The sequence below is a fragment of the Angustibacter sp. McL0619 genome, from assembly GCF_049994355.1.
Taxonomy (GTDB): domain Bacteria; phylum Actinomycetota; class Actinomycetes; order Actinomycetales; family Angustibacteraceae; genus Angustibacter.
On record NZ_CP188257.1, the window covers coordinates 4,140,043 to 4,195,643 of the forward strand.

Consider the following 55,601-nt stretch of genomic DNA (forward strand, 5'->3'; position numbering starts at 1 on the left):
CGGTGACGGCCGACCCGTCGTCGAGCTCGAGGGTGACCGGGGTGGTGGCGTCGTGGACGGCGAGGCGCCGCACGCGGGCGTGCCGTCGGCTCACCCGCACGCCCGGTGGCGCCTCGCCCAGCTCGGCCTGCAGCGTCTGCCTCAGGTAGTCGCCGTAGGCCGAGCGGGGCAGGAAGTCACCCGGCCCGACGTCGGCGGCGACGTGCGCCCTGGCCCAGGCCAGGAAGTGGCCGGGCTCGTCCGGGTGCGCGTCGAGGCCGGCGACCCGGACGTTGAGCAGGTGGCGCTCATCCGCCGTGCTGAACGCGACCCCGCCCCCGTCGGCGGCTGCGGGGTCGACGAGCACGATGCTGCCGCGCCGCCGATCACGGCGCATGGCCCGCAGCAGCTGGACGACGACCAGTGACCCGGCCGGGCCGGCGCCGACCACCGCGATGTCGGCGACCTGCCCGGGTGCGACAGCCTGCTGTGTCATCCCTGATTCCCTCGATGGCTTTGTCTATCGACTCGATAGACAAAGCCATATCCTGGACACGGGTGTCCGACATTCACCAGAACCTGCGGCCGAACGGGGATGAAGAGCCGATCTCGCAACGCCAGGCTCTTGCTATCTCAATAATGGATACTACTATCCAATATTGTGAGAACTGCACCGCCGATCATCGCCCCGCTGTTCCGGTCAGACGGGCAGGCTCGCCTGCTCGCTGAGCTGTTCCTGTCCGGCGACGATGAGCTGAACCTGAACGAACTGGCCGAGCGAGCCGGACTCGCCTACGGCTCCGTGCACCGCGAGGTGGCCAGACTGCTCGAGGTCGGGCTGCTGGTCGAGCGCAAGGTCGGACAGGCCCGCCTCATCAGCCCCAACCCGACTTCGCCGCTCACCCAGCCGGTACGTGACCTGCTGCTGGTCTCAGCTGGTCCGGTGCCGCTTCTGGCTGCCGAGCTGCGCGAGATCGCGGGCGTGGAGGCGGCGTTCCTGTTCGGCTCGTTCGCCGCCCGGCTGCGCGGCGAGCCAGGAGAGGCACCGAACGACATCGACGTCATGATCGTCGGCACCCTCGACGCAAGCCAGGTGTACGCCGCCTGCCAACGCGTCAGCGACCAGGTCGGCCGGGAGGTCAATGCCACGATCATGACGCCGGAAGAGCTCGCCGAGCACTCCGGGTTCCTCACCCAGGTCCGCGCCCATCCCACAGTCCCCATCATCGGAGAGCTCCCTTGGCAGTGACGCCCCTGACCCCCGCCCAGCAAGCCAGGGTCGACGCCCTGGTCGCCGCTCGTCGGCTCGAGCAGGTGCCAGCCGACGAGCAGCGCTGCGAGCTGTTCCTCAAGCAGGCCACCACCGCGCTGGCTGACGTGCCCAACGTCACCCACGCCCAGAACAAGTACAACCTCGCCTACGACGCCGCCCACGACATCGGCGAAGCCACGCTCGCCGGCTACGGCTACCGGACCAAGCACGGGCCCGGTCAGCACGACGCCCTCGGCCGCTTCCTCGCCGCCATCTTCGACACTCCGCCGGAGAACGCCGCCTCACAGCAGTACGACCGCATGCGCCGCGAGCGCAACCGCCAACGCTACGACGCCCAACCCATCACCACCGCCGCTGCGAACGCGGCCGGCGCCGCCGCCCAAACCCTCTACGTAGCCGCCCGAGGTCGCGTCCAGACCGGCACCTGAGCGCCCCGGTCCACGCGAAAGCCCCCCTCTTCTCGGAAGAGGGGGGCTTTCGTACAGGACTCACCGCGCCGATGCCAGGGCCGGCCAGGTCGTGCCGGGAAGTGCCCTTCGAAAGGCGAGAGGTCGGGTCAGGCGGACTCGGCCTCGTCGGCGAGGGTCACGTTGCGCGTGCGGTTCGGGTCGACCGGGATGCCGGGGCCCATCGTGGTGGCGACCGTGGCCTTCCTCAGGTAGCGGCCCTTGGCGGACGACGGCTTGAGCCGCAGCACCTCCTCCAGAGCGGCGGCGTAGTTCTCCACGAGGTTCTGCTCGCTGAACGACGTCTTGCCGATGATGAAGTGCAGGTTGGCGTGCTTGTCCGAGCGGAACTCGATCTTGCCGCCCTTGATCTCGGTGACGGCCTTGGCGACGTCCATGGTGACGGTGCCGGTCTTCGGGTTCGGCATCAGGCCGCGGGGGCCGAGCACCTTGCCCAGACGACCGACCTTGCCCATCAGGTCGGGGGTGGCGACGACGGAGTCGAAGTCGAGCCAGCCGCCCTGGACCTTCTCGAGCAGGTCGTCGCTGCCGACGTAGTCGGCGCCTGCGGCGGTCGCCTGCTCGGCGCGGTCACCAGTGGCGAAGACCAGGACCCGGGCGGTCTTGCCGGTGCCGTGCGGCAGGTTGACGGTGCCGCGCACCATCTGATCGGCCTTGCGGGGGTCGATGCCCAGCCGGAAGGCGACCTCGACGGTCGCGTCGTACTTGGTGGACGACGTCTCCTTGGCCAGGCGGACGGCGTCCAGCGGTGCGTAGAGCTTGTCGGCGTCGATCTTCTCGGCGGCCGAGCGGTAGGCCTTGCTGCGCTTCATGTGGTGCTCCCTGGTTCTGGGTGGGGGTGTGGTTGGGACGGGCCAGCGCTGGCCCTGCCACGTACTTCCTGGTGTGGTGCAGGTGCTGCGAGGGGGCTGGATCAGCCCTCGACGGTGATACCCATCGAACGAGCGGTACCGGCGATGATCTTCGCAGCGGCGTCCAGGTCGTTCGCGTTGAGGTCCTCCATCTTGGACTGCGCGATCTCGCGGACCTGCTGGTTGGTGAGCTTGGCGACCTTTGTCTTGTGCGGCTCACCGGAGCCCTTGGGCACGCCAGCGGCCTTCTTGATCAGCTCGGCGGCCGGCGGGGTCTTGGTGATGAACGTGAACGAGCGGTCCTCGTACACGGTGATCTCGACCGGGATGACGTTGCCGCGCTGGGCCTCCGTCGCGGCGTTGTACGCCTTGACGAACTCCATGATGTTCACGCCGTGCTGACCCAGGGCCGGACCGACCGGCGGGGCCGGCGTCGCGGCGCCGGCCTGGATCTGCAGCTTGATGAGGCCTGCGACCTTCTTCTTGGGGGGCATTTCTCGGGTCCTTACGTGGTGCGGGTTCTCGGCGCAGTCGGACGACGACGCCGGGGTGTGTGGGAGCTGGCGGGCGTCAGATCTTGGCGACCTGGCTGAACGACAGCTCGACGGGGGTCTCGCGACCGAAGATCGACACGAGCACCTTGAGCTTCTGGGCGTCGGCGCTGATCTCGGAGATCGTCGCCGGCAGGGTCTCGAAGGGCCCCTCCATGACGGTGACGGACTCGCCGACCTCGAAGTCGATGACCCGGATCGGGGCGGCGGCCTTCTGGCCGGGCTTCTCCTTGACGTCCAGCGTCGGCGCCAGCATGGAGAACACCTCGTCGGTGCTCAGCGGCACCGGCTGGTGGGTGTTGCCGACGAAGCCCGTGACGCCCGGAGTGTGCCGGACGGCGCCCCAGGACTCGTCGGTGAGGTCCATCCGGACCAGCACGTAGCCGGGCATCCGCACGCGGCGGACGAGCTTGCGCTGACCGTTCTTGACCTCGTTGACCTCCTCCATGGGCACCTCGACCTGGAAGATGAAGTCCTCCATGGTCAGGCTCTGGATGCGGGTCTCGAGGTTGGTCTTCACGCGGTTCTCGTAGCCCGCGTAGGAGTGGATGACGAACCAGTCGCCGGGGGCGCGGCGCAGGCCGGCCTTGAACTCCTCGACCGGGTCGACGTCGTCGTCCTCGTCCGACAGGTCCGACAGGTCCGACAGGTCGACCTCGGCCGACGCGGCGTTCTCGTCCGACGCGTCGTCCGCCACGGGGGCGGCCGGGTCGGCTGCCTCGTCGCTGATGGACAGCTCGACCTCGGCGGCGCCGTCAGGGGCGTCCTCACCGAGGGTCTGCGTCGTCGGATCGGTCTGGTCGGACACGTCGTGCCTGCTTCCTTGTCGTCAGTCGTGCGTGCTGTTCGTGCTGGTCTCGCCGCGCTGCCGCTCGTGCTGGGCCCTGCTGGATGATGCCGCCGATCCGCCGCTCAGCCGGACTTGCCGCCGAACACCCGGACCACGATCGCCCCGAGCCCGACGTCCAGCAACGCGACGAACGTCATGACCGCCACCACGAACACCATGCACACCGTGGTGTACGTGATCAGCTCGTTGCGGGTCGGTCGGACGACCTTGCGCAGCTCGGACATCACCTGGCGGAAGAACAGCGCCATCCGCGCGAACGGCCCTCGCCGACCGCGCGTGGGGGACTTCCCACCGCTGCGACCCATGTCGCCGGTGCTGGTCTGGCTCACTGTCCCTCATCACCTGGTGCTCGCAGGAAGACACCCGCAAGGCGCATCAGGCGCCCCGGGGCCGGAGTCGCACCTGTCGATGCGGCCCCGCCGCCTCGCGGCGGGTCGGTGCCCACCCCCCGTTAGGGGGATGCAACGCAGGGCAGGAGGGACTTGAACCCCCAACCGCCGGTTTTGGAGACCGGTGCTCTGCCAATTGAGCTACTGCCCTTCAGGTCGCTGCGACGTCACGCCGCCACCACCCTGAGCGAACCGTGGGCAGGCGACAGCATGGCGGTCGTCAACCACCGCACGGAAGTGTACGCGAGGGAACGTCACCGGGTCGAACCGAGCGCGGGGCCGGGCACGGGGCCGGGCGCAGCGTGCGCGTCCGGGGGCGTCCGTACCTCGGAACCGGGTCGACGCCGACCGGGGCACCGGTGGGAGGATGGCAGGGTGAGCGAGCCGACGACGTCCACCACCCACCCCAAGAGCTCCGCAGCCACCGTCCAACGACGGGTGTCCCTGCGGATCGGCGCGATCGCGGAGTCCGCGACGCTCGCCGTCGATGCGAAGGCGAAGGCGCTGAAGGCCGAGGGACGCCCGGTCATCGGTTTCGGTGCCGGCGAGCCCGACTTCCCGACGCCGGACTACATCGTCGAGGCGGCCATCGAGGCCTCCAGGGTGCCGAGCAACCACCGCTACACGCCGGCCGGCGGCCTGCCGGACCTCAAGGCGGCGATCGCGGCCAAGACCGCACGCGACAGCGGCTACCAGGTCAAGCCCGACCAGGTGCTGGTGACCAACGGTGGCAAGCAGGCCGTCTACCAGGCCTTCGCCACGCTGCTCGACCCCGGCGACGAGGTGCTGCTGCCGACGCCGTACTGGACGACCTACCCCGAGGCGATCAGGCTGGCCGGCGGCGTGCCGGTCGACGTCTTCGCCGGTACCGACGCCGGCTACCTGGTCTCGCTCGACCAGCTCGAGGCCGCCCGCACCGAGCGCACCAAGGTGCTGCTGTTCTGCTCGCCGTCCAACCCGACCGGCGCGGTGTACTCGCCCGAGCAGGTCCGCGCGATCGGCGAGTGGGCGCTCGAGCACGGCATCTGGGTGGTCACCGACGAGATCTACGAGCACCTGGTCTACGACGGGGTGCGCGCCGCGTCGATGCCCGTCGAGGTGCCCGAGCTGGCCGAGACCTGCGTGGTGCTCAACGGCGTCGCGAAGACCTACGCGATGACCGGCTGGCGGGTCGGTTGGATGCTCGGCCCGCGCGACGTCGTCAAGGCCGCCACCAACCTGCAGTCGCACGCGACCTCGAACGTGGCCAACGTCTCGCAGCATGCTGCGATCGCGGCACTGACCGGTGACCTTGCCGCGGTGGCGACGATGCGTGAGGCGTTCGACCGGCGTCGACGCACCATGGTCTCGATGCTCAACGACATCGACGGCGTGCACTGCCCGGTGCCGCAGGGTGCGTTCTACGCCTACCCGTCGGTCGAGGGCGTGCTCGGGCGCACGATCCGCGGGCGCACCCCCGGCACGTCGGTCGAGCTGGCCGAGCTGATCCTCGAGGAGGTCGAGGTCGCGGTGGTGCCCGGCGAGGCGTTCGGCCCGAGCGGGTACCTACGGCTGTCCTACGCGCTCGGCGACGCCGACCTCGCCGAGGGAGTGGGCCGGATCCAGAAGCTGCTCGCCGAGGGGCGCTGAGCCCGGCGGTGGGTCAGCCGGCCGGGCGGGACCTGCACGCCCTGCCCAAGGCGCACCTGCACCTGCACTTCACCGGGTCGATGCGCCCGGCAACGGTCATCGACCTGGCGCACCAGCACGGCATCCACCTGCCGGACGCACTGACCAGCGGGCAGCCGCCGGAGCTTCACGCCACCGACGAGAAGGGCTGGTTCCGCTTCCAGCGCCTGTACGACATCGCCCGCTCGTGCGTGCGGACCGAGTCCGACGTCCGTCGGTTGGTGCTGGAGGCCGCCCAGGACGACGCGCGGGACGGCTCGCGGTGGCTGGAGATCCAGGTCGACCCGACCTCGTACGCGGTGCACCTGGGCGGGTTGACCCCGACGCTGGAGCTGGTGCTGGACGCGGTCCGGGACGCGAGTGCGCAGACCGGGGTGGGCATCTCCGTCGTCGTCGCGGCGAGCCGGATCCGGCACCCGCTGGACGCCCGCACCCTGGCCCGCCTCGCCGCCCGGTACGCCGGCGAGGGCGTCGGCGAGGTGGTGGGCTTCGGCCTGAGCAACGACGAGCGACGTGGGCGCACCGAGGACTTCGCGGCTGCCTTCCGGATCGCCCGGCGGGCCGGACTGGCCTGCGTCCCGCACAGCGGCGAGCTGCTGGGACCCGACCACGTGCAGGTCACCCTGGACGCGCTGCGGCCGGACCGGATCGGCCACGGCGTACGCAGCGCAGAGGACCCGCGCGTGCTCGATCAGGTCGTCGAGCGCGGGATCACGCTCGAGGTCTGCCCGGGGTCGAACGTGGCGCTGGGCGTGTACCCGGAGGCCGAGGCGGTGCCGTTGCGCGCCCTGCTGGACGCCGGCGCGCACCTGGCGCTCGGCGCCGACGACCCGCTGCTGTTCGGCACCCGGCTCACCGACCAGTACCGGATCGCGCGCGAGGTGCACGGGCTGGACGACGCGGAACTGGCCGAGCTGGCGCGGTTCTCGGTCCGAGGGTCGCGGGCTCCGCAGGGCATCAAGCGGCAGCTGCTGGCTGATGTCGACGCGTGGCTGGCGAGCGACGTGCCATGAGCGACCCCGTCGTGAGCAGACCGGTGGTGAGTCGGCCGGTCCCGGAGGTGGTCAGCCGGCTGGGCGCGGTGTTCCGGGTCTTCGACCAGCAGGACTCCGGCTGCGTGTCGTACGGCGTGCGCGGAGCCGACGGCGTCGGCTGCTTCGTCAAGGTCGCCCGGACGGCGACCGGAGCCGAGTCACTGCGTCGCGCCGTCCAGGTGCACACCGCCGTGCGGCACCCGGCGCTGGTCGCGCCGACGCAGGTGCTCGCGGACAGCGAAGGCCCTGTGCTGGTCTACCCGTGGGTGGACGGGGACGTGCTGTACCACGCGACGGTCGGCCCGGACGGCGTCCCGACGTCGCAACCGCGGTCCGACCCGGGCAGCCCGATGGCCCGATTTCGCCGTCTGCCACTGGACGCGGTCCGGCGCGCCGTCGACACGGTGCTCGACGTGCACCAGGTCGTGGACGAGGCCGGCCTAGTCGCGGTGGACCTGTACGACGGATGCTTCCTGTACGACTGGGATGCCGGCGCGCTGCACGTCATCGACGCGGACGAGTACCGACCGGGCCCGTTCGTGACACACGAACAGCTGCCGGGGTCGAGGCGCTTCTTCGCGCCCGAGGAGCTCGGAACCGGCCAGGTCGTCGACCGTCGCACGACCGTGTACCGGCTGGGCCGGGTGGCCAGGCTGCTGATGGACGCCGGCGACACCGAGTCGGCCTGGCGGGGAACCCAGGCCGAGCTCGGCGTCATCGCGCGGGCGACCCAGCCTGAGCCGGCTGCCCGGTACCAGTGCGTCCGCGACCTGGTCGCGGCCTGGCGCGCTGCGAGCTGAGCGGCTCAGACCTCAAGGCCGCGCAGGAAGGCGAGCGCCCGGGACCAGGCCAACTCGGCGGACTCGGCGTCGTACTCCTTCGGCAGCGAAGGGTCGGTGAACAGGTGGCCCTCCCCCGGGTAGTCGTAGACGTCGACCCGGCCGCCGGACGCCTGCACGTCCTTGACGAACTGCTCGACGACCGGCTGCTCTCGCCAGGGGTCGCCGAGGGTGAAGTGCACCTGGGCGGGCACGCCCTGCGGCCAGCGCACGTCGTCGCCGAACCACTCGACCAAGGTGGCTTCGGCGAACAGGAGCACGCCGGACACCGGTCGCCGGGTCGCCACGAAGACGGCACGCCCGCCGCCGGCCGAGAAGCCGGCGGTGACGAAGCCGTCGGGCAGATCGGCCACAGCCTGCAGCGCCCGCCCCCAGAGCTCGTCGCCGAGCTCGTCCTGGAAGGCCATCGCGGGGTCGTAGTCGTCGAAGACCTTGCCGTCGTACAGGTCGGGCACCAGGACGTCGTGCCCATCGGCGCGAAGGCGCTCGGCGGCATCCAGAACGCCGGGGCGCACGCCGAGAACTGAGTGGAAGAGAACGATCTGTGTCATGGCGACAGCAGAGCACCCACCACCGACAGTCGGGGTCAGGCGGCCGAGCTCACCCGCAGGTCAGCAGCGCGGGTCAGCAGCGCAGGTCAGCAGCGCAGGTGCGCAGGTCAGCGGCGAAGGCCCGGCGCGAGCCGGGACAACGCCTCGGCGGCGGCCTCGTTGTGCCCTGCGATCGGGACGAGGACGCGTACGGCGTCCGACGTCTGACCGGTCTGGCGGACCGCTGCGGCGAAGGCCGTCGCACCGATCAGGCCGGCAGTGAGCTCTGTGACGTAGGTGGTGAGGTCCATGTCGTTTCCGCTCCGTGTGGGTTTCGCTGTCTTCTGGATCGACCAGAACGCCTGGCGCTTGAGGCTTCGGTGGGCGCCGACCGTCAGAATGGGCGGATGCGCACACCCGTCCTGGTCGCCTGCTCGCACGGCACCCGCGACCTGGACGGGCGGCGGGCGGTGCGCTCTCTGGTATCGGCGGTGGCTGCCGCGCGACCTGGCCAAGAGGTTCGCGAGGCGTTCGTCGACGTCCAGCAGCCGGAGGTGGCGGACGTCGTCCGGGAGATCACCGACCTCGGCCGGGCCGCGGTCGTCGTGCCACTGCTGCTGTCCATCGGGTACCACGTCGAGGTCGACGTAGCGCGTGCCGTCGCTGGACGCGACGCGGTCGCGGCCGCTGCGCTCGGCCCGGACGAACGGCTGACCGCACTGCTGCTCGAACGACTGCACAGCCGCGGCCTCGCACCCCAGGACGCACTCGTGCTGGCGGCGGCCGGCTCGAGCGACCCGCAGGCGGGACGAGCTGTCGAGAGGGTGGCAGAAGCGCTGCGCCACAAGCACTCCGGGCCCGTCAGCGTCGGTTACGCGGCGGCGGCTCGACCATCGGTGGCCGAGGCGGTGGCGGCCAGCCGAGCCGACGACGGAGGTCGCCGGGTCACCGTCGCGTCGTACCTGCTCGCGCCCGGGCACTTCCACAGCCTGCTGGGCGAGGCCGGCGCGGACGTCGTCACCGACCCGCTGCTGCCGAACGACGGGCCACCCGACGCTCGGCTGGTCGAGCTGGTGCTGGCCCGGTACGACGCCGCGAGCGCGACCTTGCGCCGCTGAGCCATCATCTTGCTTGTTCCTGCTTCTCGCGCCAGCGTGGACTCGCGACCGAGCTTGACCGCGCACACCCAAGGAACGACATGACCCCTCGCTTCTCCCTTCCCGAGTCTCGCCCGCAGGCCCGAGCCGCCTCGATGCTGCAGGGAGATCATTGGCGCATCACGGTGCTTCTCAGCGGCCTCGTGCGTCTTGAATGGAGCGACGACGGCGGTTTCGAGGACCGCGCCTCGACGTTCGCCGTTGACCGCGACCTGGAGACCCCGCCGTTCGAGGTCCATGAGACCGCTGGGCAGCTGGAGATCGTGACCGACAGGCTGCACCTCACCTGGGACCGGCAGCGTTTCAGCACCTCAGGGCTTGGCGTCCAGGTCCGGGGCAAGGTCAGCGACCATGCGGCCACTTGGCGCTGGGGCACCACCCCCAGCACCCTGGGCGGCACCGGACGAACCCTGGACGACGCCGACGGCGCCATCCCGCTCGAGCCCGGCGTTGCGTCCCGCGACGGTGTCGCGGTGATCGACGACAGTGAGAGCTTCGTCTTCACCAGCGACGGCTGGATCGCGCCACGGGTCGAGGGACGGGTGGACGTGTACGTGTTCGCCTACGGCCGCGACTACCCGGCCGCCGTCCGGGCCCTCTACGCGGTCTCTGGGCCACCGCCCGTCATCCCGCGGTGGGCCTTGGGCAACTGGTGGAGCCGCTACCACGCCTACAGCGCCGAGGACTACGTCGAGCTTCTCGACCGTTTCGACGCCGAAGGGGTCCCCCTCTCCGTCGCGGTGCTCGATATGGACTGGCACCGGGTCGGATCCGTGCCGGAAAGGTACGGGACCGGATGGACCGGGTACAGCTGGGAGCCAACGCTCTTCCCGGACCCGGAGGCGTTCTTGACCGAACTTCATCGCCGGGGACTGCGCGTCTCGCTCAACGTGCACCCGCACGAAGGGGTCCAGCCCTTCGAGGACGGCTACCGCGCCATGTGCGATGCGATGGACGTCGATGCATCCAGCGACCTTCGGGTGCCTTTCGACATCACAGACCCACGCTTTGCCGAGGCGTACCTCGACGTTCTGCACCACCCGCTCGAGGAGCAAGGAGTCGATCTTTGGTGGATCGACTGGCAGCAGGGCCACGTGTCCAAGGTCAAGAACGTCGACCCGCTGTGGGTGCTGAACTACCTGCACTTCGTCGACTCGGGTCGCGGCGGTCGCCGCGGGCTGACCTTCTCTCGCTACGCGGGACCGGGAAGTCATCGCTACCCGGTCGGTTTCTCCGGCGACGCCCTGATCACCTGGGACTCGTTGCGCTTCCAGCCAGAGTTCACCGCGACGGCCTCGAACATCGGATACGGCTGGTGGAGCCACGACATCGGGGGCCATCAGCACGGTGTACGCGACGACCAGCTGGCAGTCCGCTGGGCCCAGCTCGGCGTGTTCTCACCGATCAACCGCCTCCATTCCTCCTCAAACCCGTTCCTGCAGAAGGAACCGTGGGCGTACCCGCCCGAAAGCCGTTCGGCAATCGGTAGCGCCCTGCGGTTCCGGCACCGGCTCGTGCCCTACCTGCACACCATGAACCACCGGGCCGCGCACGGGGATCCACTCGTGCAGCCCATGTACTACGGGCATCCCGAGGTCGATGCCGCGTACGAGGTCCCACGCCAGTTCATGTTCGGCGACTCGCTGCTGGTCGCGGCCATCACCGCTCCCAACGACGAGGTGACGCTCAAGGGGTCGACGACGGCGTGGTTGCCGGCCGGACTGTGGGCGGACATCTTCACCGGCACGGTCTACCGGATACCGCCCGGCGGGCAGCACATCGTCCTGCACCGCGACCAGAGATCGATTCCCGTGCTGCTGGCCGCCGGAGCGGTACTTCCGCTCGCCGGTGACGCGGGCACCCGCGCGGACGCGAACCCGGACTCGATCGAGCTCCTGCTCCTGCCGGGCGCAAGTGGCACCCGCGAACTCGTCGAGGACGACGGGACCGGGACCTCCGCAGAGACGATCCCCACGTCGAGGACGCGTCTGGACTGGGACGATGCGCAGGGGGTGCTGACCATCGGCGCGGCCACCGACACTGCCGTCGTGCCGTCGACCCGGACGTGGGTCGTGAGACTTCTCGGGGTGGTCGATGTCGAGTCCGTCGCGGTGAGTGGCCCAGCTGAGGATCCGACCATCACGCGTCTTGGCGACGCGCTCGCCGTCACCCTGACCGACGCCCCGACCGACGTCGAGCTGCAGCTGAGCTTGACCGGGTCCTGGTCGCCGTCCACGACGGACACGCAGTCCAGAGTCTTCGACGTGCTGGCTTCGGCGCAGTGGGACTACAACCGGAAGTGGGCGGCGTGGAACGTCATCTCCTCGCAGGACAACGCCGTCGGCAAGGTCTCACAGCTTCAAGCGATGGGACTGCCCGCTGCACTCCTCAGCGCCCTTACCGAGTTCCTGGCGACCCAGCCGTGAGCCCAGATTCCGGAGGGGTCTTGCGGGGCTCGGCCGCCGGCGAGACCATCGGTCATCCGCCCGGCCGCGGGCACCCGCCACTGGTCTTGGAGGGTTGGGAGGTACCAATGCTGACGAGGTTCAGGACCTGGCGACGCGAGCGCAGGGCCAAGCGGCGCGCCAAGCTGGTGGCACGGGGAACTGTCGCGAGCCGGATGAACGGCCGCCCCAAGAACCTCTCCCACGGCCCCGGCGGCCACGGTTAGGACCACGGCAGACGGCCGACGCCGCCGGGCTGCCTCGCGAGCCGATGGTGGGACCATGTCGGGATGGCGGACGACGCTGCGATCACCGACCAGGATGTAGCCGACCTGGTTCGAGGGATGAACCAGGCAGTTGACGCGTACATCAGGGGAGACCTTCGCTCGTACGTGGCCGAGTTCGACCACGGTGACGACTACACCCTGATGCCGCCCTACGGCGGCGAGACCAGACGTGGGTTCGAGTACACCGAGGCGGCAGCCGAGTCGACGCGGAGCTTCTTCGTATCGGGCGAGGCCAGGCTCGACGTGGAGCAGACCTACGTCTCCGGCGACCTCGCCGTGCTCGTAGCGGTGGAGCGACAGCACGGAGAGGCCGGCGGCCTGCCCGACCAGGACCTGTCGCTGCGCGTCACGCTCGTGTTCCGGCGCGCCGGCGACCGGTGGCAGCTGGTCCACCGCCACGCCGACCCACTGGTGAGACAGATCCCCTTCGAACACCTCGCGGAACTCGCTCGCGGGCTCGACACCTGAACGGGCCGATGACTTCAGGCGCGGCGCCGGGTCTCTAGCTGCACACCCATCACCAGGAGGCAGAACCATGGCGGGCAAGGTCATCGCAGGCATCACGATCTCGGTCGACGGGTACATCACCGGGCCCGATGACGCGCCCGGTCGCGGCCTCGGCGCAGGCGGTGAACGGCTGCACTACTGGGTGTTCGGTGGCCCGTGGACCTACGAGGCCGAGCGTGAGTTCGGCAGCATGGACGGCATCGACAAGGAGTTCTACGACGACCTGACCGCCGGGCTCGGAACGGGCATCTGCGGGCGCGGGATGTACGAAGCCGCCGGGGCGTGGGGCGGCACGAACCCGTTCCCGGGCCCGCTCTTCGTGCTCACCCACCGCATCGAAGACGCGCCCGATCCGGCCACCGGCTTCACCTTCGTCGACAGCCTCGCCGAAGCGCTCGAGCAGGCCCGGGCCGAGGCCGACGGCAAGGACGTCTCGATCGCCGGCGGCGCGGACCTTATCCGCCAGGCCCTCGCCGGTGGCCACGTCGACCAGCTGGCCCTCTCGATCTCGCCCGTGGTTCTCGGTGGCGGCAAGCGGCTCTTCGAGGGGTTCGAGCAGGACGTCGACCTTGAGATCGACCGGGTCTACGCCTCGCAGTGGGCGACCCACATCCGCTACACGATCAAGCGCTGACGAGACCCCCGATCAGAGCGTCAGGCCGACCAGCACCGGCTCGTTGACCAGGGTGACGCCGAACGCGTCCTGGACGCCGTCGCGCACCTGACGGGCGAGCCCGACCAGGTCGTCCGCCGCCGCGCCGCCGCGGTTCGTCAGCGCCAGCGTGTGCTTCGTCGACAGGGCGGCCGGCCCCGGCAGGCCGAACCCCTTGCCGAAGCCCGCCCGCTCGATCAGCCAGGCCGCACTGGTCTTGGTGCCCTGCTCGCCCGGCCACGCCGGCGGCTCGACCTCGGCGCCCAACGCGGACTGCACCCGCCCCCGCAGCTCGGCGAACGCCGGCTCGGACATGATCGGGTTGGTGAAGAACGACCCGGCGCTCCAGGTGTCGTGGTCCGCCGCGTCGAGCACCATGCCGCGCTTGCGGCGCTGATCCAGAACCGCCGTCCGGGCGTCAGCGAGCGGCACCCGGGCACCCAGCTCGACGCCCAGCCCGCGAGCCAGGTCGGCGTATCCGATCGGCGCGGACAGGTCGCCCAGCCGCAGCTGGAACAGCACGTCCAGCACCACGAACCTGTCGGTGCCCTTGAAGGCGCTGTGCCGGTAGGTGAACCGGCAGTCCGCGTTCGCCACGGTGAGCACCTGCTGGCCGTACCGGTCCCACACCCGCACCTGCGCGATGGTCTGGGACACCTCCTGGCCGTAGGCGCCGACGTTCTGGATCGGGGTCGCACCGACCGAGCCCGGGATACCGGACAGCGCCTCGATACCGACCCACCCCTCGGCGGCCGCCCGAGCGACCAGGTCGTCCCAGCGCTCGCCGGCGGCGACCCGCACGTTCACGCCCCCGCAGCCGTCCGCCGACTCAACCACCACCCCGGACGTCGCGACCCGGACCACGGTGCCCGGCAGCGGCTCATCGCTGACCAGCAGGTTCGAACCGCCGGCCAGCAGCAGAAGCGGCTCGTCCGCGTCGTCCACCTCGCGGACGGCGTCCACCAGCTCGTCGGTGGTCGAGGCCGTGACCAACCGGTCGGCGACGCCCCCGACGCGCAGCGTGGTCAGCTCGGCCAGCCTCACGGCGAGCGCTCCGGCACCGGCTCTCGGGCCGCGGCGACCACCAGCATGCCGAGCACCAGCGCACCGAGCACCACGTACAGCGCGTCCAGCACCCCTACGTGGTCGGCCAGGAACCCGATCAGCGGCGGACCGGCCAGGAACGCGGTGTAGCCGATCGAGGCCACGACACTGACCCGGGCAGCCGCGTGCTCCGGGTCGTCGGCGGCAGCGCTCATGCCCACCGGGAAGCCGAGCGAGGCGCCGAGCCCCCACAGCACGGCACCCACTGCGGCCACCGCGACCGATCCGCCGACGATCACCAGCAGCAGGCCACACGCAGCCAGCAACGCGGTGCCGCGCAGCACCAGGACGCGGCCGTAGCGGTCCAGCAACCGGGTGCCGACCAGCCGCCCCACGGTCATGGAGCTGACGAAGATCGCGAAGCCGAGCACCGCGTTCGCGTTCGAGACGCCGTAGCCGTCACGGAACGCCAGGGCCAGCCAGTCGTTGGCCGAGCCCTCGGTGAAGGCGAAGGCCAGCACCAGCAGCCCGACCGCCAGGGTGCGCGGCTCGAGCCAGGCCTCGAGCGGGTTGCGCCGCTTCGGCTTCTCCTCGTGGGTCAGGGCGGCGACCACCTCGGCCTCGGGCAGGAACGAGCCGCAGGCCACCTGGGTCAGGCCACCGGCCAGCACCGCGATCACCGCCAGATGCACGGCGGTGGAGACCCCTGCCGCGTTGGCGGCGGCGCCGACCAACGCCCCGACCACGGTGCCGATGCTGAACGCGGCGTGGAAGTGCGGCATGATCGCGCGGCCCAGCCGGCGCTCCACCTCGGCCCCCTCGACGTTCATCGACACGTCCCAGGCACCGGAGCCGAAGCCGACCAGGAAGAGCCCAGGCACCAGCATCTGGACCGAACCGGCCAGTCCCACCAACAGCAGGCCGCTGACGCACACCACCGAGCCGACGCGCACCGTGCCGGCCGCTCCCAGCCGGATGACCACGGCCCCGGTCAACGGCAGCGCCAACACGGCCCCGCCGGACATCGCGAGCAGGATCAGACCGATGCTGGACGACGACAGGCCGAGGTCGTCGCGGATCGCCGGGATCCGCGAGATCCAGGTCGCCATGATCAGGCCGTTGAGCGCGAAGACCGTCGTGACCGCGACCCGCGCGCGGGCCGCGCCGGGCGCCACGCTCATGCCAGCCGGACGACGGCTCGAGCTCGGCCGAGCACTGCCAGCGGCGCGCCGTCCGGTCCGGGTGTGGTCGCGGTCAGGTCGACCCGTGCGGTGCGCGCCTCGTCGTCCAGCACTGCGACCTTGCCGCTGATCGTGACCTGCGCGCCGTCCACGTCGTGTACCGGGACCGGCTTGGTGAAACGCACGCCGTACTGGACGACGGCACCCGGGTCGCCCACCCAGTCCACGACCACCCGCACCGCGGTGGCCATGGTGAGCATGCCGTGCGCGATGACGCCGGGCAGTCCGACCTCGGTGGCGAACCGCTCGTTCCAGTGGATCGGGTTGAGGTCGCCGCTGGCACCCGCGTAGCGGACCAGGTCGGCACGCGACAGCGTGAAGGTCTGGGTGGGCAGCTCGTCCCCCACCGCCACCGCGTCGAACGTCGGCGTGCTCACCTGCGTCATCACTCGCCTCCCCGCACGACGATGGTTGAGGTGGCGGTGCAGACCGCCTCGCCGGACTCGGTCGCGATCTCGCTGCGGGTGGTCACCATCGAGTGCCCGCCCGCCGAGCGCACGCTGTCCACGTGCAGCACCGCGACCAGCCGGTCGCCGGCCACGATCGGCCGGTGGTGGGTGAAGTTCTGCTCGCCGTGCACCACCCGGCTGAAGTCGATGCCGGCCTCGGGGTCACGCACCAGCTGGGCGTCGCAGCGCTGGGCGATGATCACCGCGAAGGTCGGCGGCGCGATCACGTCCGGGTAGCCCAGCGCGCGGGCCGCCTCGGGGTCGGTGCTGGCCGGGTGCGGCCCGGTCGCCTCGGCGAACTCGCGAATCTTCTCGCGGCCGACCTCATAGGCGGGCGTGGGCGGGTACTGCCGCCCGGCGACGGCTGGGTTCACCATGGCGCTCACGCTACCGGCACGCCTGAGACATGACGAAGCGGCCGCCCCCTGGTGGGGACGGCCGCTCCGGAATGTCGTGGACCGCGGTCAGCGGGTCTCGCGGTGCAGCGTGTGGCGCTTCTCGCGACGGCAGTACTTCTTGAGCTCGAGCCGGTCGGGGTCGTTGCGCCGGTTCTTCTTGGTGATGTAGTTGCGCTCCTTGCACTCCGTGCACGCCAGAGTGATCTTGGGGCGGACGTCGGTGGACTTGCTGGCCACGGGACTACTCACTTTCGAAGGTCTTCGGACTAAGACAACTGCACAAGGGTACGTGAGGAGGGGGTCGCTCTCCAAACGGCCTGGTAGCGAGGGCGGGACTCGAACCCGCGACACCACGATTATGAGTCGTGTGCTCTAACCACCTGAGCTACCCCGCCATGCAGGTCCCCCGCCGCCCGGACCGGGCGGCGGGGACCCACCAGAGCCCCAATACGGAATCGAACCGTAGACCTTCTCCTTACCATGGAGACGCTCTACCGACTGAGCTATTGGGGCAGCGCCGACGAGCGTACACGGTGCCAGGCGCCCACGAGAAATCGACCGGACGGGCCCTGCTCAGCCGCCGGCCAGGAGCTGCTCGAACGGGGTCGGCTCGTCGAACGGGTCGACGCGCTGGACCCTGGGGCGGCCCGCGACCGCGGCTGCGAGCTCGCCGCCGGCCCGCTCGATCCGACGTCCCAGGGGGCCGTGCCGGCCGGCCGAGCCCCAGTCTTCGGACGCGGCGAATACCCCGGTCGCGACGGCGTCCGCCCGCAGGTAGGCGAACAGCGGGCGCATGGCGAAGTCCACCGCGAGGGAGTGCCGCGCCGTGCCGCCGGTGGCCGCGAGGAGCACCGGGACGCCGTCCAGCGAGCCCTCGTCGAGCACGTCGAAGAAGGTCTTGAACAGGCCGCTGTACGAGGCGTTGAAGATCGGCGTGACGGCGATCAGGGCGTCCGCGGTGCGGACCGCCTCGACGGCCTCGGCCAGCGCGCCGGACGGGAACCCGGTGAGCAGGTGGTTGGTCAGCTCGTTCGCCAGCTCACGCAGCTCGACCACGCGGACGTCGACCGCCTCGCCGCGCTCGGCCATCGCCCGGGACGTGGCGGCCGCCAGCCGGTCGGCGAGCAGCCGGGTGGACGACGGCTGGCTCAGGCCGGCGGTGACCACGACGAGCGATCGGGTACTCATACCGGCACCACCACCGCGTCGCTGCGCTGCGCGGCCAGCAGCGAGGCATGCGTCGGGGCGTCCGGAACGTGCTCCGGACGTCCGATGGCCAGCTCGCGACGCAGCACCGGCACGACCTGCTCACCGAGGAGGTCGAGCTGCTCCAGGACGGTCTTCAGCGGCAGTCCGGCGTGGTCCATCAGGAACAGCTGGCGCTGGTAGTCGCCCACCGCCTCGCGCATGCCGGCGTACCGGTCGATGACCTCCTGCGGGCTGCCGACGGTCAACGGCGTCTGCGCGGTGAACTCCTCCATCGACGGGCCGTGACCGTAGACCGGGGCGTTGTCGAAGTACGGCCGGAACTCGCGTTTGGCGTCCTGGCTGTTCGCCCGCATGAACACCTGACCGCCCAGACCCACGATGGCCTGGTCGGCGCTGCCGTGCCCGTAGTGCTCGAAACGCCTGCGGTACAACGCGACCATCTGCTGGGTGTGCTCGATCGGCCAGAAGATGTTGTTGTGGAAGAAGCCGTCCCCGTAGTACGCGGCCTGCTCGGCGATCTCCGGGCTGCGGATCGAGCCGTGCCAGACGAACGGGGGTACGCCGTCCAGCGGTCGCGGCGTCGAGGTGAAGCCCTGCAGGGGGGTGCGATACTTGCCCTGCCAGTCGACGACGTCCTCGCGCCACAGCCGACGCAGCAGCGCGTAGTTCTCGACCGCCAGGTTGAGCCCGTCGCGGATGTCCTTGCCGAACCAGGGGTAGACCGGGCCGGTGTTGCCCCGGCCCATCATCAGGTCGACGCGACCGCCGGCCAGGTGCTGCAGCATCGCGTAGTCCTCGGCGATCTTCACCGGGTCGTTGGTGGTGATCAGCGTCGTGGACGTGGACAGGATGATCCGCTCGGTCTGCGCGGCCAGGAAGCCGAGCATGGTCGTCGGTGAGGACGGCACGAACGGCGGGTTGTGGTGCTCGCCGGTGGCGAAGACGTCGAGGCCGACCTCCTCGGCCTTCTTGGCGATGGTCACCATTGCCTGGATCCGCTCCGCCTCGGTGGGCGTGCGGCCCGTGGTGGGGTCGGGCGTGACATCGCCGACGCTGAAGATCCCAAACTGCATGCGCTGCTCCTTGGATTGCATAGTTGTCCAGTCAACTAAAGGGCCGGGTCGCCTATTCCTGGACGTGATTCGGCATGATCGTGCTGATCTCCTGGCTCATGGGGGCCCATCAGGACCCAAGGCGGCTCCTGCCAGCACGATCGTGCCGAATTCCTGCAAATCCTCCATCCAACCGGCTACGCTGACACATATCAGCACGATCATGCCGAGTTCATCGAAGGGGCAGCGCGTGGAGTCCACAGGCCCGCTCGACGCGGCAGCCCTCGGCCGGGACGTGCGCAGCCGGCGCCGCGAGTTCCAGCTTGCCCAACAGGACCTGGCCGAACTGGCCGGCACGTCCACCCGATTCATCGGTTCGTTGGAGAAGGGCAAGCCGACCGTACGGCTGGACAAGCTGCTGGCCGTGCTTGACGCGCTGGGCCTCGAGCTCCGTGCGCAGGTGCGGCAGTGACTCAGCCCGCGCTCGGGCGGTTGGTCGACGTGACCGCCGCCGACGTCTACAAGACCGGCCGGCTGGCCGCTCGGCTGCAACGTGGTCAGGGCACGATCAGCTTCGCCTACGACGCGGACTACCTGGCTGGCGATGGATCGTCGGTCGCCACCAGCCTGCCCGCCAGCGACCAGCCGGTCGTGACGAGCGGGGGGGCGGTGCCGCCGTACTTCGCCGGCCTGCTACCCGAAGGGCGCCGGCTCACCAGCCTGCGCCAGGCCGTCAAGACGTCGTCGGACGACGAGCTGACGCTCCTGCTCGCCGTCGGTCGCGACGCCGTCGGCGACGTCCAGGTCGTGCCGTCGGGCGAGCAGCCCACGGCCGCCGAGGCACTCATCACCGTCGACCGCTCCTTTGCCGAGGTCCGCTTCGCCGATGTGCTCGACGCTGCCGGCATCGTGGATCCGGTCGCGCTCGCGGGCGTACAGGACAAGGCATCGGCTCGGATGCTCTCGGTCCCGGTCACCCAGGCTGGCCGGCGCTACATCCTCAAGGTCGACCCTCCGGAGTACCCCCACGTGGTCGAGAACGAGGCCTACTTCCTCGGCCGCGCCGCCGGCGCCCGCTGGCCCGTCGTCCAGGCGGAGGTGGTCCACGATGCGACGGGGCGGCCAGGGCTGCTGGTGCAACGATTCGACCGGGTGGCCGGGCCCGACGGCAGCACCCTGGCCTTGGCCGTCGAGGACGCCGGCCAGGTGCTCGGCATCTACCCTGCGGACAAGTACCGCGTCACCGCCGAGGCAGTTACCCGAGGTCTGAGCGAGGTCTGCGCCTCCCAGGTGGTCGCGGCGCGTGAGATCTTTCGCCAGCTGTGCTTCGCCTGGCTGACCGGCAACGGGGACGTGCATGCCAAGAACCTCTCCGTGCTGGCCACAGCCTCAGGAGAGTGGCGAGTGTCGCCCGCGTATGACCTGCCCTCGACGCTTCCCTACCGCGACCACACCCTCGCGCTTGCTATGGCAGGCCGGCGAAAAGGCCTGTCGCGCAAGTCGTTGCTGGAGTTCGCGGGCAGCGTCGGCGTTCCCGAACGCGCGGCCGAGCGGACGCTCGACGACGTGCTGCGAGCCACGCAGACCATCGCGGACGAGATCGAGGGCGGCGCGCTGCCGTTCTCGAGCCAGGTCGTGCGGGACATCGTCCGGTCGCTGCGCCAACGGCATCGGACCGCGCTCAGCTAGTGCCTTGCTACGGCAGGACCTGGATCTTGCGTCCCTTGCCGGCGGCGAACAGGGCCAGGGCGTCGGCGTACTTCTCCAGGGGCAGCCGGTCGCTGATGAAGACGTCGGGGTCCAGCAGGCCCGCGGCGAAAAGCTCAGCCGCCCGCTCGAAGCTGTGCAGCACCGCCATCGAGCCGGTGATGGTGATCTCCTGGTTGTAGATCTTGTAGGGCTCGATGGTGGCCCGCGCCGCGTAGTCCGAGACGCCGAACTGCAGGAACGTGCCGCCCTTGCCGACCCGCCCCAACCCATCCTGGATCGCACGTTCGTTGCCGGTCGCGTCGACCACCAGGTCCCACAGGTAGGGACGCTCGATCTCGTCGGCCGAAGCCGCGGTCAGGTCGCAGCCCAGCTGCACCGCCGTGGCCAACCGTTCCGGGTTGAGGTCGACGACGTCCACGCTGACCGCGCCGACCCGCTTAGCCAGCTCGAGCATCATCAGGCCCATCGTCCCCGAACCGTAGATCAGCACCCTCGAGCCGAGCTGGCCGGCGAGCACGTCGTATCCGCGCACGGCGCAAGACAGCGGCTCGATCAGCGCAGCGTCCTGGGTGCGCACGTGCTCCGGCAGCTTGACGCAGTTGGCCACCGGTGCGACCGCGTACTCGGCCGCACCACCAGCAGTGGAGACCCCGATCGCCGCCCAGCGTTCGCAGAGGTTGTTCCGGCCGAGGCGGCAGTAGTGGCACTCGAAGCAGTACAGCGACGGGTCGACCGCAACCCGGTCCCCCACCGCGATCGCGTCCGCGGCGTCGACCGACGTCCCGACCGCGACCACCTCGCCGGCGAACTCGTGGCCGGGCACCACCGGCAGGGTCGGGGCGAACTCGCCCTTGAGGATGTGCAGGTCGGTGCCGCACAGTCCGCAGGCGCTGACCCGGACGACGACCTCTCGCGGTCCCGGGGTCGGGTCCGGGAGGTCGGCGATCTCGACCTGGTCGACCCCGCTGATCACCACGGCCCTCACGTGAGCGCCCTCAGCGACAGGCCCTGGACCAGCTTGTCCTGCGCCGCGAACCCGGCGAACAGCACCGGGATGTCGACCAGCAGGTGGTGACGCTCTGATGCCTCCACGGAACCCTCCCAGGGCTCGACGGCGGTCCCACCTCGTGATGACCGTGCTCACAGTGGACACCGAGATGTCCGATTCGCCAAGCCCGTTCGGGCGCGCTCGTACCGCTGCGAACGGGCGCGAGGGTCAACGCCGCCGCCAGCGCGAAACGTGCGCCGGGGTGAGCTCGTCGACGGACTGGACGCCGAGCAGGGCCATCGTCCGGACGATCTCGCTGCTCAGGATCTGGATCGCGCGGTCCACCCCGGCTCGGCCGCCGGCCATCAGCCCGTAGAGGTAGGCCCGGCCGACCAACGTGAACCTGGCTCCATAGGCCAGCGCCGCCACGACGTCCTGGCCGCTCGTGATGCCGGTGTCCAGGTGCACCTCGACATCCGCACCGACCTCGCGGACGACGTCCGGCAGCAGGTGGAACGGCACCGGCGCCCGGTCGAGCTGGCGGCCGCCGTGGTTGGACAGCAGCACTGCGTCCACTCCGACGTCCGCGCAGCGGCGGGCGTCGTCCACGCTCTGCACGCCCTTGACGACCAGCTTGCCGGGCCACTGCGTCTTGATCCAGGCCAGGTCCTCGTAGGTGACGCTCGGGTCGAACATGGTGTTCAGCAGCTCGGCGACGGTGCCGGACCAGCGGTCCAGCGAGGCGAACGCCAGCGGCTCGGTGGTCAGGAAGTTGACCCACCACGCGGGCCGCGGGATGGCGTTCACCACCGTGCGCGGGGTGAGGGTAGGCGGAATCGTCATGCCGTTGCGCACGTCCCGCAACCGGTTGCCCGCGACCGGGACGTCGACGGTGACCAACAGGGTGTCGTACCCGGCGGCGGCGGCACGCTCGACCAGGGCCATCGAACGGTCCCGGTCCTTCCACATGTACAGCTGGAACCAGTTGCGCCCGTGCGGAGCCGCGGCGGCGACGTCCTCGATCGACGTGGTTCCCATGGTGGACAGGGAGAACGGGATGCCCGCCGCCTCCGCGGCGGTGGCGCCGGCCACCTCACCCTCGGTCTGCATCATCCTGGTGAAGCCCGTGGGGGCGATGCCGAAGGGCAGTGCACAGCTGCGTCCGAGGACGTCCACCGACGGGTCGACCTTGGACACGTCGCGCAGGATCGCGGGATGAAAGGTGATGTCCGCGAACGCCTGCCGGGCGCGGGCCAGCGTCACCTCGCCGTCCGCCGAGCCGTCGGTGTAGTCGAACGCGGCGCGCGGCGTGCGCCGCTTGGCGACCACGCGCAGGTCGGCGATCGTGTGACAGCGCTGCAGGCGCCGGGACGTCGCGTTGAGCTCCGGCGACCTGAACTGCAGCAGCGGTGCGAGATCGTGCGGGCTGGGCATTCGACGCTTCACCGGGAGCCTCCCTGTCTGGTCGCGGCTGGCGCTGTCCAACCGCGAGGCTAGCGGGCCGATTAAATCGTATCAACCGAAGCCTGGGTCTCGTCGCCTGACGACAACTCCTGTCTCTCCGTGGCTGGCGCCACGTTCTGCTGGCTGAGGCCTTGACACTCGAGGAGCCCGCTCACTAACTTGTGCTGGAACGTTTCATATGCGTGCGATGCGGGTGGGATCGTGTACCCACTGAACGTGGGGACAGTCGGGAGTGTGGTGGGCGTGGCGATCGATCGGCTGAACGAGCTGGACGACTTCACCGTCGAAGTGCCGAGCTGGGCCTACGGCAATGCCGGCACGCGTTTCAAGGTCTTCCGCACGGAGGGAGTCCCGCGCGATCCCTGGGAGAAGATCGCGGACGCGGCCCAGGTCAACGCGCTCACCGGTGCGGCACCGCGAGTCTCCTTGCACATCCCCTGGGACCGCGTGGACGACTTCGCCGGTCTGGCCGAGTACGCCGCGGGGCTGGGCGTCAGCATCGGCGGCATCAACAGCAACCTGTTCCAGGAGGACGACTACAAGCTGGGCTCGCTGACCCACGTCGACACCGGCATCCGGGCCCGCGCGATCGACCACCACCTCGAGTGCATCGAGATCATGCGGCAGACCGGCTCCAAGGACCTCAAGATCTGGCTGCCCGACGGCACGAACTACGCCGGACAGGACTCGCTCGCCCGCCGCCAGGACCGCCTCGCCGACTCGCTGGAGCAGATCTACTCAGCGCTCGACCCCGACCACCGGCTGCTGCTGGAGTACAAGTTCTTCGAGCCCTACTTCTACTCGATGGACGTCCCGGACTGGGGTACGTCGTTGCTGCACTGCCTGGCGCTGGGGCGGCAGGCGAAGGTGGTGCTGGACACCGGTCACCACGCGCCCGGGACGAACATCGAGTTCATCGTCGTGCAGCTGCTGCGCCAGGGCCGGCTGGGAGCCTTCGACTTCAATTCCAGGTACTACGCCGACGACGACCTGATCGTCGGGTCGGCGGACCCGTTCCAGTTGTTCCGGATCCTGAACGAGATCGTCGAGGCAGGCGCGCATCGACCCGAGTCGGGCGTGAACTTCATGCTCGACCAGTGCCACAACATCGAGGAGAAGATCCCGGGCCAGATCCGCTCCGTGCTCAACGTCCAGCAGGCGACGGCCAAGGCCCTGCTGGTCGACCGAACGGCGCTCACCGAGGCGCAGGACTGCGGGGACGTGCTCGGGGCGCACCAGGTGCTGATGGACGCGTTCGAGACCGACGTGCGCGAGATCCTCTCGGACCGCCGCGAACAAGCCGGCCTGCCGCGCGACCCGGTGGCCGAGTTCGCGCAGTCCGGGTACGCCGAACGGGTGGCCAAGGAGCGCGCCGACGGTGCGCAGGCGGGGTGGGGAGCCTGATGCCTGTCAGCGAGACGGTGCAGGCGCTGATCGCCCGGTCGAACCGCCTGGGCAGCGACGCACGCAACACGAACTATGCCGGTGGGAACACCTCCGCCAAGGGCGAGCTGACCGATCCGGTGACCGACGAGCCGACTCAGGTGTTGTGGGTCAAGGGTTCCGGCGGCGACCTGGGCACCCTGTCGGCGCGCGGCCTGGCCGTTCTCCGGCGCGACCGGTTGAAGGCGCTGGTCGCCGTCTACCCCGGCGTCGAGCGCGAGGACGAGATGGTCGCTGCCCTCGACTACTGTCTCTTCGGCTCCGGCGGCGCTGCACCGTCCATCGACACCGCCATGCACGGACTCGTCGAGGCCGACCACGTCGACCACCTGCACCCGGACTCGGGGATCGCGCTGGCGACTGCTGCTGACGGGGAGGCGCTCACCCGGGCGTGCTTCGGGGACCGGGTGGTCTGGGTGCCCTGGCGCCGTCCGGGTTTCCAGCTGGGACTTGACATCGCAGCGATCAAGGAGACGAACCCGCAGGCCATCGGCTGCATCCTCGGCGGGCACGGGGTCACGGCGTGGGGCGACACCAGCGCGGAGTGCGAGGCCAGGTCGCTGGAGATCATCCGGACCGCCGAGCAGTTCATCGCCACCCACGGACGCCCGGACCCGTTCGGCGCGAGTGTCCAGGCGAACGCAGCACTGGAGACGGAGGTGCGGCGAGAGCGCGCCGCACGGCTCGCTCCGATCATCCGCGGCCTGGCGTCGACCGACGCCCCGCAGGTCGGCCATTTCACGGACAGCGACGTCGTCTTGGACTTCCTGGCGCACGAGCGGACGCCCGAGCTGGCCGCCCTGGGTACGTCCTGCCCGGACCACTTCCTGCGCACCAAGATCCGCCCGATGGTCCTGGATCTCGGGCCCGGCGCCGACCTGGAGCAGGTCGAGGCCCGGCTGCGCGAGCTGCACACCGACTACCGGCAGGAGTACGCGGCGTACTACCAGCGGCACGCCACGGCCGAATCCCCGGCCATCCGCGGCGCGGACCCCGCGATCGTGCTGGTCCCCGGTGTCGGGATGTTCAGCTTCGGCAAGGACAAACAGACCGCCCGGGTCGCCGGCGAGTTCTACGTCAACGCGATCAACGTGATGCGCGGCGCCGAAGCGCTGTCCACCTACTCCCCCATCGACGAGGCCGAGAAGTTCCGGATCGAGTACTGGGCTCTCGAGGAGGCCAAGCTGGCCCGGCTGCCGAGGCCGAGGGCGCTGGCCACCCGGGTCGCGCTGGTCACCGGAGCCGGGTCCGGCATCGGCAAGGCGATCGCCGAGCGGCTGGCCGCCGAAGGCGCCTGCGTCGTGGTCAGCGACCTCGACGCCGAGGCCGCCGCGAAGGTGGCCGAGTCGATCGGCAGCACCGATGTCGCCGTTGCCGTCGCTGCCGACGTCAGCGACGAGTCCGCCGTGGCGAATGCGGTGCGCGAGGCGGTCCTGGCGTTCGGCGGACTGGACCTCGTCGTGAACAACGCAGGCCTTTCCATCTCGAAACCCTTGCTAGAGACCACCTCCCGCGACTGGGACCTGCAACACGACGTGATGGCGAAGGGGTCGTTCCTGGTCTCCCGGGAGGCGGTCCGAGTCATGGGGCCGCAGCAGATGGGCGGCGACATCGTCTATATCTCCAGCAAGAACGGCGTCTTCGCCGGCCCGAACAACGTGGCCTACGGCGCAACCAAAGCGGACCAGGCACACCAGGTACGGCTGCTCGCCGCCGAGCTCGGTTCGCTCGGGATCCGCGTCAACGGCGTGAATCCGGACGGCGTGGTTCGGGGCTCGGGCATCTTCGCCGGCGGGTGGGGCGCGCAGCGCGCGGCCGTCTACGGGGTAGCGGAAGAGGACCTCGGCGCCTACTACGCCAAGCGGACCCTGCTCGGTAAGGAGGTGCTGCCCGAGCACATCGCCGCGGCGGTCTTCGCGCTCACCGGCGGGGACCTGTCGCAGACCACCGGCCTGCACATCCCGGTCGACTCCGGCGTCGCGACCGCGTTCCTGCGCTAGGGACTGCCACGATGCACGTCGCCGCCGTCGACCTCGGCGCCTCCAGCGGCCGAGTGATGCTGGCGGACGTCGGAACGGACCGGCTTGCGCTGCAAGAGATACACCGGTTCCCGAACGTCCCGGTCACGGTTGACCACACCCTGTACTGGGATGTTCTGGGCTTGTACGGCGGCATGCAGGAGGGCCTTCGGCGGGTGCACGGGCTGGTCGGCGAGCTGGCCGGCATCGGGGTCGACGCCTGGGCGGTGGACTACGGGCTGCTGGACAGCGACGGCCGGCTGATCGACAACCCGGTGCACTACCGGGACTCCCGGACGGCGAACGCGCTGGACATGGTGCACCGGGTGATCGGCCGCGACGAGCTCTACCGGACGACTGGTGTGCAGGAGCTGTCTTTCAACACGTTGGTACAGCTGGCCTGCGAGCGTGGCACGGCCAGGTTGGCCAGGGCGCAGCGCCTGCTACTGGTGCCCGACCTGCTGACGTACTGGATGAGCGGCCAGGTCGGGGCCGAGCGGACCAACGCCTCCACCACTCAGCTGTACGACGCGACGCGACGCTGCTGGGAGCCGTCCTTCCTGACCCGACTGGGAGTTCCGTTCGAGCTGCTGGCACCGCTGGTCGATCCCGGCACCGTCATCGGACCGGTCACCAGGGACTTCGCCGGGCTGATCGGTGGAAGCGAGCGAACCCAGGTGGTGGCGGTCGGCTCGCACGACACCGCGTCAGCGGTCGCCGGCACACCGTTGGGTAACCCGCGGACGGCGGCGTTCATCTCCTCCGGCACGTGGTCGCTGGTCGGCGTAGAGCTGGCGGAACCCGTGCTCACCGACGCGGCGCGCACCGCGAACTTCACCAACGAGGCCGGGGTCGACGGCACGGTTCGCTTCCTGCGCAATGTGATGGGGCTGTGGATCATCCAGGAGTCACTGCGCACCTGGAAGCTGGCCGGCCGGCCGCAGGACCTGCGGCGACTGATCCACGAGGCGGCGCGGCTGCCGCGGCTGACCTGGGTGATCGACCCGGACGACGCGTCGCTGCTGCCACCCGGCGACCAGCCGTCCCGGATCGCCCGGCTCTGCGAGCAGACCGGGCAGCGGCCGCCGACGGAGCCGGCTCAGGTCGTCCGAACGATCCTGGACAGCCTTGCCCTTGCCTACCGGCGGGCGGTCCGCCTGGCGCAGGCCGTCACCGGGGTCGACGTGCAAACTGTGCACGTGGTCGGCGGTGGAGCCAACAACGCGCTCCTGTGCCAGCTGACCGCGGACGCCTGCGGGGTGCCTGTGCTGGCCGGCCCGGTCGAGGCTGCCGCGATCGGCAACGCGCTCGTGCAGGCCCGCGCACTCGGTGGGCTGTCCGGCGACCTGTCTGCGCTGCGGCAGCTGGTGTCCCGAACCCAGCAGGTCGTGCGCTACGAACCCCAGGGGGTGCAGGCCGAGTGGGACGCTGCCCAGGGCCGGTTGGACCGCCGGACGAGTCAACCGGCCACGGCCTGACCGCCCGACGCACCACCCTGGGTCGAGGAACGGACGACGAGCTCGGGGGCGAAGATCACCTGACGGTGGCCGTGCGTCTTCGGAGCGCGCACCTCCTCGATCAACAGCTCGGCGGCCGCCTGCCCCAGCTGGGTCGTCGGCTGCCTGATTGAGGTCAGGGCGACGGCCGCGGCAGCGGCGAAGTCGATGTCGTCGTAGCCGACGATCGCCATGTCGTCGGGCACCGCGAGCCGGTTCGCCGTCATGCTCTGCAGCATCCCGAGGGCGAGCAGATCGTTGGCGCAGAACACCGCGGTGGGTCGTCTGGCGCCGCGGGTGAGGAGCTGGTCGCCCGCCGCGCGACCGGCCGCGACGTTCAGCCCAGGCGTCTCCAGGACCGCCAGGTCCTTGGGGTTCAGTCCCGCCTGCTCCATGGCCAGCCTGGCGCCGGCCAGCCGGTCCTCGACCTGCCCGATCGAGCTGGGACCTCCGACGAAGCCGATCCTGGTGTGCCCGCACGCGATCAAGTGCGCGACCGCCTGCCGCCCACCGGAGACGTCGTCCACCGAGACGGAGCAGAAGTTGGACGACGACGGGCGGTCCACCATGACCACGGGGGTGCCGGAGCGGGCGATCCGGCTGATGTTCTTGCTGCGGGCCGACATCGGGGTGATCAGGATGCCGAACACGCGCTGCTCCTGGAGCATGCTCAGGTACTTGTCCTCGCGGGACTCGGACTCCCTGCTGTTGCAGAGCATCACCCCGAGGTTGTTGGCATCCGCGGCGATCTCGACGCCGGCGGCCAGGTCGGTGAAGAAGGGGTTCGCGACGTCCAGCACCAGCAGGCCGATCGTCCGGCTGCGTCCGGCTCGCAGCTGCCGGGCGGCCTCGTTGCGGACGTAGCCGAGCTCGTCGATCGCGGCGTGCACCCGCGCCCTGGTCGCCTCGGTCACCCGGTCCGGCCGGTTGAGCACGTTCGACACCGTGCCCAGCGAGACCCCCGCCCGCGACGCGACGTCCTTCACGCTCACCGTCTCTGACATCTACGAGCTCCAGGTGCATTCAGGTGTCGCCCGGGCCGGACGAGGCAGCGCGCTCAGGGTCCCCGGCCTAAATCGTATCAATGAGTGGGCCGGTCCTTGACAGCGACTTGACGGGAATGGAAGTGTGTAAAACGTTTCAACATGTGTGCCAGTAGCAGTTCCGACCGTTTTCGCAGAGTGGGGAGATGCGCGTATGTCCCAGGATCCGGCCCGTCCCGACCGCACCGACTGGACGGCCCAGATGGTCTCACCGGACGAGGAGTTCGACGGCGCACCGAACCTGCGCCAGCAGTTCACGCTGGACGCCGGGCACGGCCCGATCGCACGTGCCACGCTCGCCATCACGGCCTGCGGGATCTTCGAGGCGTTCATCAACGGTGTGCCCGTCTCCGCCGACGTGCTGAGCCCGGGCTGGTCGAGCTACGAGTGGCGCCTGCGATACCGCGAGTACGACGTGAGCGGGCTGCTCGATGACGACTCGGTCCTTGCCGTCCAGCTCGGCAACGGCTGGTTCCGCGGCCGGCTGGGCTTCCAGGGCAACCGGGCGTTCTACGGCCCTGAGCTGGCCCTGCTCGCCCAGCTCGACGTCACCTTCGAGGACGGCCACACCCAGCGGGTCGGCACCGACCCGACGTGGCAGGCGGGTCCATCGGACACCGTCGCCAACGACCTGTACGACGGGCAGACCATCGACGCGCGACTGCGCGACGAGACGTGGAAGCAGCCCGGGGCCAAGCTCGCCGGCTGGGCCGGCGTCCACCCAGTGGAGTTCGACCTAGGCCGGCTCACGGCGTACGTCGGTCCGCCGGTGGTCCGGCACGAGACGTTGCGACCGACCGCCGTCTGGACGACGGCGTCCGGGCGGCTGCTGCTCGACTTCGGCCAGAACGCCGTCGGCTGGGTGCGGCTGCGCGTCCAGGGCGAGCGCGGGCACACCGTCACGGTGCGGCACGCCGAGGTGCTCGAGCACGGCGAGCTGGGCACCCGGCCGCTGCGCGACGCCGAAGCCACCGACCGCTACGTGCTCAGCGGCGGCACCGACACGTTCGAGCCGACCAAGACGTTCCACGGCTTCCGGTACGCCGAGATCGACGGCTGGCCCGCCGGGTCGTCACTGGCGGACGTCGACGCGGTCGTCGTCCACTCCGAGCTGAAGCGCACCGGCCACTTCGAGAGCTCCGACGCGCTACTCAACCGGTTCCACGAGAACGTGGTCTGGGGTCTTCGGGGCAACTTCCTCGACGTGCCCACGGACTGCCCTCAACGCAACGAACGCCTCGGCTGGACCGGCGACCTGTCGGTCTTCGCGCCCTCCGCGACGTTCCTGTACGACGTGCGCGACTTCCTGCGCGACTGGCTGCTCGACCTGGCCGCCGAGCAGTCCCACCACGAAGGCATGGTTCCGTTCGTCATCCCGGACATCCTCAAGTACGAGACGCTGCCGGCTGAGTTCCCCACCCCCGACAGCACCGCCGTTTGGAGCGACGCTGCGGTCTGGGTGCCCTGGGCGCTGTGGCAGGCTTACGGCCAGCTCGCAGACCTGGAGGACCAGTACGACTCGATGACTGCCCACGTGCGCCGCGTCGAGTCGCTCCTGTCGCCGAACGGGCTGTGGGACACCGGGTTCCAGTTCGGTGACTGGCTCGACCCGCAGGCGCCGCCGGACGAGCCCTTCAAGGCCAAGGCGGACAACGGGGTGGTGGCGACCGCGTGCTTCTACCGGTCCGCGTCTCTCGTCGCCCGGACGGCCGAGCTGCTCGGCCGGACCGAGGACGCCGCGTCCTGGCACGCCTTGGCTGCCCGCACCCGGGCGGCGTTCCTGCAGCACTACGTCCGCTCCGACGGCACGGTCCTGAGCGACTGCGCCACCGTGTACGCACTGGCTATCACCTTCGAGCTGTTGGACGGTGCCGCCCTGGCGGCAGCGGGAAGCCGGCTGGCCGAGCTGGTGGCGCAGAACGACTACCGCATCTCGACCGGGTTCGCCGGCACCGCGTACGTCACCGACGCACTGACCAGCACCGGGCACCTGGACGCGGCGTACCGGTTGCTGATGGAGCGTCAGTGCCCGTCCTGGCTGTACCCGGTGACCATGGGCGCCACCACTGTGTGGGAGCGCTGGGACTCGATGCTGCCGGACGGCTCGATCAACCCCGGCGAGATGACCAGCTTCAACCACTATGCGCTCGGTGGCGTCGCCGACTGGATCCACCGCACGGTCGGCGGCCTGGCCCCGCTGGAACCCGGCTACCGACGCGCACTGATCGCACCGGTCCCGGGCGGCGGACTGACCTGGGCACGCACCAGCCTGGGGACGCCGCACGGGCAGCTCCAGATCTCCTGGTCCGTTGACGACGAGGGCGACCTCGAGGTCACCGCAGTCGTGCCGGACGGCGTCAGCGCGCTCGTGCGGCTACCGGGTGAGCCGGACGTCGAGGTCGGCCCCGGCGAACACACCTTCAAGGCCGCCCGGGCCGCAGCCTGAGCGCGCCTCCCACCCTCGTCAGCCCTTGACGGCACCAGCCGTCATGCCGGCCACGATGCGCTTGTTGAAGAACAGAAACATGACCAACGGCAGCACCGTGATCAGCAGCATGTTGGCGAACAGAAGGTTGTACTGGGTGTTGAACTGGCTCTGGAAGTTGAACAACGTCAGCTGGGCCGTCGCGTTCTCGTCACCGGGCAGAAAGTACAGCGGGTTCTGGAAGTCGTTGAACACGAAGACCGACTGCAGCACGATCACGGTGACGATCACCGAACGCAGCAACGGGAAGATCACCTGGAAGAACAGCCGGATCGGGCCAGCGCCGTCGATCAGCGCAGCCTCGTCCAGCTCACGCGGGATCGTGGAGATGAAGGCGCGGAAGAGCAGGACGCAGAACGCCATGCCCAGCGCGACCTCGACGAAGATCAGACCCGACATCGTCCTGAACAGGTGCAGCCTCTGCAGGACCCAGATGGTGGGGACCACGGCCGGCGGGATGATCAGCCCGGCCAGGACGAACATGTTCACGACCGGGTTCAGCTTGGACTTGCGGCGCTGCAGCACGTAGGCCGCCATCGCACTGAAGACCACCAGGAGCGCAACTGCGCTGACCGTCAGGATGGTGCTGTTGATCAGAGCGATCACCAGGATGTAGTCCCTGGCCTGCAGGGCTCCCTTGAGGTTGTCCAGGAGGTGCCAGTGCGTCGGCAAGGAGAAGCTGAACTCGGCTGCCTCGCTGGGGCTCTTCGCCGCGGAAAGCAGGATGAAGATGAACGGGACAATGAAGACTACGCTGAACAGCACGATCGACACGGTCCCCAGCAGGACTCCTCTGTGCCTCATCGGTCCACCTCCCCGCGGTTGAGCACCCAGAACAAGGGCACGACGATCACGGTCACCAGCAGGAACAGGATGACGTTGCCGGCAGTGGACAAGCCGTAGAAGCCGGCTTGGTACTGCTTGTAGATCACCGACGCGATGACGTCCGTTGTGAACCCAGGCCCGCCCTTGGTCATGGACCAGATGAGGTCGAAGGACCGAAGTCCGCCGATCAGGGACAGGATGATCACCGTCGCGGTCGCGGGCCGCATCAGGGGCAGGATGACATTGCGGAAGACCTGCCAGCGCGAGGCGCCGTCCACCTTGGCCGCCTCGACGTACTCGCCGGGGATGGTCACGATGCCCGCGATGAAGATGACCATCGCCAGGCCGACGCCCTTCCAGACGTCCACCATGGCCACGGACAGCAGGGCGGTCTTGGTGTCCACCAGCCAGGCCGGGCCTTGGATCCCGACGACTGCGAGCGCACGGTTCACCATGCCGGTGTCCGGGTTCAGCAGTACCTGGAACGTGATCCCGATCCCGATGGCGCTGACCAGGACCGGGAAGAACGCCACCGAGCGCAGGAAGGGCCGACCGATGATCTGCGAGGTCAGCAGCAGGGCCAGCGCCATACCGATGACGACCTTGAGCACGCAGGTCACGAAGGCGTAGATCAGGGTGTTGACCAGGCCCTTGGTGAGCGCGTCCTCCTGGAAGAACGCCACGAAGTTGTCCAGTCCGATGAAGTGCCAGTCGAACAGGGTCCACCGGGTGAGGCTGAAGAAGAAGGACACGATCGTCGGTACGAGGAAGAGGCCGATGAAGACCACCGCAGCCGGCAGGTAGAACCACAGTGGGTAGACCTTCTGCCGCCGGCGAGACGCACTGTCCTGCGATGCGGGCTCGCGCTGTCGTGTACTCGTCGCCGCGTCGGTCGTGCTCGTGGTGGTGGCCACGTCGTCACCTCAAATCCGGTCCGTCGGGATCGTGCGGTCGGCGGCTCCCCGCGCCCCTCAGCGGGGAGCCGCCGACCGAGTCACTCATGACCAGCCGGGCAGTCCCAGCTGCTGGGCCTGCTTCTTCACGTCCTTGTCGTAGAGCGCAGCGCCGTCCGGCGCCTTCTTCAACCCGGACCCCACCTCGACGGTGATCTGCTCCAGGGCCGGGCCCTTGATGGGCGACAGGAACTCGAGCGCCGGGGTGACGTTGTCCGAGTCGCCGGCGTACTTGGACAGGTCCTTGACCGCGTCCGGGACGTCGCCGGGCAGCGTGCACCCGGTCACCACGTACGGGCCTGCCGGCGGGTAGCCCTTGGTCTGCGCGTCGCAGCCCTCCTTGCTGGCGGCGAAGCCCAGGAACTTCTCTGCAGCCGTGAGCTTGGCGCCGGTCGTGGTCTTCGGGATGTAGATGCCCGGCGGCAGCCACAGCGTCAGCCCGTTCTTGGCGGCGTCGTCGCCCGGCTGCGGGAAGAAGCCGATGTCCTTGATCTTGTCCGGGCTCTGCGCCTGGATGGTGCCGATCCCGAAGGTCAGCATCGGGTAGGAGGAGCCCTTGCCGTCCGCCAGGTCCTTCAGCCCCTGCTCGAACTTCTCGGAGCCGTAGTTCTTGTTCAGGTAGCCGGCATCGTGCACCGCCTGCAGACGCTGGAACCCGAGCAACGCCGGGTCGTCCACGTAGTGCGCCTGGTTCTGGGTGTACTTGGTGGCCCAGTCGGCCTGGGCTGCCGCGACGTTGTGGAAGTCCGCCAGCACGTAGAGCTGCGACGTCCAGGTGTCCGCGTAGGTCTGGATCACCGGCACGATCCCGGCGGCCTTCACCTTGGCGTTGTTGGACATGTAGTCGGCCCAGGTCTTGGGGACGCTCAGGCCCAGCTTGGAGTAGATGGCCTTGTTGTAGAGGATGCCGCCACCCATCGCCACCCCGAACGGCGCGCCGTAGATGTCGCTGCCGGCCTTGACCACGGTCTGGAAGGAGGGTTCGACGTCCTTGAGCCAGGGCTGGCTGGTCTGCGGCACCAGGTTCTTCGCGGGGTCGATCGCTTGGAACAGCGAGCCCGAGTTGTACATGAACACGTCGTTCATGTCGCCGGTCGACAGGCGCGTCTTGATCAGGTTGTCACCGTCACCGCCACCCGGTCGTTGCTCGAGCTTGATGGTGATGTTGGGGTTCTTGGCGTGAAACGCATCAGCCAGACCTTGCGCGGTCTTGACGGTCGAGTCGGAGTTGTCGACGAGGAACGACAGCGTCGTCGCACCGTTCTTGTCGTCGCCCCCCGACTTCAAAGAGCCTGCACTACAAGCCGTCACAGCGAGCGCGCTCGCGAGTCCGGCGACGGCGATCGCGAGTGAGCGCCGCTTCATCGGGATGCTCATCCTGTCCTCCAGGGATGTCGTCGGGCCTGCGCCCAGTTGTAACGTTTCATGTCGCTGAACGCAGACGCTATTCGACTCGGAGGGTCCAGGTCAAGGGTTTCTGCGCAGTTGTGAACCGGTCGTATCCCGACCGTGGTCAGCACGCGTATCGTCGGCGGCATCGGAGCAGGGGGCCAACGAGGTCGGGGCCGTCATGGAGCCTGTCGCACCGAGCGAGCACGACGACCGCGTGCTGACCTACACCAGGGGCCTGGCCGTGTTCATCACACCGTTCCTGCTGCTTGCCTTCGCGGTCCTCTACCCGGTCCCGGACGACACCGCGCGGCTGTTCGCCTGGACGATCCACCCGACGATGACGCCGATGGTGCTCGCCTCGGCGTACCTGGGAGGTGCCTACTTCTTCATCCGGGCTGCCTGGGCCAAACGGTGGAACACCCTGCGGATCGGGTTCGCGGCGGTCACGCTCTTCGCCTCCCTGCTGGGCATCGCCACCATCGTGCACTGGGACAGGTTCAACCACGGCCACGTGGCGTTCTGGCTCTGGGCCGGCCTCTACTTCGTCGCACCGTTCCTCGTCCTGGGTGCCTGGCTGACCAACCAGCGGGTCTCTGCGAAGCCCACGGCCCAGGAGCTGCGGCTGGGACAGGTGTCGCGTGCGGTGGTGGGCGGGGTCGGTCTGCTCGCCCTGCTGCAGGGGCTGGCCATGTTCGTCGCACCACAGCAGTTCATCGGCATCTGGCCGTGGACGCTCACCCCGCTGACCTGCCGGGTGGTCGCGGCGGTCTTCTGCCTCGGGTCCGCCGGGATCGGCGTGCTGGTCGATCCGCGCTGGACGTCGCTGCGGCTGATGCTCCAGGTCGAGGTGATCATGGTGGTGCTCATCCTGGTCGCGGCGGCCCGGGCGCACAGCGAGTTCGACACCTCGCGGCCGCTCACCTGGCTACTGCTGCTGGGCTTCCTCGGCGTGCTGGCGGGATCGACCTACTTGTGGCTGCTCTACGAACGCGGCGGCGGCAGCACCACGCCGAAGCCGGCCACCGCGAGCCTGAGCAGCACCTGACCCGGCGCCAGCAGGTCGGCGATCTTGGCGGCACTGAGCAGCTCGAGCTCGGCCAGCCGCTCGGCGTACGCGGCGTCGCCGGCCAGTCGCGCGACGTGCAGCTCCTCGGTGTTCAGCCAGACCTTCTGGCGAGCCTCACGCAGGAAGCGCTTCGAGCTCAGCCGGTTGAGCGGCTGCAGCACCCGGTCGAGCAGGGTCCGGCGGCTGACCCCGGCCAGCTCGTCGTCCTCCGCCGCGACCCGCGCGGACAGCACGCCGTCGATCCGCTCGTGGTCGCGTCGACGGCTGCCCAGCACCTGGCGGTCGGCGTAGTCCTGCGGCGAGATGACGGCGAGCAACGCCTGCGGGAGGTCGTAGTTGATGTGCGCGTTGATCCCGAGCAGCACGTGTCGCAGGGCTGGCAGCTGCGGTGGGGCGTCGAACGCGAGCCGCCAGGGCCGGGGCACGCCCGCTCCCCCGGCCAGGTCGGCGTCCAGGGCGTCCAGGTAGAGGTCGGCGAACGCGACGTCCCAGTCCTGCACCCACTTCGCGTCCTCGAAGACCCCGCGGGCGATCGCGCTGCCGACCGCTGACGTGGTGCGGCAGTAAGTGTCCAGGAACACCCGTCGACTCTCGGCGCTGGCCGGCAGGGTATCCAGCCGGGACTGCATGGCGGCCACCACCCCGGCGAGCGAACGCGGTTCACCCGGTGGGTCGGTCCCCGTCACACAGGGTCCACTGGCCGATACGGAACACCACGAACTCGGCCGGTCGGACCGGCGCCACCCCGATCTCCAACACCAGCCGACCGTTGTCGACGTCGTTCTGGCTCATCGTGCTGCGGTCGCAACGGACGAAGAACGCCTCCTCGGCGCCGGTGCCCATCAGCGCGCCGTCCCGCCACTCCTGGTACAGAAAGGTCGAGGCGGCTTCCCGCACCGCCGCCCAGAGTCGCTCACCGTTCGGCTCGAAGGCGACCCACTCCAGCCCCCCCTGGAGGGAGTGCTCCAGGTAGAGCAGGAGGCGTCGCACGTTGACGTACTTCCACTGTGGGTCGCTCGCGACGGAGCGGCCGGGGATTCGTCCGAGAATCGTCCGGGCATGCACGGTGCTGTGGCCGTCCGCCATGTCGGGCGCCACCGTAGACCCGGCCCGGTCAGGCGCACAAGATCACCATCGTTCGCGGTGCGGTACCAACGTCAAACGGTCCGTCAAACACCGTCGAGGTCAGATGGCTCCACCGGAGCGGCCGAACCGGCCGCCCCACGTTGAGAACAGGAACGCAGATGGCACTTTTCATGGACGTCCACACCATCGACGGTGGGGTGACGGTGGACGACGTCGCGGGCGCGCACGCCGCCGACCTCAAGACCCAGGGCCCGCACGGCGTGAACTACCTGCGCTACTGGGTGGACGAGCGGGCCGGCAAGATCTTCTGCCTGGTCGACGCCCCGGACGCCGACGCAGCCAACACCGTGCACCGCGAGGCGCACGGCCTGGTCGCCGACGAGATCTACCCGGTCAGCGAGCACGCGTAGGCACGAGGTTGCCGCAGGCCCGCCAGGCAGGAGGTGGCGGGTCTGCGGTTCGCGTGCCGTTAACCCTGTTGGCCGCGGACGGCGACCGCGGGACCATGCGAGCAGCCATGAAGACCACCGTCCACCTCCTCGGCCGACCGCGCATCGAGCGCGACACCGGCGAGGACTACGTATTCCGCAGCCGCAAGAGCTGGGCTCTGCTGGCCTACCTGCTCCTGGCCGAGCGGCCCACCTCCCGCAGCCAGCTGGCCTCGCTGCTGTTCGCCGAGGCGGACGACCCCATCCGAGCGCTGCGCTGGGGGCTGTCCGAGATCCGGCGGGGCCTCGGTGACGACGGCTGCATCGCCGGCGACCCGGTGGTGCTGGACCTGCCACCGGACACCGTCGTCGACGTCGAGGTGGTCGCCCGAGGCGCCTGGGGGGACGCGGTCGACCTGCCAGGCATCGGCTCGGACCTGCTGGAAGGCACCGCGATCCGTGGCGCACCGGCGTTCGAGACCTGGCTGCTCGCGCAGCAGCGTCACGTCGCGGCGGCCTGCGAGGCGATCCTGCACGAGGCCGCCCTCGGGTCGCTGTCCCGGGGTCGGCTGCCGGAGGCCATCCGCTACGCGGCCCGCGCCGCCGGGATGAGCCCGCTGGACGAGAACCACCAGGCACTGCTGATCCGGCTGTACCGGCTGGCGGGCGACGACGAAGCCGCCGAGCGACAGTTCGCGCTCTGCCAGCGCACGCTCGCGACGGAGCTGGGGGTGGCACCCGGGCCGGCGGTCCGGGCCGCGCTGAGCGAGACCCGGCGCAGCGCCGACGGCGACGCGGACGACGCCACCGTCGAGGCGATCGTCGAGGCCGGCTCGGCCGCGGTGTCGGCCGGTGCCATCGAGGCGGGCGTGCAGTCCCTGCGCTCCGCGCGACGGCTCGCCGACCTGGGCCGGACCACCCGGCTGCGGGTCACCACTCGACAGGTGCTCGCCGAGGCGCTGATCCACTCCCTGCGTGGACTGGACGAAGAGGGCCTGGCCGCCCTCTATGAGGCCGACGAGATCGCCCTGGGCAGCGGCCTGACCGACCAGGTCGCGCAGGTGCGCGCCGAGCTCGGCTACGTCGACTTCCTCAGGGCCCGCTACGACCGTGCCGAGGTCTGGCTGACCGACGCGCTGAACCAGCCGGGCAGCTCGCCCGCCACCGCGGCCAAGGCCACCACCTACCTCGGCGCGGTGCGCAGCGACCGGGCCGACTACGACCGTGCAGCTGGGCTGCTGGAGTCGGCCGTCAATCTGTCGCGGAACGCGCGCGACCCCCGACGGGAGGCCCTCGCGCTGTCGATGCTGGGCCGGGTGAACCTGTTTCGCGGCAACCTGGACACGGCCGCCCGCCAGCTGGAGCTCTCGCTCGAGCTGGTTCACCGCGAGCACTGGCTGGGATTCGTGCCGTGGCCGCAGGCGTTGCGCGGCGAGGTCCAGCTCGCGTGCGGGGACCACGAAGGCGCGGCGGAGCTGCTCCAGCAGGCGTTCGCCCGGGCCTGCCAGCTGGGGGACCCCTGCTGGGAAGGGTTGTCCGCGCACGGCCTGGCGCTCGTGGCGGAGGCGGCCGGCGAGATCGACCGGGCCTTCAAGCTGCTCGCCGACGCACGAGTACGCAACAACCGGATGGCCGACTCCTACGTGTGGCTCGACGCCTACATCCTGGACACCCAGTGCGAGCTCGGCTCTCGGCACGGCCACCCGGACGTCGCGACCTGGGTCGAGACCTTGCGGGACGTGTCGTCCAGGACGGGGATGCTCGGTTTCAGCCACCGATGCCTGCGCTTCGGTGCGGACCTCGGCAACGAGGGCGACGCCGCAGCGGCCACACTGCTCGGCTGAGGAACTCGATCCAGGACAAACCTAGAGGTCGCTTTTCACAGAGAGAGACCTTTTCTCCGACAGTACATTTCTGGACATTCGCACCGTAAAGTTCACGTGTTGTCGCACGGGGATTCTCGACGCCGCCTAGCGTCGTAGGCCCCCGCGCCCCGCAGGCAGGCGCCGCAGATCACGGCGAGAGCGCAGTGCAGCGCCCCAGCCCGGGTAACCCCCAAGAACCGCACCGGGAGGTGCTCTCGTGTCCATCTCGCCATCCCTTTTGCGCCCTGCACCGGGGCCGACGTGACCCAACAGCTCACCCACCCAAGCCCCAGCGCGAGCCGGTCTCGAGCCCGGTCAGCCGTACGGCCGCAGCCGCGCGGCTACCGGCCGGACATCGAAGGCCTGCGCGCCGTCGCCGTCATCGTCGTCGTGCTCTACCACGCGAAGCTGCTCGGCGTTCGCGGCGGATTCGTGGGCGTCGACGTCTTCTTCGTCATCTCCGGGTTCTTGATCACCCGCCAGCTGCTCACAGTTGTTGGCGCGCAAGGGCTGCGGGCGCTGCCGACCTTCTACACCCGGCGGATCAAGAGGCTGCTGCCCGCGGCCGCAGTGGTCGTCATCGCGACGACGCTCGCCGTACGGTTGCTCGGCACGCCGCTGCAGGTGCGCCGGGTGGCGATGGACGCGATCAGCACGACGTTCTATGGCATCAACTATCGGCTGGCGATCCAGGGCACCGACTACCAGCACCAAGGTGACAGCGTCTCTCCGTTGCAGCACTTCTGGTCGCTCGCGGTCGAAGAGCAGTTCTACCTGGTCTGGCCGATCCTGATCGCCCTGGTCTGCTGGTTCGCCGGTCGACGGCGGGTCGCCGCGCTGGTGGTCGTGCTCGCCGCGGTCACCGCGATCTCGTTCCGCTTCTCCCAGGAGGTCACGGCGGCGTCCGCGTCCTGGGCCTACTTCTCGCTGCACACGCGCGCGTGGGAGCTCGCACTCGGTGGGCTGGTGTCCCTCGGTGCCGACCAGCTGGCCCGGCTGCCCGCCGTGCTCGCCTGGGCTACAGGCTGGCTCGGCCTCGCCGCGGTGCTGACCTCCGCGTTCCTGTACAACGACTCGACGCCGTACCCGGGATCGGCGGCGGCCCTGCCGGTCCTCGGCGCCACCGTCGTCGTGGCGGCCGGCTGCGGACGGCGACGCTCGGTGGAACGGGTACTCGGCGAGCCCCTGATGCAATGCCTCGGCCGGGTCTCCTACTCCTGGTACCTGTGGCACTGGCCGATGCTGGTGCTCGCGCCGCTCGTCGTGCACCACTCGCTCGGGGTGCTGGACCGGTTCGCGGTGGTCTGGCTCTCGCTGGCCGCGGCCGTGCTCAGCTACTTCTTCGTCGAGCAGCCCGTCCGACAGCTGGGGGCGGCGCCCTGGAAGGGCTTCGCCTTGGGCTTCTCGGTATCCGCAGCGGTGGCCGCCGTTGCGGTCGCCGCGATCGCGCTCGGCCCAGCTGTCGTCGGATCGGGTGCTGCAGTCGACCTGGCCACCACCGCCACGGCGACGCCCGAGGTCTTCCAGGAGATGGACGCAGCGGTGGCGGCCGGGGTGTCCGTCCGCGCGGCACCGCGCAACCTGGCACCCCAGCCGGCCGTCGCGGCGCGCGACCTGCCCGCGGCCGACGGCACGAGCTGTCACGCGAACTTCGCGACGATCCACCAGGGCCCGTGCGTCTACGGCGATGAGCGCGGGACGCAGACGATGGTGCTGCTCGGTGACTCGCACGCCGACATGTGGCTCGGTGCGTTCGACGAGGCTGCCCGAGCGCGGCACTGGAAGGTCGTGGACTGGACCAAGTCCGCCTGCCCGGCAGCCGGGATGACCGTACGCAACAGCAGCCTGAACCGCACGTACGTCGAGTGCGACCAGTGGCGCCAGGACGTGCTGGCCCGGATCGCGAAGCTCAAGCCGGAGCTCGTGGTGATGAGCAACTCGGAGAACCTCGCGCCGGCCTCGGTCACCCCGCAGCAGTGGTCCCAGGCGAGCCTCGCCACGATGGACGCGGTACGCCGCACGTCCGGCGCCAGAGTCGTTCTGCTGCAGGACATCCCGGTGCCAACGTACGACGTGCCGGACTGCGTCGCCGGTCACCTGGCGGCGGTGCGTGACTGCGCGTTCGCGACGAGCAAGGCCTACAGCTTCCCGGCCCGCCACCGCGATCTCGCGGCGCGGGCGGCCGCGGCGGGCTTCGCGGTGGTCGACCCGCTGCGCTGGATCTGCACCGAGCAGACCTGCCCGGCGGTGGTCGGCAACCTGCTCGTCTACCGCGACGACACCCACCTGACCGCCACGTTCAGCCGGTGGCTGGCCCCGCGAGTCGGCGGCCTCCTGACCACCCGACAGTGACGAGAGGCCCAACCATGTTGATCGGACTGCTCCAGCTGCGCGCCACCCTCCAGCAGCACACCCACGTCTACCTGTTCTCGCTGTTCGTGATCCTGACCTGGCTGGTCTGGCTCGCCAAGGTCGTGCTGTCCCGGCGGTACCGGCCGTGGACCGAACCGTTCGCCACCACCACGAGTGTCGTGATCCCGGTGGTGGACGAGCCGCCGGCCCTCTTCCGCGAGGTTCTGCAACGGATCGTCGACCAAGGACCGACGCAGATCGTGGTCGTGATCAACGGCCCGCGAAACGTCGTCCTGGAGAACGTCTGCGACGAGTTCCACGACGACGTCGAGTGGACGTGGACGTCGGTCGCCGGCAAGCGCAACGCGGTCCGGGTAGGCGTCGAGCGCTCCATCGCCGAGGTGGTGTTCCTGGTCGACAGCGACACGCTGTGGACCGCTGGCGCGCATGACGAGCTGATCAAGCCGTTCGCGGACCCCGGCGTCGGCGGCGTGACCACCCGGCAGCGCATCCTGGAACCGCACCGCTCGTTCCTGACCCGATGGGCGGACTGGCTGGAGAACTCCCGGGCGCTGTACTCGATGCCGGCGCAGAGCGTCCTGGGCACCGTCGGGTGCCTGCCCGGACGCACCATCGCCTTCCGCCGGGCGGTGCTGCAGCGGGCCATGCGGGACTTCCTGGAGCAGCGCTACCTCGGCGTCCTGCTCGAGGTCTCGGACGACCGCACGCTGACCAACCTCACTCTGAAGATGGGGCTGCGTACCGTCTACCAGTCGACCAGCCTGGTGCTCACCGATGCACCGACACAGCTCAAGAAGCTTGCCAAGCAGCAGTTCCGCTGGGCGCGCGGCAGCCAGTACAACACCTTGCGAATGCTGCCGTGGATGCTCGGCCACGCACCGCTGCTGGCCTTCTTCTTCATCGCGGACATCGCCCTGCCCTTCCTGTGGCTGGCCTCGGCGGTGGCCTGGGCGATCCGGATGCGCAACGGCCAGGGAGCCAACCTCTACGAGGGATTGCTGCACGTGCGTCAGCACGCCCTGGTCGCGGTCGTCCTGCTCACCGTGCTGACCTCGACGCTCGCGATGTGCCTGCGCCAGATGCGGCACCTGAACGAGGTGCCCGGCGACTACCCGCGCATGCCCTTCTTCATCCTGTTCAGCACGCTCGTGCTGATGCCCATCAGGCTGCTCGGCTTCCTGCGGCTCGCCCACGTGGGCAGCTGGGGAACCCGGGCCGACGCCTACTCCGCCTCGCAGTCATCGTCGGGCTCCGACGGCGGCGGCGACGGCGACCCACGCGCTCTCATTCCCTACCTGATCGCCACCGCCGTCCTCGTCCTAGGAGTTGAGTACGATGTTCTCGTCCACTAGCGCAGCCACCGGCCGGGTGCCGACCATCCTCGTCGGTGTCGCACTCGCCGCCATCGGGACCACCATCTACCTGTCCCCCGCAGGGTCCTCGCGAGGCGCCGAGCGTCCCCACAGCACTCCGACGCCGACTCCGTCGGCCGCCGCTGCAGGGGACTCCGACGGCATCACACCCACTGCCGCACCGAGTCATTCGCCTCCGGGTGCCCAACCCAGGCGGGCGTCCTCGACCGCGACCGGCTCGTCGTCGGGCTCAGTCAGGCGGGTGAGCGAGGTCGCCACCGCGACTCCCCGCACGCGCAAGCCGAAGATCGACGTCGTCGTGGTGAAGGTGCCGGGGACCACCCGCACAGTCACGAAGGTGGTGACCACCACGGCCGCCGGCGCCAAGACCGTGGTCACCGTGCCGACCAAGTCCGCCCTGGTCTCGCCGGCCAAGAAGTACTACGGGCTCGCCGAGGACGGTCTGCCGGGCAGCCAGACCCTGTTCTCCTCGTTGGACGAGAAGGCCGGCAAGGCACCCAACCTGGTCGAGTGGTTCGAGTACTGGGACGACAGCTACTCACCGCAGAAGGTCACCCAGTCCTGGCAGCGCGGGGCGCTGCCGGTGATCACCTGGCAGTCGGCACCGCACGACTACGCGAACAGCCATCGCGACATCAGCGGCTACTCGATGCAGAACATCGCCCGCGGCACGTTCGACAGGTACCTGAGCAGCTTCGCGACCTCGGTGGTCAACACCAAGCTGCCGGTGGTGATCCGGCTGGACCAGGAGATGAACGGCAACTGGTACCCGTGGAGCGCCGGCTACTCCGATCGCGGCATCACCAACGACCCCAGGTACTTCCGCGCCGCCTGGCAGCACATCTGGCAGGTGTTCGACAGGGCAGGCGCCAACAAGTACGTGATCTGGGGCTGGACGCCCTCTCGCACCGACACGCTCAAGCCCGGTTCGACGACCGGTTTCACCAACGGAGACACCGGTCTGGTCGAGGACTATCCCGGCGACCGGTACGTCGACTGGCTGGGCATGTCCGGCTACCAGTTCCGCCCCAGCCAGCCCGCGACGTACGACTACACCTTCGACGGGACCTTGAACGGCAACACAGCCGATGTCGGCCTGAAGTCGGTCAGCAGGACCAAGCCGATCCTGATCGCAGAGATGGGCTCGGCGCAGGTGGTCGGCGAGGACACCGACAACACCGCGGCCAAGACGGCCTGGACGACGCAGACCCTGGCCGCCGTGGCCGACGACCCGCGCCTGGTCGGGTTCGTGCTGTTCAACAACGACGTCAAGCGCCTGCACTCGATCAGGCTGACCGACGGGACCCACCTGAGCGTGGACACCAACTGGCAGTTCGCCTCGTCCGCTCCGGCGCTCGCCGCATTCCGCCAGGGCATCGCGGACCCGCGGTTCGGCAATGGCCTGATGCCCGCCCAGCTCAAGGGAACCGTGACCCTGAAGGGACAGTCATGAAGCTGACCGTCATCGGCACCGGATACCTCGGTGCGACGCACGCCGCCGCCATGGTCGAGCTCGGTCACGACGTGCTCGGCGTGGACGTCGACGACTTGAAGATCAAGCGGCTGGCCGCCGGCGAGGTGCCGTTCTTCGAGCCCGGCCTGCCCGAGCTGCTGGCTCGCGGGCTCGACAGCAGTCGGCTTCGGTTCACCACGTCCTTCGCCGAGGCCGGCGACTTCGGCGATGTGCACTTCATCTGTGTCGGGACACCGCAGCGCAAGGGCGAGTTCGCCGCGGACCTGACCCATGTGGACGCCGCGATGGCGTCGCTGCTGCCGGTGCTGCGGCCCGGCTCCGTCGTGGTCGGCAAGTCCACGGTGCCGGCCGGGACGGCGAAACGACTGGCCGGCGACGTCGCCGCCGCCGCGGGTGAGCTCGTCTGGAACCCGGAGTTCCTGCGGGAAGGGTTCGCCGTCCAGGACACGCTGCGGCCTGACCGGATCGTGATGGGTGTCGAGTCCGAGCGCGGGGCAACCATCCTGCAACAGGTCTACGCCTCGATCCTGGCCGAAGACACCCCGTTGGTGGTGACCGACTTCGCCACCGCGGAGCTGGTCAAGGTGGCGGCGAACTCGTTCCTGGCCACCAAGATCTCGTTCATCAACGCGATGGCCGAGGTCTGCGAGGTCACCGGGGCGGACGTCACGCTCCTGGCCGACGCGCTCAGCTACGACGACCGGATCGGTGGCCGGTTCCTGCACGCTGGGCTCGGCTTCGGTGGGGGCTGCCTGCCCAAGGACATCCGGGCGTTCATGGCCCGGGCCGGCGAGCTGGGCGTCGACCAGGCGCTGAGCTTCCTCCGGGAGATCGACGCGATCAACCTGCGCCGGCGCGCCCGGATGGTGGACCTGACCCGCGAGCTGTGCGACGGATCCCTGGCCGGGGTGCGGGTCGGCGTTCTCGGGGCCGCGTTCAAACCCAACAGCGACGACATCCGCGACTCCCCCGCGCTGGACGTCGCCCTCGCGGTCCAGGCGGCCGGTGCCGCCGTCCGCGTCTACGACCCGCAGGCGATGGACAACGCTCGGCTGTCGTTCCCCACCCTGGCGTACGCGGGCAGCGCCGTCGAGGCAGCCGGCGACGCCGACGTCCTCCTGCACCTGACCGAGTGGGCCGAGTTCGGCGAGCTCGACCCGGGCGAGCTGGGCGGCGTCGTCCGGCAACGACGAGTCGTGGACGGTCGCAACGCCCTGGACCCGGCCGCCTGGCGCGGACAGGGCTGGACCTACCGCGCCCTCGGACGACCCTGACCTAGAGCCTCTTCGCACCCACCGGTCAGTCGAGGGCCGGCACGACGGGCGCGGTTGCGGCTGACCGCGAGCGCCGCGGCGTCCGGTACATGGTGGTCGCCACCACTGCGGTGGCCAGGATCAGGCCTGCGGCGGTCAGCAGCGCGGCGTCCGCACCGCTGACGAACACGTGCTGAGCCTGCTGCACGGCGTCCCGGGTGCCCGGCCCGGCCGCGGCCGCGTGGCGCCCGGCGGCGCTGAACACGGTGACCAGCACCGCGAGCCCGAGCGTCGAGCCGATCTGCTGGGCAACGTTGACCAGCCCGGCGGCTGCGCCGGCGTGCTTGGGGTCGACCCCCTGCAGCGCGGCGCCGGTGATCGGCACGAAGACCGTGCCGTTGCCCAGTCCCATCAGGAACAGCGGGACGCCGATGGTCCAGTAGGCAGGGTCGGAGGAGGTGTGGCTGAGCCAGAACACGCTGGCCGCCGACACCAGCGCCCCGAGCACCATGGTCGGACGCGGGCCGAGTGCTTCGACCAGGCGCCGGGCGGACAGCTGCGACGCGATGAGCACGCCGACCGTGACCGGTAGGAACGCCAGGCCGGCCTTCAGCGGGCCGTAGCCGATCTCGGTCTGCAGCAGCTGGGTCATGAAGAAGAACATGCCCATCATGCCGGCCACCAGCAGCATCCGGCCCAGGTAGGCGGCCGAGCGGGTGCGGTCGGCGAACAGGCTCAGCGGGGTGACCGGTGCCGCGGCGACCCGCTCCACCAGGACGAACGCGGCGAGCAGCACCAGGGCGGTGGCGAACGAGGCCAGCGTCACCGGGTCCGACCATCCGGCGTCCGCCGCGTGCACGAAGCCGTAGACCAGGGCAGTCATGCCGATGGTCGAGGTGATCGCGCCGGCGACATCAACCCGGCCCGAGTGCCGCGGGGTCTCCGGCAGCACGAGCGCGGCCATCACGATGACCGCGAGGCCGATCGGCACGTTCACGAACATCACCCAGCGCCAGGACACCCACTGGGTGAGCATCCCGCCGGCGACCAGGCCGATCGCGGCGCCACCGATCGAGACGGCGGTGAACAGGCCGAGGGCGCGGGTGCGCTCGCGACCCTCGGGGGTGCTGATGGTCAACATGGCCAGCACGGCCGGCGCGGCCAGTGCGGCACCGAGGCCCTGCACGGCACGTGCGGCGATCAGCAGCTCGCCGGTGGTGGCCAGCCCGCCGGCGAAGGAGGCGGCGACGAACACGGTCATGCCGGCCAGAAAGACCCGGCGACGGCCGAGCAGGTCGCCGGCGCGGGCACCGAGCAGCAGGAAGCCGCCGAAGGCGAGCGTGTACGCATTCATCACCCAGGAAAGGCCGGTCTGGCCGAGCCCGAGCGAGCGCGCCATGTCGGGCAGCGCGACGTTCACGATGCTGGCGTCCAGCACCACCATCAGCTGAGCCACCAGCACGGTGCCGAGCACGAATGCGGGTGAGGCGTTGATCCGGCTGCGTGGGGCGGATGGCATCCGGCCCGGCGCTGCCGAGGAGTTCAGGGTCTGCGCGGTCACGGGAGTGCTCCGTAGGTAGTACGATCGGAAAGAAGTGGAAGGCGCCTCCGGTTACAATACGGAGGGTCCCTCCGCTTAGCAAGTCCATTTCGAGGTTTCTTCAGACGCAGTTGCGAGGTGCAGCGTGAGCACGGAGCCGGCGACGAGGCCGACGACGGTCCCCACCACGGACGTCGGGGGTCCGCAGCGACCCCTGCGCGCCGACGCCCGCCGCAACTACGACCAGATCGTCGACGCGGCCCGCCAGACGCTGCTGGAGCAGGGCAGCGCCGCGTCGCTCGAGGAGATCGCTCGTCGGGCGGGAGTGGGCATCGGCACGCTGTACCGCCGCTTCCCGAACCGCCTCGACCTGCTCGAAGCCGTCTACCGCGAGGACGTCGACACGCTCCGGGTGCAGACCGACGAGCTCCTCGCGACGAAAGAACCATGGCCGGCGGTCGAGGGCTGGGTCCACGGGTTCTTGACCTACGCGGCGACGAAGCGCGCGCTGTTCACCGAACTGGTCGAGGCAGTGGGGCGGGACTCGGCGCTGCTCACGTACTCGCGCTCGGTGATCACCGGGACGGCCGACGCGGTGCTCAGCAACGGCAAAGATGCCGGCGTGGTCCGCCAGGAGGTGGACAGCTCCGACGTCATCCGGCTGATCGGCGGGTGCTCGATGATGGGCGCACTCGACGAGGAGCAGCAGCAGCGCGTGGTCACCATCGTGCTGGCCGGCATCCGCGCCTAGCTCAGTCCAGCTCGGACATCTCCTCGAACGACAGGCGCTCGCCGACCTCGCCGTCGTGCAGCGGGAACTCGACCTTTCCGGCCCCGACGCACCACGAGGCCACCTCGATCCGCAGGTGGCCCGCCGCGACCATCGGGTCCTGCTCGGCCAACGCCAGGGCCTGCGCCGTCCCGACCGTGTAGACGCTCATGCCGCGCAACCGGACGTCGCTCTGGCGGCGCATCGGGCCGTTCGCCACCGTCAGCCCGCGGGCGGCCAGGTCGGCGCCGTACGCGAGGTGACGCAGCTGCAGGGCACCCAGCTCGTCGTCTAGAACCGCACCCGATCAGTCGTCGGCGTCCTCGAGCCGGAACCCGACCTTCATGGTGACCTGGAAGTGCGCGACCTGGCCGTCCTCCAGGTGGCCGCGGACGCCCTCAACCTCGAACCAGTCCAGGTGGCGCACCGTCGCGCCGGCCCGGGCAAGGCCGTTGCGGATCGCGTCGTCCACGGACTGCGGGCTGGTGCCGACGATCTCGGTGATGCGGTAGGTGTGGTTGCTCATGGTGCTTCCTCCTCGGCAGCAGTAGGTCAGGTCAGGCGAAGGCGTAGAGGCGGACGTGCCTGACGTAGGGGACCAGCGAAGCCGCCGGGCAGAACGCGATCGGCTCGTGGGTCTTCAGCCAGCCGCGCAACCTCGTCCAGTCGTCCGACGTGTCCGGTCGGCCGACCTCCTCCTCGATGTCCATGTATCGCTCCAGGACATCGAGCAGCGAGGCGCTGTGCGACAGCGGATCCGTGTTCGGGTCGAAGTCGAGGATGGCCCCGAGCAGTGCCGCCCCCTGCGAGGGCAGCCCGGTCTGCGTGGCCAGCAGGAACATCGCCTGCTGGTAGGGCTCTGGCGCATCGGCCCGTCCGGGCTGGGACGACGGCCCGATCCGACCCACCGACTTGATCAGCCGGTATACGTTCACGTAGCGCTTCAGGCTTCTCGGCGAGGTGTCCAGCAACGGCAGCAACTCCTGCAGGAACGCCAGCTCGGCTTCACTGAACCGCAGGTTCTCCGGGTTCAGGTCGACGGCGATGCTCGGTGGCTCGGGCAGCTCCTTGGCGGTATCGGGCGCGGGCTCGGTCAGGAACGTGTCGAGATCCAGACCCGACAGGTCGAGTCCGTCGTCCGTCGCGGACGCCGCCGGATTCGGTTCTGCCAGAATGGTTTCCGGATTTAGTGTTGACGTCGATGTCGGGTCGCTCGGTGGCGGGTCCACCAGCGACAGCTGCGCCGGAACCACCTCGGGGCCGAGCAGCCCCTCGACGAACCGGGCCCGCGTGGCGAGGTCGAGCGGGCCGATGCTGAACGGGATCTGGAAGATCTTCTCCAGGTAGTCCTGCGGGGTCGCGGAGCCGTCCTGCTCTCCGTGGCTCGAGCTCGGACCGCCACCGAGCAGGTCCCGGTACTGCGATTCGAGGGACTGCGCGAGCCACCGCGGATCGACGGCCACGACGACGACGAAGACCGGGAACGACATCAGCAGATGCACCGCCTGCAGCACCTCGACGACGCGAGAGGGCGGGCAGCGGTCCAGGTCGTCCACGTAGAGCACGACCCGGTTGAAGTCGGCGCCTGAGCTCTCGTCGGCCGCCGCATCGTCGCTGAGGATGGTCTCGTTGTTGGCCGCCACCAGCTCGGACAGCTTCTCGAAGTCCCGCCGGATCAGCGAGGTGACGCCAAGGAACTTTCGGTAGTCGGCGCTGTCCGAGCGCTCCTGAAGGAAGCCGGCCAGCAGCCGGCCGGGAGTGAGCTCGGCCAACTGGTCGGTCAGCGCCCGGATCTCGGTGTCGGCCTCGTTCTGGCGACGCAGCGCCTCCTGGATCTCGCGGTCCAGGCCGTCGATCTCCTGCTGGATCCTGGCCAGGTCGTCGGCCTGTCGCCTGGACTCGGCGTCGACCCGGGCCTGGACCTGCCGCTGCGCGCCCTCGATCCGGTTGAGCGATCCGGTGGCCCACCTCGTGCCGCCGTTGACGACAACCGCTGCGGCACTGAAGAAGCCGGCCACCGCGGTCAGCACCTGGGTCACCGCCGAGGCGTGCACGTGTTGCAGTCCCACCGCGACCAGCGGCGCGACCCCGGCGGCCACGACCAGGAACAGGACCCACCACCAGCCGTACTGGCGCATCGGTCCGAACAGCGCCGAGCCGCGGTGCACGACGTCTCGCGCATCCGCCAGGCTGCGCGCGGCGTCCGCAGCGGATGTCGAGACCGCTTGCCCTGCGACCTGGTCGGGCCGCACGCCCACCGGTTTGAGGGCGCCTGTTACTGCAGAGGTCTCGCTGATGTCGAGCATCGCGGCGGCAGCGACGTCGCTGAGCTGGATCCGGCTGACCTTCTGAAGCTTCTTGGCCTGCACCTCCGTCAGCTGCCTCGCTCGGTCAGCCTCCTCGTCGCGTCGGCCTTGCAGCCGGTTGATCTGCGAACTCAGCGACTGGTGCTCGGTGCGGGTGCTGGCCAGCTGCGCCGTCACCGCTCGGCGGCGCCGATCCAGCTCGGACTCCTTCTCGCTCGCCGAGGTTCGCAGGTTGGCGAAGATGTGGTCCACCAGGCTTGCCCAGAGGTTCCCCTCCACGTAGTGCCACGCGTTGAACTCGATCTGCACGACGCGCTTGAACACACCGATCTCGTGCTGCGGGCGGGCGGACTGCCTGGCCCCACGGGTCAGCTCGTCGATCCGCCGCTGCAGCGAGCGCAGGAAGAAGGTCTTGCCGGAACCCCAGTTCCCGAACAGCCCCACGGCGAGCGGCGGCTGCATACCTCGCGACGTGATCAGGTAGGCGAACGCGTCGACGACGTCGTCCACGCCGATCAGATCCACCGGGTGCCCGGCGTCCGCGTCGTAGGCGGGCAGCACGGCGGTGGCCGCATCGGCGTAGACGAAACGGTCCTGGACGTCGGGTGGCGCAGCGGCCGTGTCGTCAGCTTCCGTGCCGTCCGGCTCCGCCGGGGTGGCTGGTTCCGCCGGGCTGTCTGGAAGTTCAGCAAGCGAGGGCTCCTGCGCGACCTCGGGCTCCTCCCCCAGGACGGCGCTGTCCTCCGTCGGCGGGCGGTACCCGGGGACGCGCTCGAACTTGGCCTTGGCCCTGCGCGGTTCTTCGGATGTCGGGGACTCGGAGACCGGGGACTCGGATGCCGGGGACTCGGAGACCGACTTCTCCAACGTCATCTCGAACCCCGGCAGCTCAACGGATGACGAGCCGAAGGCCGGCTCGTGCGAACCCTCTTCGTCAAGCGGGATGCTGATCCGGAGCCGCAGCTGACTGAGTCGTCCGAGCTCGCGGCTGACGTCGTCCAGCAGGATCTGGTGCTCACGGACTGCGTCGCGCGGCGTCGAGTCGTCGCCCCCGAAATTGGGCCGCTGGGCGCCGTCCCGGTCGACGATGATGCTGTCGATCACCGCCAGGTTCTCGTCGTGCCAACGCTGGGCGAGCCGGCGAAACTCGTCTGGGGGCATGGTGCTCGCGTCCCCGAGCATCCGCTCGCCAATGGTGATCCGGTCTGTCAGGTAGCGCATGGCGACGGCCGCCGAGACCTTCAGCCCGAAGTCCTCAGGAATGTCCAGCCGCTCCAGCATCGCCGCTCCCCAGTCGACCGAGGCTGGTTAGACCGTAGCCGCGCACGGATCGCGTGACTACCGCCTTGCCCGCCACGAGCACAACAGCAGCCAGCCCTGGAACCGGGCCAGCCACGCTGCCGGCGCGAACCCCTACTCAAGCGGGTTGCTGGTCGTCCCGCGCACTACGAGTCGCGGTGCGACCAGGCTCTCCTGCGGCGCGCCTGCGAGCCCGTCGGCCCGGGCGATCGCCCGGTCGAGCGCCTGGGCGGCCAGCGCCGCACCATCCTGCGCGATCGTGGTCAACGCCAGAGTGGCCAGTCCAGCGATGTGCGAGTTGTCGAAGCCGACGACCGACAGGTCCCCCGGGACCCGGACACCCGCTGCGCGCATCGTCGCGATCAGGCCGGCGGCGCAGTGGTCGTTGAACGCTGCGACCGCGGTGCACCCGGCCTTTGCGGCCAACAGAGCCTGTCCGGCCGCCTCTCCGTCGGCGTCCGTGATCCCGCCGCCGACGATGTGCTCGGCCTCACCCAGCCCGGCCCCGCGCATCGCGGCGCGATAGCCGCGACGGCGCTCCGCCGCGCCGGCCGCCGTGCCGCCGTCGACGTGGACGATCGCCTGGTGACCGCGCGAGACGAGATGCTCGACGGCGATCCTGGCCCCCGCGACGTCGTCCGTGCGGACGACGTCCACCGGCGTGCCACGGATGGCGCGGGCCACGACGACGGTCGGGGTCCGGGCGGCGAGCTCCGCGAGCCGGGCGCGTTGCAGGGTCGGGCCGATCAGGATCAGCGCCTCCACCCGGTAGTCGACCATCGAGCGGACTGCGTTGCCCTCGTCGTGCGCCGGCGTCACCGCCCCGAGGGCCAGGTCGTACTCGGTGGACTCCGACGTGGCGTACAGGTGGTCGACCAGCTCGCCGTGGAACTCCTGCGGCAGAGCGAAGACGACGCCGATCGTCCTGCTGCGCTTGCGTCCGAGCAGTCGGGCGTGGTGGTCCGGCCGGTAGTCCAGCTCGGCGGCCGCGGCGAAGACGCGCTCGCGAGTCGCCGCGCTGGCGCCCGAGACACCGCGGAACACGATCGAGACCAGGGCGCGCGAGACCCCCGCCCGCGCGGCGACGTCCTGCATCGTCACCGACGGCGTGCCACCCGTCGCGCCCATCCCGACCTCCCGTGTCGCGCACCATAGAGGGCCCTAGTCGATGCCGGCCAAGGGTTGACGGACGACGCCGCAGGTTCGAGACTAGAGCGCTCTAGTCGAGTTTAGAGGAGAGCCCATGTCGTCCAGCCCCGCGGCCGTCGCGGACCCGGTACGAGTAGCCCTGATCGGCGCCGGACGGATCGGCACGTCGCACGCGCAGACCCTCGCTCGACGAGTCACGGGCGCGCAGCTCGTCGCCGTCAGCGACCCTCGGCCCGAGGCGGCCCGCGCGCTGGCCGACCTGCTCGGGGTGCGCGCGCAGCCCGACGTGCACCAGCTTCTGGGCGACCCCGAGGTCGAGGCGGTGGTGATCAGCGCGGCTTCCGAGGCGCACGCGGACCTGATCGTCACCGCCGCCGAGGCCGGGAAGGCGATCTTCTGCGAGAAGCCCATGGCACAGCACCTGGAAGACGCCGACCGCGCGATCGGCGCTGCGCGGTCCGCCGGAGTTTGCTTGCAGGTCGGGTTCAACCGGCGCTTCGACCGCAGCTTCGCCGCCGCCCGCAAGGTCGTCCTCGACGGCGGCATCGGCACACCCCAGCTGATGCGGTCCCTGACCCGTGACCCGGGTCTGGCCAACCCCGCCGGCGTCCCACTGTGGACGGTCTTCCTGCAGACGCTGATCCACGACTTCGACATGTTGCTGTGGCTGAATCCTGGAGCTCAGCCGGTCCAGGTCTACGCCGCGGCGGACGCGCTCGTGGCCCCGGCGTTCCGGGAGGCTGGCCTGCTCGACACCGCGGTGGTCACGATCCGCTTCGACAACGGCGCCATCGCCACCGCCGAGGCCAGCTTCTCCGCCTCGTACGGCTACGACGTCCGCGGGGAGGTCTTCGGATCCGCCGGCATGGTCACCATCGGCGACACGGCCCGCACCTCGATGGTCTACCACGACGCGAGGGGCCTGCACGCGCAGACGACGCGCGGCGACGTCGAGCTCTTCCTGGACGCCTACACGGCCGAGTTCGACGAGTTCGTCAGCGCCGTGCGGGACAAGCGCGACCCCAGTGTCACCGGGCACGACGCGCGCCGGGCACTCACCGTCGCGCTCGGCGCGATCGAGTCGATGAGGCGTGGTAGGCCCGTCGAGCTGGCCGACGACGGCGCAGTGCGGGCCGCCCGGTGAGCACCCCGTCGACCGACTTCGTCCTTGCGGCGTCAGCCGAGATGTTGTTCACCGAGCTGCCCTTCGAGGACCGGGTCCGCACCATCCACGACCTCGGGTTCGCGGTCGAGATCTGGGGCTGGACGGCGAAGGACGTGGACGCGCTCAAGGCCACCGGGGCGCACTTCACCTCGATGACCGGCTACGTCCGCGGCGACCTCACGACGCCGGACGGCGCGGCCGAGCTGCTCCGCACTGCGCGGCAGTCGATCGAGGCCGCGGCCCGGCTGGGCTGCTCGTCGCTCAACGTGCACGGGACCGGGCTGGACGACAAGGGCCTGCCGGTCCGCCCGGTCGAGGTCGTCACCGGACCCATGTGGCTCGCGGCCGCTGACACCCTCGGCCGGCTGGGCGACCTGGGCCGCAGCGAAGGAGTCGTCTTCACCCTGGAGAACCTGAACACCGGGCTCGACCACCCGGGGACGCCGTTCGCCCGGGCTGCCGAGACGTTGGCGCTCGTCCGGGCCGTCGACAGCCCCGGCCTCCGGATGAACCTCGACCTCTATCACGCGCAGATCGACGAAGGGAACCTGATCGACCTGCTCCGCCGGTCGATCGACCATGTCGGTGAGATCCAGGTGGCAGACGTGCCCGGGCGCTGCGAACCGGGGACGGGCGAGATCCACTACCCGGCCATCGCGACGGCTCTGCGTGAGCTCGGCTACTCGAGCGTCGTCGCCCTGGAGGCCTGGGCGTCAGCCGACAGCCACGTTGCCCTCGAGCGGTTCCGCACGGCCTTCAGCAGCTGAGTCGAGACTCAGCGCTGCTCGCGGGAGCACCACCAGGTAGTACGACCGCCGACGGTGCCGCGTTGCATCGCCGCACCGCACCGCGGGCAACGCGCCCCGGCCTTGCGGTACGGCACCACGGCCAGCGTGTGCACGCCGCCGCCGGCCACGGCGGCCTGGATCGAGGCGCGCACGGCGTCATGGAGTCGGCGGACCATGGGGCGGGTCAGCCCCTCGACGGGACGACGGGGGTCGACCCGGGCCTGCCAGAGGGCTTGGTCGGCGAGCAGGTTGCCGACCCCGGCCAGCGCGGACTGGTCGAGCAGCCTGGCCTTCACCGGGGCGCTGCCTCGGCCCATCAGTGCGCGGAACTCGTCCCAGGTGATCTCGGCGGCGTCGGGACCGAGCCCGTCGATGTCCGGGTCGAGCCGCACCCGGCCGAGTCGGCGCGGGTCGAGCAGCACGAGGCGGCCGCCGTCCGAGAATGTCAGCGCGAACCGAGTGAACCGTAGGTCGCCGGGTTGGCGGCCACGATCCCAGTAGTCCCCGCCGTCGATCTCCTGGCCGTCCGGGTCGATCACCACGACCTTGCCGGACATGCCGAGGTGCAGGCCGAGCAGCGGTCCCGGCGTGCGGGAGCGTCCGGCGCCCGACGTCTCGCACCACATGCTCTTGCCGCGCCGGTGCGCGGTGGTCAGTCGACGGCCGACCAGCGCGGCCCGGATGTCACCTGGCCGGTGTGGTCGGCACTCGTAGGTGTCGGAGTCGTCGACGTCAATGATGCGCCGGCCGAGTGCGTGCTCCTCGAGCACCCGCCGCGCCGTCTCGACCTCGGGCAGCTCGGGCACGGTGTCGAGCGTACGGCGCAGCAGATCAGTCGTCGGCGGCGAGCCGGCGCATCAGCTTGACGAACTGCCGCCGCTCCTTCTGCGTCAACGGCGCGAGCACCTGCTGCTGGACCTCGGACAGGACGCGGTCGAGCACGCGCAGCTGCTTGCGGCCTGCCTTGGTGATGGACACG

Annotated in this window: 53 protein-coding genes, 3 tRNA genes and 2 pseudogenes (2 of these 58 only partly in view); 25 read left to right on the forward strand and 33 right to left on the reverse strand. The window is 70.0% G+C overall.

Annotation, left to right across the window (positions count from 1 at the left end):
* Positions 1-475, reverse strand: the 5' portion of a protein-coding gene (locus ACPPVT_RS19350) for an FAD/NAD(P)-binding protein (RefSeq protein WP_426563152.1). 305 nt of this gene lie to the left of the window's left edge; 475 of the gene's 780 nt are visible here — the first part of the coding sequence; it begins with the start codon at positions 473-475; its stop codon lies off the left edge, out of view.
* 165 nt (positions 476-640) lie between these two features.
* Between ACPPVT_RS19350 and ACPPVT_RS19355 the strand changes: the two genes are divergently transcribed.
* Together ACPPVT_RS19355 and ACPPVT_RS19360 are read left to right on the forward strand one after the other, a co-directional pair.
* The gene (locus ACPPVT_RS19355; protein ID WP_426563154.1) at positions 641-1,228 is read left to right on the forward strand and encodes a helix-turn-helix domain-containing protein; all 588 of its coding nucleotides are present in this window, start codon (positions 641-643) and stop codon (positions 1,226-1,228) included.
* On the forward strand, positions 1,219-1,680 hold the full coding sequence (locus tag ACPPVT_RS19360; protein ID WP_426563156.1) for a hypothetical protein: 462 nt from the start codon (positions 1,219-1,221) through the stop codon (positions 1,678-1,680). Before ACPPVT_RS19355 ends, ACPPVT_RS19360 begins: the two co-directional genes overlap by 10 nt.
* Positions 1,681-1,808: 128 nt before the next feature.
* Here ACPPVT_RS19360 and rplA read toward each other — a convergent pair whose 3' ends face one another.
* The 5 genes from rplA to ACPPVT_RS19385 all read right to left on the reverse strand — a co-directional run bounded on the left by rplA (position 1,809) and on the right by ACPPVT_RS19385 (position 4,511).
* Positions 1,809-2,531 carry a 50S ribosomal protein L1 gene (rplA, locus tag ACPPVT_RS19365; protein ID WP_426563158.1) on the reverse strand — a complete coding sequence of 241 codons (723 nt, stop codon included), beginning with the start codon at positions 2,529-2,531 and terminating at the stop codon, positions 1,809-1,811.
* Between the two features lie 101 nt (positions 2,532-2,632).
* The gene (gene rplK, locus ACPPVT_RS19370) at positions 2,633-3,064 is read right to left on the reverse strand and encodes a 50S ribosomal protein L11 (RefSeq protein WP_426563160.1); all 432 of its coding nucleotides are present in this window, start codon (positions 3,062-3,064) and stop codon (positions 2,633-2,635) included.
* 76 nt (positions 3,065-3,140) lie between these two features.
* Positions 3,141-3,929 carry a transcription termination/antitermination protein NusG gene (gene nusG, locus ACPPVT_RS19375; protein ID WP_426563162.1) on the reverse strand — a complete coding sequence of 263 codons (789 nt, stop codon included), beginning with the start codon at positions 3,927-3,929 and terminating at the stop codon, positions 3,141-3,143.
* 104 nt (positions 3,930-4,033) lie between these two features.
* The gene (gene secE / locus ACPPVT_RS19380; protein WP_426563164.1) at positions 4,034-4,300 is read right to left on the reverse strand and encodes a preprotein translocase subunit SecE; all 267 of its coding nucleotides are present in this window, start codon (positions 4,298-4,300) and stop codon (positions 4,034-4,036) included.
* Positions 4,301-4,438: 138 nt separating this feature from the next.
* Positions 4,439-4,511 (reverse strand) — tRNA-Trp (locus ACPPVT_RS19385).
* Between the two features lie 224 nt (positions 4,512-4,735).
* Between ACPPVT_RS19385 and ACPPVT_RS19390 the strand changes: the two genes are divergently transcribed.
* The 3 genes from ACPPVT_RS19390 to ACPPVT_RS19400 are packed head-to-tail and all read left to right on the forward strand — an operon-like array spanning position 4,736 to position 7,862.
* On the forward strand, positions 4,736-5,989 hold the full coding sequence (locus ACPPVT_RS19390) for a pyridoxal phosphate-dependent aminotransferase (protein WP_426563166.1): 1,254 nt from the start codon (positions 4,736-4,738) through the stop codon (positions 5,987-5,989).
* Between the two features lie 8 nt (positions 5,990-5,997).
* Positions 5,998-7,041 carry an adenosine deaminase gene (locus tag ACPPVT_RS19395; RefSeq protein ID WP_426563168.1) on the forward strand — a complete coding sequence of 348 codons (1,044 nt, stop codon included), beginning with the start codon at positions 5,998-6,000 and terminating at the stop codon, positions 7,039-7,041.
* Positions 7,038-7,862, forward strand: coding sequence for a serine/threonine protein kinase (locus ACPPVT_RS19400; RefSeq protein ID WP_426563169.1), 825 nt, complete (start codon positions 7,038-7,040; stop codon positions 7,860-7,862). Before ACPPVT_RS19395 ends, ACPPVT_RS19400 begins: the two co-directional genes overlap by 4 nt.
* Before the next feature lie 5 nt (positions 7,863-7,867).
* On the opposite strand, the gene ACPPVT_RS19405 is transcribed toward ACPPVT_RS19400, so the two are convergent.
* Both ACPPVT_RS19405 and ACPPVT_RS19410 read right to left on the reverse strand, forming a co-directional pair.
* Entirely contained in the window at positions 7,868-8,452 is a 585-nt protein-coding gene (locus tag ACPPVT_RS19405) for a dienelactone hydrolase family protein (RefSeq protein ID WP_426563171.1), read from the reverse strand.
* Positions 8,453-8,559: 107 nt separating this feature from the next.
* On the reverse strand, positions 8,560-8,742 hold the full coding sequence (locus ACPPVT_RS19410; protein ID WP_426563173.1) for a hypothetical protein: 183 nt from the start codon (positions 8,740-8,742) through the stop codon (positions 8,560-8,562).
* A gap of 96 nt (positions 8,743-8,838) precedes the next feature.
* Between ACPPVT_RS19410 and ACPPVT_RS19415 the strand changes: the two genes are divergently transcribed.
* The 4 genes from ACPPVT_RS19415 (at position 8,839) to ACPPVT_RS19430 (ending at position 13,460) form a co-directional block, all read left to right on the forward strand.
* Complete coding sequence (locus ACPPVT_RS19415) at positions 8,839-9,549, forward strand: sirohydrochlorin chelatase (RefSeq protein ID WP_426563175.1); 711 nt, start codon at positions 8,839-8,841, stop codon at positions 9,547-9,549.
* Positions 9,550-9,629: 80 nt separating this feature from the next.
* Positions 9,630-12,014: a TIM-barrel domain-containing protein gene (locus ACPPVT_RS19420; protein ID WP_426563177.1), complete on the forward strand. Its 2,385-nt coding sequence runs from the start codon at positions 9,630-9,632 to the stop codon at positions 12,012-12,014.
* A 308-nt stretch (positions 12,015-12,322) separates the two neighbouring features.
* Positions 12,323-12,787, forward strand: a complete 465-nt coding sequence (locus ACPPVT_RS19425; RefSeq protein WP_426563179.1) for a YybH family protein — start codon at positions 12,323-12,325, stop codon at positions 12,785-12,787.
* A gap of 67 nt (positions 12,788-12,854) precedes the next feature.
* Entirely contained in the window at positions 12,855-13,460 is a 606-nt protein-coding gene (locus tag ACPPVT_RS19430) for a dihydrofolate reductase family protein (RefSeq protein WP_426563181.1), read from the forward strand.
* A 12-nt stretch (positions 13,461-13,472) separates the two neighbouring features.
* On the opposite strand, the gene ACPPVT_RS19435 is transcribed toward ACPPVT_RS19430, so the two are convergent.
* From ACPPVT_RS19435 to ACPPVT_RS19475, 9 genes are all read right to left on the reverse strand, one after another.
* Positions 13,473-14,522 carry a UDP-N-acetylmuramate dehydrogenase gene (locus ACPPVT_RS19435; protein ID WP_426563183.1) on the reverse strand — a complete coding sequence of 350 codons (1,050 nt, stop codon included), beginning with the start codon at positions 14,520-14,522 and terminating at the stop codon, positions 13,473-13,475.
* The gene (locus tag ACPPVT_RS19440) at positions 14,519-15,703 is read right to left on the reverse strand and encodes an MFS transporter (RefSeq protein ID WP_426563185.1); all 1,185 of its coding nucleotides are present in this window, start codon (positions 15,701-15,703) and stop codon (positions 14,519-14,521) included. The genes ACPPVT_RS19435 and ACPPVT_RS19440 overlap by 4 nt, the downstream gene beginning before the upstream one ends.
* Positions 15,700-16,149: a MaoC/PaaZ C-terminal domain-containing protein gene (locus ACPPVT_RS19445; protein WP_426563187.1), complete on the reverse strand. Its 450-nt coding sequence runs from the start codon at positions 16,147-16,149 to the stop codon at positions 15,700-15,702. Before ACPPVT_RS19445 ends, ACPPVT_RS19440 begins: the two co-directional genes overlap by 4 nt.
* Positions 16,149-16,589: an FAS1-like dehydratase domain-containing protein gene (locus ACPPVT_RS19450; RefSeq protein WP_426563189.1), complete on the reverse strand. Its 441-nt coding sequence runs from the start codon at positions 16,587-16,589 to the stop codon at positions 16,149-16,151. The genes ACPPVT_RS19445 and ACPPVT_RS19450 overlap by 1 nt, the downstream gene beginning before the upstream one ends.
* 87 nt (positions 16,590-16,676) lie before the next feature.
* Positions 16,677-16,847, reverse strand: a complete 171-nt coding sequence (gene rpmG / locus ACPPVT_RS19455) for a 50S ribosomal protein L33 (protein WP_426567209.1) — start codon at positions 16,845-16,847, stop codon at positions 16,677-16,679.
* An 81-nt stretch (positions 16,848-16,928) separates the two neighbouring features.
* A tRNA-Met gene (locus tag ACPPVT_RS19460) sits at positions 16,929-17,005 on the reverse strand.
* A 45-nt stretch (positions 17,006-17,050) separates the two neighbouring features.
* Positions 17,051-17,123 (reverse strand) — tRNA-Thr (locus tag ACPPVT_RS19465).
* Between the two features lie 60 nt (positions 17,124-17,183).
* Complete coding sequence (locus tag ACPPVT_RS19470; protein ID WP_426563191.1) at positions 17,184-17,798, reverse strand: FMN reductase; 615 nt, start codon at positions 17,796-17,798, stop codon at positions 17,184-17,186.
* Positions 17,795-18,892: an LLM class flavin-dependent oxidoreductase gene (locus tag ACPPVT_RS19475; RefSeq protein ID WP_426563193.1), complete on the reverse strand. Its 1,098-nt coding sequence runs from the start codon at positions 18,890-18,892 to the stop codon at positions 17,795-17,797. Before ACPPVT_RS19475 ends, ACPPVT_RS19470 begins: the two co-directional genes overlap by 4 nt.
* Before the next feature lie 202 nt (positions 18,893-19,094).
* Between ACPPVT_RS19475 and ACPPVT_RS19480 the strand changes: the two genes are divergently transcribed.
* A complete protein-coding gene (locus ACPPVT_RS19480; protein ID WP_426563195.1) occupies positions 19,095-19,343 on the forward strand; it encodes a helix-turn-helix transcriptional regulator in 249 nt (82 codons plus the stop codon).
* On the forward strand, positions 19,340-20,560 hold the full coding sequence (locus ACPPVT_RS19485) for a type II toxin-antitoxin system HipA family toxin (RefSeq protein WP_426563197.1): 1,221 nt from the start codon (positions 19,340-19,342) through the stop codon (positions 20,558-20,560). The genes ACPPVT_RS19480 and ACPPVT_RS19485 overlap by 4 nt, the downstream gene beginning before the upstream one ends.
* Before the next feature lie 7 nt (positions 20,561-20,567).
* Here ACPPVT_RS19485 and ACPPVT_RS19490 read toward each other — a convergent pair whose 3' ends face one another.
* The 3 genes and pseudogenes from ACPPVT_RS19490 to ACPPVT_RS19500 form a co-directional block, all read right to left on the reverse strand.
* The gene (locus ACPPVT_RS19490; RefSeq protein ID WP_426563199.1) at positions 20,568-21,566 is read right to left on the reverse strand and encodes a zinc-dependent alcohol dehydrogenase family protein; all 999 of its coding nucleotides are present in this window, start codon (positions 21,564-21,566) and stop codon (positions 20,568-20,570) included.
* A pseudogene (locus tag ACPPVT_RS19495) lies at positions 21,563-21,649 on the reverse strand (carbohydrate ABC transporter permease); the annotation flags it as partial. The pseudogene ACPPVT_RS19495 and the gene ACPPVT_RS19490, both read right to left, overlap by 4 nt.
* Before the next feature lie 148 nt (positions 21,650-21,797).
* Complete coding sequence (locus ACPPVT_RS19500) at positions 21,798-23,015, reverse strand: alpha-hydroxy acid oxidase (RefSeq protein ID WP_426563201.1); 1,218 nt, start codon at positions 23,013-23,015, stop codon at positions 21,798-21,800.
* A gap of 261 nt (positions 23,016-23,276) precedes the next feature.
* Between ACPPVT_RS19500 and rhaI the strand changes: the two genes are divergently transcribed.
* Genes rhaI through ACPPVT_RS19515 form a run of 3 tightly spaced genes read left to right on the forward strand, consistent with a single transcriptional unit; the run spans position 23,277 to position 27,972 of the window.
* Positions 23,277-24,437 (forward strand): L-rhamnose isomerase, encoded by a 1,161-nt coding sequence (gene rhaI, locus ACPPVT_RS19505; RefSeq protein WP_426563202.1) that lies wholly within the window; start codon positions 23,277-23,279, stop codon positions 24,435-24,437.
* Positions 24,437-26,476 (forward strand): bifunctional aldolase/short-chain dehydrogenase, encoded by a 2,040-nt coding sequence (locus ACPPVT_RS19510; RefSeq protein WP_426563204.1) that lies wholly within the window; start codon positions 24,437-24,439, stop codon positions 26,474-26,476. Before rhaI ends, ACPPVT_RS19510 begins: the two co-directional genes overlap by 1 nt.
* 11 nt (positions 26,477-26,487) lie before the next feature.
* Positions 26,488-27,972, forward strand: a complete 1,485-nt coding sequence (locus ACPPVT_RS19515) for a rhamnulokinase (RefSeq protein WP_426563206.1) — start codon at positions 26,488-26,490, stop codon at positions 27,970-27,972.
* Here the strand turns inward: ACPPVT_RS19515 and ACPPVT_RS19520 are convergent.
* Positions 27,954-28,994 carry a LacI family DNA-binding transcriptional regulator gene (locus ACPPVT_RS19520; RefSeq protein WP_426563208.1) on the reverse strand — a complete coding sequence of 347 codons (1,041 nt, stop codon included), beginning with the start codon at positions 28,992-28,994 and terminating at the stop codon, positions 27,954-27,956. The two genes, ACPPVT_RS19515 and ACPPVT_RS19520, sit on opposite strands and share 19 nt — an antisense overlap.
* Before the next feature lie 193 nt (positions 28,995-29,187).
* On the opposite strand from ACPPVT_RS19520, the gene ACPPVT_RS19525 reads away from it, so the two are divergent.
* Complete coding sequence (locus ACPPVT_RS19525; RefSeq protein WP_426563210.1) at positions 29,188-31,479, forward strand: family 78 glycoside hydrolase catalytic domain; 2,292 nt, start codon at positions 29,188-29,190, stop codon at positions 31,477-31,479.
* 18 nt (positions 31,480-31,497) lie between these two features.
* On the opposite strand, the gene ACPPVT_RS19530 is transcribed toward ACPPVT_RS19525, so the two are convergent.
* The 3 genes from ACPPVT_RS19530 to ACPPVT_RS19540 all read right to left on the reverse strand — a co-directional run bounded on the left by ACPPVT_RS19530 (position 31,498) and on the right by ACPPVT_RS19540 (position 34,673).
* On the reverse strand, positions 31,498-32,322 hold the full coding sequence (locus ACPPVT_RS19530) for a carbohydrate ABC transporter permease (RefSeq protein WP_426563212.1): 825 nt from the start codon (positions 32,320-32,322) through the stop codon (positions 31,498-31,500).
* Positions 32,319-33,257, reverse strand: a complete 939-nt coding sequence (locus ACPPVT_RS19535) for a carbohydrate ABC transporter permease (protein WP_426563214.1) — start codon at positions 33,255-33,257, stop codon at positions 32,319-32,321. Before ACPPVT_RS19535 ends, ACPPVT_RS19530 begins: the two co-directional genes overlap by 4 nt.
* 84 nt (positions 33,258-33,341) lie before the next feature.
* Positions 33,342-34,673: an ABC transporter substrate-binding protein gene (locus ACPPVT_RS19540; RefSeq protein ID WP_426563216.1), complete on the reverse strand. Its 1,332-nt coding sequence runs from the start codon at positions 34,671-34,673 to the stop codon at positions 33,342-33,344.
* Between the two features lie 193 nt (positions 34,674-34,866).
* On the opposite strand from ACPPVT_RS19540, the gene ACPPVT_RS19545 reads away from it, so the two are divergent.
* Positions 34,867-35,733: a hypothetical protein gene (locus ACPPVT_RS19545; protein ID WP_426563218.1), complete on the forward strand. Its 867-nt coding sequence runs from the start codon at positions 34,867-34,869 to the stop codon at positions 35,731-35,733.
* On the opposite strand, the gene ACPPVT_RS19550 is transcribed toward ACPPVT_RS19545, so the two are convergent.
* Together ACPPVT_RS19550 and ACPPVT_RS19555 are read right to left on the reverse strand one after the other, a co-directional pair.
* Complete coding sequence (locus ACPPVT_RS19550) at positions 35,670-36,440, reverse strand: DUF5995 family protein (protein ID WP_426563219.1); 771 nt, start codon at positions 36,438-36,440, stop codon at positions 35,670-35,672. The two genes, ACPPVT_RS19545 and ACPPVT_RS19550, sit on opposite strands and share 64 nt — an antisense overlap.
* A pseudogene (locus ACPPVT_RS19555) lies at positions 36,415-36,783 on the reverse strand (phage tail sheath C-terminal domain-containing protein); the annotation flags it as partial. The pseudogene ACPPVT_RS19555 and the gene ACPPVT_RS19550, both read right to left, overlap by 26 nt.
* 215 nt (positions 36,784-36,998) lie before the next feature.
* Here ACPPVT_RS19555 and ACPPVT_RS19560 point away from each other — a divergent pair.
* The 6 genes from ACPPVT_RS19560 to ACPPVT_RS19585 all read left to right on the forward strand — a co-directional run bounded on the left by ACPPVT_RS19560 (position 36,999) and on the right by ACPPVT_RS19585 (position 45,627).
* Positions 36,999-37,250, forward strand: a complete 252-nt coding sequence (locus tag ACPPVT_RS19560) for a DUF4242 domain-containing protein (protein ID WP_426563221.1) — start codon at positions 36,999-37,001, stop codon at positions 37,248-37,250.
* Positions 37,251-37,357: 107 nt separating this feature from the next.
* Positions 37,358-39,112: a BTAD domain-containing putative transcriptional regulator gene (locus ACPPVT_RS19565; RefSeq protein WP_426563223.1), complete on the forward strand. Its 1,755-nt coding sequence runs from the start codon at positions 37,358-37,360 to the stop codon at positions 39,110-39,112.
* Positions 39,113-39,394: 282 nt separating this feature from the next.
* The gene (locus ACPPVT_RS19570) at positions 39,395-41,485 is read left to right on the forward strand and encodes an acyltransferase family protein (protein WP_426563225.1); all 2,091 of its coding nucleotides are present in this window, start codon (positions 39,395-39,397) and stop codon (positions 41,483-41,485) included.
* 14 nt (positions 41,486-41,499) lie between these two features.
* A complete protein-coding gene (locus ACPPVT_RS19575; protein WP_426563226.1) occupies positions 41,500-42,858 on the forward strand; it encodes a glycosyltransferase in 1,359 nt (452 codons plus the stop codon).
* Between the two features lie 262 nt (positions 42,859-43,120).
* Positions 43,121-44,332: a glycoside hydrolase family 26 protein gene (locus ACPPVT_RS19580; RefSeq protein ID WP_426563228.1), complete on the forward strand. Its 1,212-nt coding sequence runs from the start codon at positions 43,121-43,123 to the stop codon at positions 44,330-44,332.
* Positions 44,329-45,627 carry a UDP-glucose dehydrogenase family protein gene (locus ACPPVT_RS19585; RefSeq protein ID WP_426563230.1) on the forward strand — a complete coding sequence of 433 codons (1,299 nt, stop codon included), beginning with the start codon at positions 44,329-44,331 and terminating at the stop codon, positions 45,625-45,627. Before ACPPVT_RS19580 ends, ACPPVT_RS19585 begins: the two co-directional genes overlap by 4 nt.
* Before the next feature lie 25 nt (positions 45,628-45,652).
* Here ACPPVT_RS19585 and ACPPVT_RS19590 read toward each other — a convergent pair whose 3' ends face one another.
* On the reverse strand, positions 45,653-47,167 hold the full coding sequence (locus tag ACPPVT_RS19590; protein ID WP_426563232.1) for an MFS transporter: 1,515 nt from the start codon (positions 47,165-47,167) through the stop codon (positions 45,653-45,655).
* Between the two features lie 124 nt (positions 47,168-47,291).
* Between ACPPVT_RS19590 and ACPPVT_RS19595 the strand changes: the two genes are divergently transcribed.
* On the forward strand, positions 47,292-47,897 hold the full coding sequence (locus tag ACPPVT_RS19595) for a TetR/AcrR family transcriptional regulator (RefSeq protein ID WP_426563234.1): 606 nt from the start codon (positions 47,292-47,294) through the stop codon (positions 47,895-47,897).
* A 1-nt stretch (position 47,898) separates the two neighbouring features.
* On the opposite strand, the gene ACPPVT_RS19600 is transcribed toward ACPPVT_RS19595, so the two are convergent.
* The 4 genes from ACPPVT_RS19600 to ACPPVT_RS19615 all read right to left on the reverse strand — a co-directional run bounded on the left by ACPPVT_RS19600 (position 47,899) and on the right by ACPPVT_RS19615 (position 52,648).
* Complete coding sequence (locus tag ACPPVT_RS19600) at positions 47,899-48,120, reverse strand: hypothetical protein (RefSeq protein WP_426563236.1); 222 nt, start codon at positions 48,118-48,120, stop codon at positions 47,899-47,901.
* A gap of 102 nt (positions 48,121-48,222) precedes the next feature.
* Positions 48,223-48,441 carry a dodecin gene (locus ACPPVT_RS19605; RefSeq protein ID WP_426563238.1) on the reverse strand — a complete coding sequence of 73 codons (219 nt, stop codon included), beginning with the start codon at positions 48,439-48,441 and terminating at the stop codon, positions 48,223-48,225.
* A 31-nt stretch (positions 48,442-48,472) separates the two neighbouring features.
* Positions 48,473-51,502, reverse strand: coding sequence for a P-loop NTPase fold protein (locus ACPPVT_RS19610; protein WP_426563240.1), 3,030 nt, complete (start codon positions 51,500-51,502; stop codon positions 48,473-48,475).
* A 132-nt stretch (positions 51,503-51,634) separates the two neighbouring features.
* The gene (locus ACPPVT_RS19615; RefSeq protein ID WP_426563242.1) at positions 51,635-52,648 is read right to left on the reverse strand and encodes a LacI family DNA-binding transcriptional regulator; all 1,014 of its coding nucleotides are present in this window, start codon (positions 52,646-52,648) and stop codon (positions 51,635-51,637) included.
* Positions 52,649-52,763: 115 nt separating this feature from the next.
* Here ACPPVT_RS19615 and ACPPVT_RS19620 point away from each other — a divergent pair, with 115 nt between their 5' ends.
* The gene (locus tag ACPPVT_RS19620) at positions 52,764-53,813 is read left to right on the forward strand and encodes a Gfo/Idh/MocA family oxidoreductase (RefSeq protein ID WP_426563244.1); all 1,050 of its coding nucleotides are present in this window, start codon (positions 52,764-52,766) and stop codon (positions 53,811-53,813) included.
* 41 nt (positions 53,814-53,854) lie between these two features.
* Complete coding sequence (locus ACPPVT_RS19625) at positions 53,855-54,601, forward strand: TIM barrel protein (protein ID WP_426567210.1); 747 nt, start codon at positions 53,855-53,857, stop codon at positions 54,599-54,601.
* 8 nt (positions 54,602-54,609) lie between these two features.
* On the opposite strand, the gene ACPPVT_RS19630 is transcribed toward ACPPVT_RS19625, so the two are convergent.
* Together ACPPVT_RS19630 and ACPPVT_RS19635 are read right to left on the reverse strand one after the other, a co-directional pair.
* Positions 54,610-55,428 carry an Fpg/Nei family DNA glycosylase gene (locus tag ACPPVT_RS19630; protein WP_426563245.1) on the reverse strand — a complete coding sequence of 273 codons (819 nt, stop codon included), beginning with the start codon at positions 55,426-55,428 and terminating at the stop codon, positions 54,610-54,612.
* Positions 55,429-55,453: 25 nt separating this feature from the next.
* Positions 55,454-55,601 carry the end of a MarR family winged helix-turn-helix transcriptional regulator gene (locus ACPPVT_RS19635; protein ID WP_426563247.1) on the reverse strand. Its footprint extends 308 nt past the window's final position, so only the last 148 of its 456 coding nucleotides appear in the window; its start codon lies off the right edge, out of view; its stop codon occupies positions 55,454-55,456.

Bases quoted from the DNA above. Each gene is read 5' to 3' on its own strand.
- rplK (WP_426563160.1), bottom strand. From the start codon at position 3,064: ATGCCCCCCAAGAAGAAGGTCGCAGGCCTCATCAAGCTGCAGATCCAG.
- ACPPVT_RS19425 (WP_426563179.1), top strand. From the start codon at position 12,323: ATGGCGGACGACGCTGCGATCACCGACCAGGATGTAGCCGACCTGGTT.
- ACPPVT_RS19480 (WP_426563195.1), top strand. From the start codon at position 19,095: ATGCCGAGTTCATCGAAGGGGCAGCGCGTGGAGTCCACAGGCCCGCTC.
- ACPPVT_RS19410 (WP_426563173.1), bottom strand. From the start codon at position 8,742: ATGGACCTCACCACCTACGTCACAGAGCTCACTGCCGGCCTGATCGGT.
- ACPPVT_RS19515 (WP_426563206.1), top strand. From the start codon at position 26,488: ATGCACGTCGCCGCCGTCGACCTCGGCGCCTCCAGCGGCCGAGTGATG.
- ACPPVT_RS19415 (WP_426563175.1), top strand. From the start codon at position 8,839: ATGCGCACACCCGTCCTGGTCGCCTGCTCGCACGGCACCCGCGACCTG.
- ACPPVT_RS19620 (WP_426563244.1), top strand. From the start codon at position 52,764: ATGTCGTCCAGCCCCGCGGCCGTCGCGGACCCGGTACGAGTAGCCCTG.
- ACPPVT_RS19420 (WP_426563177.1), top strand. From the start codon at position 9,630: ATGACCCCTCGCTTCTCCCTTCCCGAGTCTCGCCCGCAGGCCCGAGCC.
- ACPPVT_RS19475 (WP_426563193.1), bottom strand. From the start codon at position 18,892: ATGCAGTTTGGGATCTTCAGCGTCGGCGATGTCACGCCCGACCCCACC.
- ACPPVT_RS19510 (WP_426563204.1), top strand. From the start codon at position 24,437: ATGCCTGTCAGCGAGACGGTGCAGGCGCTGATCGCCCGGTCGAACCGC.
- ACPPVT_RS19405 (WP_426563171.1), bottom strand. From the start codon at position 8,452: ATGACACAGATCGTTCTCTTCCACTCAGTTCTCGGCGTGCGCCCCGGC.
- ACPPVT_RS19605 (WP_426563238.1), bottom strand. From the start codon at position 48,441: ATGAGCAACCACACCTACCGCATCACCGAGATCGTCGGCACCAGCCCG.
- ACPPVT_RS19610 (WP_426563240.1), bottom strand. From the start codon at position 51,502: ATGCTGGAGCGGCTGGACATTCCTGAGGACTTCGGGCTGAAGGTCTCG.
- ACPPVT_RS19615 (WP_426563242.1), bottom strand. From the start codon at position 52,648: ATGGGCGCGACGGGTGGCACGCCGTCGGTGACGATGCAGGACGTCGCC.
- ACPPVT_RS19625 (WP_426567210.1), top strand. From the start codon at position 53,855: ATGTTGTTCACCGAGCTGCCCTTCGAGGACCGGGTCCGCACCATCCAC.
- ACPPVT_RS19560 (WP_426563221.1), top strand. From the start codon at position 36,999: ATGGCACTTTTCATGGACGTCCACACCATCGACGGTGGGGTGACGGTG.
- ACPPVT_RS19445 (WP_426563187.1), bottom strand. From the start codon at position 16,149: ATGACGCAGGTGAGCACGCCGACGTTCGACGCGGTGGCGGTGGGGGAC.
- ACPPVT_RS19470 (WP_426563191.1), bottom strand. From the start codon at position 17,798: ATGAGTACCCGATCGCTCGTCGTGGTCACCGCCGGCCTGAGCCAGCCG.
- ACPPVT_RS19600 (WP_426563236.1), bottom strand. From the start codon at position 48,120: ATGCGCCGCCAGAGCGACGTCCGGTTGCGCGGCATGAGCGTCTACACG.
- rplA (WP_426563158.1), bottom strand. From the start codon at position 2,531: ATGAAGCGCAGCAAGGCCTACCGCTCGGCCGCCGAGAAGATCGACGCC.
- ACPPVT_RS19530 (WP_426563212.1), bottom strand. From the start codon at position 32,322: ATGAGGCACAGAGGAGTCCTGCTGGGGACCGTGTCGATCGTGCTGTTC.
- ACPPVT_RS19525 (WP_426563210.1), top strand. From the start codon at position 29,188: ATGTCCCAGGATCCGGCCCGTCCCGACCGCACCGACTGGACGGCCCAG.
- ACPPVT_RS19565 (WP_426563223.1), top strand. From the start codon at position 37,358: ATGAAGACCACCGTCCACCTCCTCGGCCGACCGCGCATCGAGCGCGAC.
- ACPPVT_RS19450 (WP_426563189.1), bottom strand. From the start codon at position 16,589: ATGGTGAACCCAGCCGTCGCCGGGCGGCAGTACCCGCCCACGCCCGCC.
- ACPPVT_RS19545 (WP_426563218.1), top strand. From the start codon at position 34,867: ATGGAGCCTGTCGCACCGAGCGAGCACGACGACCGCGTGCTGACCTAC.
- ACPPVT_RS19540 (WP_426563216.1), bottom strand. From the start codon at position 34,673: ATGAGCATCCCGATGAAGCGGCGCTCACTCGCGATCGCCGTCGCCGGA.
- ACPPVT_RS19440 (WP_426563185.1), bottom strand. From the start codon at position 15,703: ATGAGCGTGGCGCCCGGCGCGGCCCGCGCGCGGGTCGCGGTCACGACG.
- ACPPVT_RS19585 (WP_426563230.1), top strand. From the start codon at position 44,329: ATGAAGCTGACCGTCATCGGCACCGGATACCTCGGTGCGACGCACGCC.
- ACPPVT_RS19430 (WP_426563181.1), top strand. From the start codon at position 12,855: ATGGCGGGCAAGGTCATCGCAGGCATCACGATCTCGGTCGACGGGTAC.
- ACPPVT_RS19575 (WP_426563226.1), top strand. From the start codon at position 41,500: ATGTTGATCGGACTGCTCCAGCTGCGCGCCACCCTCCAGCAGCACACC.
- ACPPVT_RS19400 (WP_426563169.1), top strand. From the start codon at position 7,038: ATGAGCGACCCCGTCGTGAGCAGACCGGTGGTGAGTCGGCCGGTCCCG.
- ACPPVT_RS19520 (WP_426563208.1), bottom strand. From the start codon at position 28,994: ATGTCAGAGACGGTGAGCGTGAAGGACGTCGCGTCGCGGGCGGGGGTC.